Annotated in this window: 52 protein-coding genes and 1 pseudogene (2 of these 53 running past the window's edge); 30 read left to right on the forward strand and 23 right to left on the reverse strand. The window is 64.6% G+C overall.

Features of this window, described 5'->3' with window-relative positions:
* Positions 1-757, reverse strand: partial view of a 2-hydroxyacid dehydrogenase gene (locus tag WDX12_RS06430; RefSeq protein WP_434724301.1) — the 5' portion only. Its footprint begins 191 nt before the window's first position; 757 of the gene's 948 nt are visible here — the first part of the coding sequence; its start codon is at positions 755-757; its stop codon lies off the left edge, out of view.
* A gap of 77 nt (positions 758-834) precedes the next feature.
* Between WDX12_RS06430 and WDX12_RS06435 the strand changes: the two genes are divergently transcribed.
* The 5 genes from WDX12_RS06435 to WDX12_RS06455 all read left to right on the forward strand — a co-directional run bounded on the left by WDX12_RS06435 (position 835) and on the right by WDX12_RS06455 (position 5,790).
* Positions 835-1,590, forward strand: coding sequence for an SDR family oxidoreductase (locus WDX12_RS06435; protein ID WP_320296509.1), 756 nt, complete (start codon positions 835-837; stop codon positions 1,588-1,590).
* A 13-nt stretch (positions 1,591-1,603) separates the two neighbouring features.
* Entirely contained in the window at positions 1,604-2,095 is a 492-nt protein-coding gene (locus WDX12_RS06440; protein ID WP_434724302.1) for a gluconokinase, read from the forward strand.
* The gene (locus tag WDX12_RS06445; protein WP_434724303.1) at positions 2,092-2,979 is read left to right on the forward strand and encodes an NAD(P)-dependent oxidoreductase; all 888 of its coding nucleotides are present in this window, start codon (positions 2,092-2,094) and stop codon (positions 2,977-2,979) included. The genes WDX12_RS06440 and WDX12_RS06445 overlap by 4 nt, the downstream gene beginning before the upstream one ends.
* Complete coding sequence (locus tag WDX12_RS06450; protein WP_320296506.1) at positions 2,976-3,317, forward strand: hypothetical protein; 342 nt, start codon at positions 2,976-2,978, stop codon at positions 3,315-3,317. Before WDX12_RS06445 ends, WDX12_RS06450 begins: the two co-directional genes overlap by 4 nt.
* A 139-nt stretch (positions 3,318-3,456) precedes the next feature.
* Positions 3,457-5,790, forward strand: a complete 2,334-nt coding sequence (locus WDX12_RS06455; RefSeq protein WP_434724304.1) for a response regulator — start codon at positions 3,457-3,459, stop codon at positions 5,788-5,790.
* Between the two features lie 245 nt (positions 5,791-6,035).
* On the opposite strand, the gene WDX12_RS06460 is transcribed toward WDX12_RS06455, so the two are convergent.
* The 4 genes from WDX12_RS06460 to WDX12_RS06475 form a co-directional block, all read right to left on the reverse strand.
* Positions 6,036-7,172, reverse strand: coding sequence for a sterol desaturase family protein (locus WDX12_RS06460; protein WP_320296504.1), 1,137 nt, complete (start codon positions 7,170-7,172; stop codon positions 6,036-6,038).
* A gap of 237 nt (positions 7,173-7,409) precedes the next feature.
* Positions 7,410-8,270 carry a transglycosylase SLT domain-containing protein gene (locus WDX12_RS06465; protein ID WP_434724305.1) on the reverse strand — a complete coding sequence of 287 codons (861 nt, stop codon included), beginning with the start codon at positions 8,268-8,270 and terminating at the stop codon, positions 7,410-7,412.
* A 4-nt stretch (positions 8,271-8,274) separates the two neighbouring features.
* Entirely contained in the window at positions 8,275-9,525 is a 1,251-nt protein-coding gene (gene ispG, locus WDX12_RS06470; RefSeq protein ID WP_434724306.1) for a flavodoxin-dependent (E)-4-hydroxy-3-methylbut-2-enyl-diphosphate synthase, read from the reverse strand.
* Positions 9,526-9,769: 244 nt separating this feature from the next.
* Positions 9,770-9,949 carry a YdcH family protein gene (locus WDX12_RS06475; protein WP_027166662.1) on the reverse strand — a complete coding sequence of 60 codons (180 nt, stop codon included), beginning with the start codon at positions 9,947-9,949 and terminating at the stop codon, positions 9,770-9,772.
* Between the two features lie 241 nt (positions 9,950-10,190).
* On the opposite strand from WDX12_RS06475, the gene WDX12_RS06480 reads away from it, so the two are divergent.
* Positions 10,191-10,394: a YdcH family protein gene (locus WDX12_RS06480; protein WP_320230990.1), complete on the forward strand. Its 204-nt coding sequence runs from the start codon at positions 10,191-10,193 to the stop codon at positions 10,392-10,394.
* Between the two features lie 116 nt (positions 10,395-10,510).
* Here WDX12_RS06480 and WDX12_RS06485 read toward each other — a convergent pair whose 3' ends face one another.
* Entirely contained in the window at positions 10,511-11,311 is an 801-nt protein-coding gene (locus WDX12_RS06485; protein ID WP_434724307.1) for an IclR family transcriptional regulator, read from the reverse strand.
* Between the two features lie 124 nt (positions 11,312-11,435).
* Between WDX12_RS06485 and WDX12_RS06490 the strand changes: the two genes are divergently transcribed.
* The 8 genes from WDX12_RS06490 to WDX12_RS06525 all read left to right on the forward strand — a co-directional run bounded on the left by WDX12_RS06490 (position 11,436) and on the right by WDX12_RS06525 (position 17,983).
* Positions 11,436-12,308: a transporter substrate-binding domain-containing protein gene (locus WDX12_RS06490; RefSeq protein ID WP_430699264.1), complete on the forward strand. Its 873-nt coding sequence runs from the start codon at positions 11,436-11,438 to the stop codon at positions 12,306-12,308.
* Positions 12,309-12,480: 172 nt separating this feature from the next.
* Positions 12,481-13,146 (forward strand): amino acid ABC transporter permease, encoded by a 666-nt coding sequence (locus tag WDX12_RS06495; RefSeq protein WP_434724308.1) that lies wholly within the window; start codon positions 12,481-12,483, stop codon positions 13,144-13,146.
* Position 13,147: 1 nt separating this feature from the next.
* On the forward strand, positions 13,148-13,798 hold the full coding sequence (locus WDX12_RS06500; RefSeq protein ID WP_320296499.1) for an amino acid ABC transporter permease: 651 nt from the start codon (positions 13,148-13,150) through the stop codon (positions 13,796-13,798).
* 4 nt (positions 13,799-13,802) lie between these two features.
* Positions 13,803-14,612 carry an amino acid ABC transporter ATP-binding protein gene (locus WDX12_RS06505; RefSeq protein WP_320296498.1) on the forward strand — a complete coding sequence of 270 codons (810 nt, stop codon included), beginning with the start codon at positions 13,803-13,805 and terminating at the stop codon, positions 14,610-14,612.
* 38 nt (positions 14,613-14,650) lie between these two features.
* Positions 14,651-15,112 (forward strand): RidA family protein, encoded by a 462-nt coding sequence (locus tag WDX12_RS06510; RefSeq protein ID WP_320296497.1) that lies wholly within the window; start codon positions 14,651-14,653, stop codon positions 15,110-15,112.
* Between the two features lie 19 nt (positions 15,113-15,131).
* A complete protein-coding gene (locus WDX12_RS06515; RefSeq protein WP_320296496.1) occupies positions 15,132-16,337 on the forward strand; it encodes an aminotransferase class V-fold PLP-dependent enzyme in 1,206 nt (401 codons plus the stop codon).
* A gap of 75 nt (positions 16,338-16,412) precedes the next feature.
* The gene (gene purE / locus WDX12_RS06520; RefSeq protein ID WP_320216736.1) at positions 16,413-16,910 is read left to right on the forward strand and encodes a 5-(carboxyamino)imidazole ribonucleotide mutase; all 498 of its coding nucleotides are present in this window, start codon (positions 16,413-16,415) and stop codon (positions 16,908-16,910) included.
* Positions 16,907-17,983: a 5-(carboxyamino)imidazole ribonucleotide synthase gene (locus tag WDX12_RS06525; RefSeq protein WP_434724309.1), complete on the forward strand. Its 1,077-nt coding sequence runs from the start codon at positions 16,907-16,909 to the stop codon at positions 17,981-17,983. The genes purE and WDX12_RS06525 overlap by 4 nt, the downstream gene beginning before the upstream one ends.
* Positions 17,984-18,111: 128 nt before the next feature.
* Here the strand turns inward: WDX12_RS06525 and WDX12_RS06530 are convergent, their stop codons facing one another.
* Complete coding sequence (locus WDX12_RS06530; RefSeq protein ID WP_434724310.1) at positions 18,112-18,537, reverse strand: lysozyme inhibitor LprI family protein; 426 nt, start codon at positions 18,535-18,537, stop codon at positions 18,112-18,114.
* A 244-nt stretch (positions 18,538-18,781) separates the two neighbouring features.
* Here WDX12_RS06530 and ykgO point away from each other — a divergent pair, with 244 nt between their 5' ends.
* The 3 genes and pseudogenes from ykgO (at position 18,782) to WDX12_RS06545 (ending at position 20,943) form a co-directional block, all read left to right on the forward strand.
* Positions 18,782-18,907, forward strand: coding sequence for a type B 50S ribosomal protein L36 (ykgO, locus tag WDX12_RS06535; protein WP_006203764.1), 126 nt, complete (start codon positions 18,782-18,784; stop codon positions 18,905-18,907).
* 144 nt (positions 18,908-19,051) lie between these two features.
* Positions 19,052-19,672 carry a tetratricopeptide repeat protein gene (locus WDX12_RS06540; RefSeq protein ID WP_434724311.1) on the forward strand — a complete coding sequence of 207 codons (621 nt, stop codon included), beginning with the start codon at positions 19,052-19,054 and terminating at the stop codon, positions 19,670-19,672.
* Between the two features lie 213 nt (positions 19,673-19,885).
* Positions 19,886-20,943, forward strand: a pseudogene (locus tag WDX12_RS06545) (alpha/beta fold hydrolase).
* Between the two features lie 48 nt (positions 20,944-20,991).
* On the opposite strand, the gene pyk reads toward WDX12_RS06545, so the two are convergent.
* Complete coding sequence (pyk, locus tag WDX12_RS06550) at positions 20,992-22,419, reverse strand: pyruvate kinase (protein ID WP_434724312.1); 1,428 nt, start codon at positions 22,417-22,419, stop codon at positions 20,992-20,994.
* Positions 22,416-22,904, reverse strand: a complete 489-nt coding sequence (locus WDX12_RS06555; protein ID WP_430699263.1) for a DUF1036 domain-containing protein — start codon at positions 22,902-22,904, stop codon at positions 22,416-22,418. Before WDX12_RS06555 ends, pyk begins: the two co-directional genes overlap by 4 nt.
* Positions 22,905-23,140: 236 nt before the next feature.
* Between WDX12_RS06555 and WDX12_RS06560 the strand changes: the two genes are divergently transcribed.
* The 3 genes from WDX12_RS06560 to WDX12_RS06570 all read left to right on the forward strand — a co-directional run bounded on the left by WDX12_RS06560 (position 23,141) and on the right by WDX12_RS06570 (position 25,853).
* Entirely contained in the window at positions 23,141-23,938 is a 798-nt protein-coding gene (locus tag WDX12_RS06560; RefSeq protein ID WP_434724313.1) for an N-formylglutamate amidohydrolase, read from the forward strand.
* A 26-nt stretch (positions 23,939-23,964) separates the two neighbouring features.
* On the forward strand, positions 23,965-24,273 hold the full coding sequence (locus tag WDX12_RS06565; RefSeq protein WP_434724314.1) for a DUF1244 domain-containing protein: 309 nt from the start codon (positions 23,965-23,967) through the stop codon (positions 24,271-24,273).
* Positions 24,274-24,659: 386 nt separating this feature from the next.
* Positions 24,660-25,853 carry an MFS transporter gene (locus tag WDX12_RS06570; protein ID WP_434724315.1) on the forward strand — a complete coding sequence of 398 codons (1,194 nt, stop codon included), beginning with the start codon at positions 24,660-24,662 and terminating at the stop codon, positions 25,851-25,853.
* A 181-nt stretch (positions 25,854-26,034) separates the two neighbouring features.
* Here the strand turns inward: WDX12_RS06570 and WDX12_RS06575 are convergent, their stop codons facing one another.
* Positions 26,035-26,928: a LysR family transcriptional regulator gene (locus WDX12_RS06575; protein WP_434724316.1), complete on the reverse strand. Its 894-nt coding sequence runs from the start codon at positions 26,926-26,928 to the stop codon at positions 26,035-26,037.
* 96 nt (positions 26,929-27,024) lie between these two features.
* On the opposite strand from WDX12_RS06575, the gene WDX12_RS06580 reads away from it, so the two are divergent.
* Positions 27,025-27,981, forward strand: coding sequence for an SDR family oxidoreductase (locus tag WDX12_RS06580; RefSeq protein WP_434724317.1), 957 nt, complete (start codon positions 27,025-27,027; stop codon positions 27,979-27,981).
* Here the strand turns inward: WDX12_RS06580 and WDX12_RS06585 are convergent, their stop codons facing one another.
* The 6 genes from WDX12_RS06585 to WDX12_RS06610 form a co-directional block, all read right to left on the reverse strand.
* Positions 27,982-28,140 (reverse strand): DUF3309 family protein, encoded by a 159-nt coding sequence (locus WDX12_RS06585; RefSeq protein ID WP_320296484.1) that lies wholly within the window; start codon positions 28,138-28,140, stop codon positions 27,982-27,984.
* Between the two features lie 199 nt (positions 28,141-28,339).
* A complete protein-coding gene (locus WDX12_RS06590; protein ID WP_434724318.1) occupies positions 28,340-31,510 on the reverse strand; it encodes an efflux RND transporter permease subunit in 3,171 nt (1,056 codons plus the stop codon).
* Positions 31,511-31,584: 74 nt separating this feature from the next.
* The gene (locus WDX12_RS06595; protein WP_434724319.1) at positions 31,585-32,772 is read right to left on the reverse strand and encodes an efflux RND transporter periplasmic adaptor subunit; all 1,188 of its coding nucleotides are present in this window, start codon (positions 32,770-32,772) and stop codon (positions 31,585-31,587) included.
* A gap of 352 nt (positions 32,773-33,124) precedes the next feature.
* On the reverse strand, positions 33,125-34,546 hold the full coding sequence (locus tag WDX12_RS06600; RefSeq protein WP_434724320.1) for a coniferyl aldehyde dehydrogenase: 1,422 nt from the start codon (positions 34,544-34,546) through the stop codon (positions 33,125-33,127).
* Between the two features lie 100 nt (positions 34,547-34,646).
* Positions 34,647-35,777, reverse strand: a complete 1,131-nt coding sequence (locus WDX12_RS06605; protein ID WP_434724321.1) for a patatin-like phospholipase family protein — start codon at positions 35,775-35,777, stop codon at positions 34,647-34,649.
* 180 nt (positions 35,778-35,957) lie between these two features.
* Positions 35,958-37,043, reverse strand: coding sequence for a citrate synthase/methylcitrate synthase (locus WDX12_RS06610; protein ID WP_434724322.1), 1,086 nt, complete (start codon positions 37,041-37,043; stop codon positions 35,958-35,960).
* 89 nt (positions 37,044-37,132) lie between these two features.
* Here WDX12_RS06610 and WDX12_RS06615 point away from each other — a divergent pair, with 89 nt between their 5' ends.
* Positions 37,133-38,272, forward strand: a complete 1,140-nt coding sequence (locus WDX12_RS06615; protein WP_434724323.1) for a citrate synthase — start codon at positions 37,133-37,135, stop codon at positions 38,270-38,272.
* A 193-nt stretch (positions 38,273-38,465) separates the two neighbouring features.
* On the opposite strand, the gene phaR is transcribed toward WDX12_RS06615, so the two are convergent.
* On the reverse strand, positions 38,466-39,059 hold the full coding sequence (gene phaR / locus WDX12_RS06620; protein WP_320296478.1) for a polyhydroxyalkanoate synthesis repressor PhaR: 594 nt from the start codon (positions 39,057-39,059) through the stop codon (positions 38,466-38,468).
* A 305-nt stretch (positions 39,060-39,364) separates the two neighbouring features.
* On the opposite strand from phaR, the gene WDX12_RS06625 reads away from it, so the two are divergent.
* The 6 genes from WDX12_RS06625 (at position 39,365) to WDX12_RS06650 (ending at position 47,418) form a co-directional block, all read left to right on the forward strand.
* Entirely contained in the window at positions 39,365-40,552 is a 1,188-nt protein-coding gene (locus WDX12_RS06625; RefSeq protein WP_434724324.1) for an acetyl-CoA C-acetyltransferase, read from the forward strand.
* Between the two features lie 88 nt (positions 40,553-40,640).
* Positions 40,641-41,366, forward strand: coding sequence for an acetoacetyl-CoA reductase (gene phbB / locus WDX12_RS06630; protein ID WP_434724325.1), 726 nt, complete (start codon positions 40,641-40,643; stop codon positions 41,364-41,366).
* Positions 41,367-42,064: 698 nt separating this feature from the next.
* A complete protein-coding gene (locus WDX12_RS06635) occupies positions 42,065-45,436 on the forward strand; it encodes a helicase-related protein (protein ID WP_320296768.1) in 3,372 nt (1,123 codons plus the stop codon).
* 151 nt (positions 45,437-45,587) lie between these two features.
* Positions 45,588-45,974 carry an RNA-binding S4 domain-containing protein gene (locus WDX12_RS06640; RefSeq protein WP_434724326.1) on the forward strand — a complete coding sequence of 129 codons (387 nt, stop codon included), beginning with the start codon at positions 45,588-45,590 and terminating at the stop codon, positions 45,972-45,974.
* Between the two features lie 151 nt (positions 45,975-46,125).
* Positions 46,126-46,464, forward strand: a complete 339-nt coding sequence (gene fdxA / locus WDX12_RS06645) for a ferredoxin FdxA (protein WP_140645827.1) — start codon at positions 46,126-46,128, stop codon at positions 46,462-46,464.
* 372 nt (positions 46,465-46,836) lie between these two features.
* The gene (locus WDX12_RS06650) at positions 46,837-47,418 is read left to right on the forward strand and encodes a CarD family transcriptional regulator (protein WP_320296474.1); all 582 of its coding nucleotides are present in this window, start codon (positions 46,837-46,839) and stop codon (positions 47,416-47,418) included.
* A 207-nt stretch (positions 47,419-47,625) separates the two neighbouring features.
* Here WDX12_RS06650 and WDX12_RS06655 read toward each other — a convergent pair whose 3' ends face one another.
* The 3 genes from WDX12_RS06655 to WDX12_RS06665 form a co-directional block, all read right to left on the reverse strand.
* On the reverse strand, positions 47,626-48,396 hold the full coding sequence (locus WDX12_RS06655; RefSeq protein WP_434724327.1) for an amino acid ABC transporter ATP-binding protein: 771 nt from the start codon (positions 48,394-48,396) through the stop codon (positions 47,626-47,628).
* Positions 48,393-49,073 (reverse strand): amino acid ABC transporter permease, encoded by a 681-nt coding sequence (locus WDX12_RS06660; RefSeq protein ID WP_434724328.1) that lies wholly within the window; start codon positions 49,071-49,073, stop codon positions 48,393-48,395. Before WDX12_RS06660 ends, WDX12_RS06655 begins: the two co-directional genes overlap by 4 nt.
* A gap of 249 nt (positions 49,074-49,322) precedes the next feature.
* The gene (locus WDX12_RS06665) at positions 49,323-50,096 is read right to left on the reverse strand and encodes an amino acid ABC transporter substrate-binding protein (protein WP_320296471.1); all 774 of its coding nucleotides are present in this window, start codon (positions 50,094-50,096) and stop codon (positions 49,323-49,325) included.
* Positions 50,097-50,413: 317 nt separating this feature from the next.
* Here WDX12_RS06665 and WDX12_RS06670 point away from each other — a divergent pair, with 317 nt between their 5' ends.
* Complete coding sequence (locus WDX12_RS06670) at positions 50,414-51,277, forward strand: RNA polymerase factor sigma-32 (RefSeq protein ID WP_140645832.1); 864 nt, start codon at positions 50,414-50,416, stop codon at positions 51,275-51,277.
* Between the two features lie 168 nt (positions 51,278-51,445).
* Positions 51,446-53,392: a caspase family protein gene (locus WDX12_RS06675; RefSeq protein ID WP_434724329.1), complete on the forward strand. Its 1,947-nt coding sequence runs from the start codon at positions 51,446-51,448 to the stop codon at positions 53,390-53,392.
* A gap of 78 nt (positions 53,393-53,470) precedes the next feature.
* Here the strand turns inward: WDX12_RS06675 and WDX12_RS06680 are convergent, their stop codons facing one another.
* The 3 genes from WDX12_RS06680 to thiP form a co-directional block, all read right to left on the reverse strand.
* Positions 53,471-54,940 (reverse strand): M48 family metalloprotease, encoded by a 1,470-nt coding sequence (locus WDX12_RS06680; protein ID WP_434724330.1) that lies wholly within the window; start codon positions 54,938-54,940, stop codon positions 53,471-53,473.
* Between the two features lie 153 nt (positions 54,941-55,093).
* A complete protein-coding gene (thiQ, locus tag WDX12_RS06685; RefSeq protein WP_434724331.1) occupies positions 55,094-55,882 on the reverse strand; it encodes a thiamine ABC transporter ATP-binding protein in 789 nt (262 codons plus the stop codon).
* Positions 55,879-56,534, reverse strand: partial view of a thiamine/thiamine pyrophosphate ABC transporter permease gene (thiP, locus tag WDX12_RS06690; protein ID WP_434724332.1) — the 3' portion only. Its footprint extends 967 nt past the window's final position; only the last 656 of its 1,623 coding nucleotides appear in the window; its start codon lies off the right edge, out of view — the gene reads right to left on this strand; the stop codon is at positions 55,879-55,881. Before thiP ends, thiQ begins: the two co-directional genes overlap by 4 nt.

The following is a 56,534-nucleotide window of genomic DNA, read 5'->3' on the forward strand; positions in this document are numbered from 1 at the left end:
CCAGCACCTTCTTTTCGAGCGCGTCGAGCAGCGCGTCCTCGTCGATGTTGGAAGCGCGCGAAATGTTGATCAGCATGCCGTCCTCGCCGAGCGCCGCGATCACATCCTTGTCGACGATGCGGCGCGTGGCGGCCGACGCGGCGAGCGTGACGAACAGGAAATCCGAACGACGGGCCAGCGCGATGGGGTCGGCGACGAACGTCCAATCCGCGGCGAAATCCTTCGGCGCAACGTCGCTGTAGGCGATGTCCATACCGAAGCCGGCGAGACGCTTGGCCACCTCATAGCCGATACGGCCGAGGCCCAGCACACCGGCCCGCCGACCCCAGACGCGGCGCTTGAGCGGGTAGAGGCCCTTGGCCGCCCAACTGCCGTCACGCACCCAGCGCTCGGCGCCGATCATGCCGCGCGACAGGCACAGCATCATGGCGATGCCGAGATCGGCGACGTCGTTGGTCAGCACGTCCGGGGTATTGGTGACACGCACACCGCGCTCCCGGCACGCCGCGAGATCGACCGCGTCGAAGCCGACGCCGTAGACGGAGACGACCTCGAGCGCCGGGCAAGCCTCGATCATGGCGCGGCTGGCGCCGAGCTCGCCGCGCGTGGCGATGGCGCGCACGTGCGGCCCGACCTCGGTGAGAAAGGACGGCTTGTCGTCCGCCGCGAAATAGCGATGCACCACGAAGGCTTCGTTGAGCAACTCCTCGTCCCATGCGGGATAGGGTCCAACCTGAAGGATGTGAGGCCGCTGCATCGGTTTTGCTCCACTTGACTTGACAGCATATGTTATCGATAACATAATGCGGGCAGCGACGAGAGGCAATCGGGAAAATGTCGTCCACCTTGTTCGATCTCACCGGGCGCACCGCGCTCGTCACCGGGTCTTCGCAAGGCATTGGATTTGCCTTGGCCAGAGGGCTGGCCGAAGCAGGCGCCAAAGTGGTGCTCAACGGCCGCGACGAGGCAAAGCTCGGCGCCGCGGCTGCGCAGATTCCCGGCGCCGCGACGCTCGCCTTCGATGCGACTGACCACGGCGCCGTGCGCGCCGCGATCGATGCTTTCGAGCAGGCCCACGGGCCGATCGACATCCTTGTCAACAATGCCGGTATGCAGTTCCGCACGCCGCTCGAGGATTTCCCCGCCGATGCGTTCGAGCGCCTGTTGCAGACCAACGTCGCCAGCGTCTTCCATGTCGGCCAAGCCGTCGCGCGCCACATGATCAGGCGCGGCCACGGCAAGATCATCAACATCGCCAGCGTGCAGACTGCACTCGCCCGCCCCGGCATCGCACCCTACACGGCGACCAAGGGCGCGGTCGGCAACCTGACCAAGGGCATGGCGACCGATTGGGCCCGACACGGCCTGCAATGCAACGCGATCGCGCCCGGCTATTTCGACACGCCGCTCAACGCAGCCCTCGTCGCCGACCCGGCCTTCAGCGCCTGGCTCGAAAAGCGCACGCCTGCCGGCCGGTGGGGCAAGGTCGAAGAACTGGTCGGCGCCTGCATCTTCCTGGCGTCCGACGCCTCCTCTTTTGTTAACGGTCATGTCCTCTATGTCGATGGCGGCATCACAGCTTCGATCTGACCCGCCACCGCGCATGGTCGTCATGGGCGTCACCGGTTCGGGCAAGACGACGGTCGGCGAGGCGCTGGCCCATGCGATCCACGCAACATATGTGGATGGCGACAAGCTGCACCCCGAGGCCAACATCGCCAAGATGAGCGCGGGCATTCCGCTCGACGACGCCGACAGGTGGCCGTGGCTGGCAAAAGTCGGCGAAACGCTGAGGCAGGAGAGCACGCCGATCATAGTCGGCTGCTCGGCGCTGAAGCGCGCGTATCGCGATTTCATCGCCGAACAGGCCGGCGCGCCCGTGCTGTTCATCTATCTCGATGGGTCGCGCGACCTGATTTCCCGGCGCATGCGCGAGCGCACCGGCCACTTCATGCCGACCAGCCTGCTCTACAGCCAATTCGCGACGCTGGAAGTGCCCGGAAAGGACGAGAACGCAGTGGTGGTGGCGATCGACGCGCCGCTGGAGAAGATCGTCTCGGACATAACAGCCACATTTGAGGAGCGACAGTCATGACCCGCATAGTCGCACTGATCGGCGCCGGCGCCATGGGCGGAGCGATCGGCGAACGCCTGCTTGCCACCGGCAACGCCCTCTTTGTGTTCGATCTCGACAAGGCCAAGGTGGCGACGCTGGTCGCCAAAGGCGCCAGCGCCGCGCCCAGCGCGGCCGAGGCAGCCCGCACAGCGGACTACGTCATCCTCAGCCTCAATTCGGCGGCGATCGTGCGTCGCGCCGTGTTCGGCGACGGCGGCGTCGCGGCCGGGGCAAGACCTGGCACGCTGCTCATCGACATGTCGTCGATCGACCCCGAAGCGACCCGCCAGCTGGCGGCCGACGCCCGAGACAAGGGATTGCGCTGGGTCGACAGCCCGCTTTCCGGCGGTGCGCCGAAGGCGCTCGTCGGCGAGCTGACGCTGATGGCGGGCGGTGAGCCGGACGACGTCGCGGATGCTCACGAGCTGCTGCGCGACGTCGCTACCAACTACACCCATATGGGCCCGGCCGGCGCGGGCCAGACGACCAAGCTGATCAACCAGGTGCTGTGCGCTCTGAACTTCATGGCCGTGGCTGAAGCGACGCGGCTGGCGCTCGACGCCGGCGTGGACGCGCTCAAGATCCCTCAGGCGCTGAAGGGTGGCCGCGCCGACAGCGCGATCTTGCAGGAATACCTGCCGCGCTTCGCCACCCGCGACTACCGGCGCACCGGCCGCATCGACAACATGGTGAAGGATCTCAACGCCGCGCAGGATCTGGCGCGGCGCACGCACACCGCAATGCCGCTGACGGCCGTCTGCGCCGAGGTGCACCGGCTGCTGACGGCCGCCGGACTTGGCGGCGAGGATCAGGCCGCACTGATGGAATTTTTCCGACGCAAGGACGAGGAGCCCGGGACATGATCACACGCTATGCGCTGTTTGAAGGCAAGGTGAAGGACGGCCAGACCCAAGCGTTTCGCGAGGACGTGATCAGGACCGTTCTGCCGAAATGGAAGGCGTTCCCCGGCGCGCTCGACGTGCGCGTCAGCTTTGCCGAGAAGCGCGACGACGGCGCACCGGAATACCCGATGATCCTGGCAATCAACTACCGCGACATGGCCGCGGTCGAAGCGGCGCTCGCGAGCCCGGCCCGCGCCGAATCGCGGGCCGCGACCGAGGCGGTATTGGCCAAGTATTTCGAAGGCCGAATCCACCACCACGTCACTATCGCAAACGAGTTTCCCCTGGCCGGAAATTGACTCCCTTCGTCAGCCCGGCCGATGCGGAGGCACCGCACGCGTCTTGCCGAAACCAAGGGGCCCGCGCACCAACGAAATCTTAATGTAAATCAAGCGTAATCCCGACCATTAAAATTGTGCGTATGTGTTGGGGTTGCGCATGCCGGAATATTCTTCCTTCATCCGGTCGATCCGGATCCGCTACATTTCGGGACTGCTTGTCTTCGCGCTGGCCTCGGCCGCCGTCATGTTCGCGCTCAACCGTGTGAATTCGTACCGCCACGAGGTCGATGCCCTCAGCGGCAATTTCGTCATCTTTGCCCGCGACCTGCGCAACGCCACCAATTTCGCCGAGACGACCGGCACCGCCTGGCGCAGCGAGACACGCGACGCGTTGGCGACCGCCGCGCGCGGCCATTCCGAACGCCTGATGGCCGAGATCGGCATCCTGAACGCCCAGCTTGCCGCGATAAGGCCGCGCCTGTCGAAGAACACTCTCAACGCCTTGGACACCGCCTCGGTCAATGACGACCTGTTCTGGTCGGCGCGCGATATGGTGCGCAACTTCAACCTGATGGCGGTCGCCCAGAAGGTCGACGAGTGGAGCTACCGCGAGATCCGCAACCAGAACGACCTCTTCGCTCAGCCGATGCTGGTGAAGGTGCGCACCGCATTCGACGAGGAGCGCCGCCTCGCCGATGCTTCAAACGACCGACTGCTGCTATGGGCGAGCGGCCTTTTGTTCGCCGTGCTCGCCATCGCGGCGGCTCTGATCTTCCGGCCGATGGAGAATGCGATCCGGCGCGCCTTCGCCGAGACCGCCGCATCCTTGTTCAAGGCCGAGGCCGCCGATCGCGCCAAATCCGAATTCCTCGCCAATATGAGCCATGAGATCCGCACGCCGATGAACGGCGTGCTCGGCATGGCCGAGCTGCTTGCCAAGACGGAGCTGACGCCGCGCCAGAAGACTTTCACCGACGTCATCGTCAAATCCGGCAACGCGCTGCTCACCATCATCAACGACATCCTCGATTTCTCGAAGATCAATGCCGGCCAGCTGACGCTCGACCCCGCCCCCTTCCGCCTGGCGGAAGCGGTCGAGGACGTGGCGACGCTGGTGTCGGCGCGTGTCGCCGAAAAGAACCTCGAGCTCATCGTGCGCGTCGACCCGCGCCTGCCGGCCTTCGTCGTCGGCGATGCCGGGCGCTTCCGCCAGATCGTCACCAACCTGCTCGGCAACGCCGTCAAGTTCACCGAGAAGGGCCATGTGCTGGTCGATGTCGGCGGCGACGTCGTCGATGGCGTGGTCCAGCTCAAGGTCCGCGTCGAGGACACCGGCATCGGCATTCCCGCCGAGAAACTGCAAAGCGTGTTCGAGAAATTCGCCCAGGTCGACGGCTCCTCGACCCGCCGCCACGAAGGCACCGGGCTTGGCCTGGCCATCGGCGCGCGGCTTGTCGACCTGATGGGCGGCAAGATCGGCGTCGAAAGCGAGATTGGCCGCGGTTCCGTCTTCTGGTTCGCCGTGCCGCTGCCGGCGCACGACCAGCAGTCGCGCGACGAGCTCGTGCCGGTCGACGTCACCGGCGCCCGGGTGCTGGTCATCGACGACAACCCTGTCAACCGCGACATCCTGCTGGAGCAGCTCAGAAGCTGGAGCTTCGACTGCGCGGCCGCCGAAAGCGGCGCGGTCGGCCTCGCCTTCCTCGACCGCGCCTGCCAGCTCGGCGCCTCTGTCGACTGCATCATCCTCGATTACCAGATGCCCGGCATGAACGGCGCCGATGTCGCCAGGGCCATCGCCGCCGACAGCCGCCTCTCCTCCATCCCGGTGGTGCTGCTGACCTCGGTCGACCAGGTCGATTTCGGCAGGATGGTGATCGATTTCGGCATCGTCGCGCATCTCACCAAGCCGGCGCGCTCGGCGGTGCTGCTGGGCACGGTGATCTCCGCCATCCAGAAGGCGCGCACGCAGGGCGCGAAGGCGCATTTTGTGCGCGAGCCGGTCGCGGCCCAGGCGGCCCCGCCGGCCTTCACCGTTATCCGCGGCCCGGCGGTTCCCACGCCCGCAGCGCTGGAATCGACGGCGGCGCCGAGCGGCCCGATCGACATCCTGATCGCCGAGGACAATGACGTGAACCAGCTGGTCTTCGGCCAGATCCTCAACGGTTTCGGTCTCAGCTACCGCATCGCCGGCAATGGCCGTACCGCGGTCGAGATGTACCGCTCGCTGCGCCCCCGCCTGGTGCTGATGGACGTCTCCATGCCGGAGATGAACGGCTATGAGGCGACCCGCGCCATCCGTGCGATCGAACAGCAGAACGGCAATCGCACGCCGATCATCGGCGTCACCGCGCATGCGCTCAAGGGCGACCGCGAAAAATGCATCGAAGCCGGCATGGACGACTATCTGCCGAAGCCTGTCTCGCCCGACCGCCTCGGCGCCAAGATCGGCACCTGGCTCAGCGAGACCGTGGCGGCGAAGACGGCTTGAGCGTTCTGCCGAACAAGGGCGGCTCTCGATAGGATCGACTGCCGAGTTCCCGCCAACCCCCCTCTGGCCTGCCGGCCATCTCCCCCGCAAGGGGGAGATTGGCAGTTTCGGCGCTTCGCCCGGCCTTGCAACGTTGGCGATCGGCGAAGGCCGGCGCGACATCTGATCTCCCCCCTTGCGGGGGAGATGTCCGGCAGGACAGGGGGGTGCTGTCCCGCCGACTCTGAATATTTGTTTTCGAGCTTCTACGCGCGCCGGAACGGATAGAGGAATTGCCGCCAATATCCTTTCGGCACCGGATGGCCATGAATGCCATAGCCCTTTGGCCAGCGTCCCTCGGGCAGGTGATAGGTGCCGAACAGCCGATCGAGCAACGGGAAATGGATGGCGAAGTTGACGTCGATCGCCTCCTTCTCGAGGCCGTGATGCCAGTGATGGAAGCGCGGCGACACCAGCACCTTTTCGACCGGGCCGAAACTGGTTCCGATGTTGGAATGGATGAAGGACGAATAGACGTAGACGATCAGGATATAGGTCTGGATCGCCGATTCATCGAAGCCGAGCACGAACATCGGCGTGGCCGTCAGGCTGCGCAGCACGATGATTTCCAGGAAATGCATCCGCGCGCCGGCAATCCAGTCCATCGACTTGGCCGAATGATGCACGGCATGGAAATTCCACAGGAACGGGATGCGATGGAAAGCCCTATGCACCCAATATTGGGCAAGATCGGTCAGGAACATCACCGCCAGCAGTTGCACGATCCAGGGCAGGTCGTGGACCCAGGCACGCACCGAACCGAGGCCGCCTTGCGCGTTGACGAAATTGGACGGCGCGAGCGTCAGGTAGGTCAGTATCTGCACCAGCAGCGAGGAGACCAGATAGTAGAACAGGTCTTCGCGCCATTCGTCGCGGAACACTGTCTGAGCCCTGTTGCGGGCGAAAATGCGCTCCAGCGGAACGAACAGGACCCCCATGAACAGGGCGTTCAGGATGAAGAAGTCGAGGCCGAAGAAGACCCCTTCGATCCGCAGCTCGTGACGCGCCGGCAGCATGCCGATGAGCGAGGCCAGGAGCACGGTGACCATCGCCGCCGCGCCGAGCGTCTTTTCCCTTCGCAGCATCATGCTCAGGATGGCCAGGATGTAGCCGGAGATAAGCACGAAATAGAGGACCGGCTTGAAGAACAGCATCTGGTGGATGGGCGCCAGGTCCGGCATCGAGGTCAGCGTCGGGTAGCGCAACACGATGACCATCAGGAGGGCGGTGATACCGGCGAGCAATGCGATCGAGCCGGACAGCCAACCGGAGCCGAACGGTCGCTTGGTGCGCGGCGTTTCGAGCTCGCCGACAACCCTTTTAAGGAAATTCCCCTCCGGCATGCTGCCTCCCTTGTAAGACCGCGAATAAAAATACGCGCGGAAATAACTGACCCCGCCCTTACTACCGCAAGGCGCATTAAGATTTAACCGCCGCCGCCCTGACAAGCAGATTCTCGTCGCAACATTAGCAATTGGCTACCGGCGTTGTTGGCGGCAGGGGAAGCTCGAGCCCCTGCAAGGAATGCATGTCGCTACAAGCTGAATGTCTGCTGGATGTGGCGCGCGCACGCCCCGGCATCAACGGTTGCGCAACACCACGCAGGCGCCGCCGACGCTTTGCAGCTTGTTGCAGATGCCGTCGGCCTCGCCGCGCGAGTTGGCGCCGATCCTGACCGCGTAGATGCCGCGCCGGCCGATCGGCGTGCGCACCCGGCTCACCACCGGGTCATGGCTGGCGAGCAAGGCCGGGAACCGGCCCCTGACCTTCAGCCATTGGCCGATCGCCGCGGAGCGGCGGAAATTGCCCGCCACCTGCACGCCCCACGGCTTGACGTTGATCGAGGCCATGGCGACGGTTCGCGACATGATCACCGGCAACCGGCGGCAGGCAACCGCGAAGCTCATCTTGGGATCGAGCGGCTGGACGGTCCCGGCATAGGACTTGTCCGAGAACTTGTCGACGGGCTCGCCCATGACGTCGAAGACATAGCTTTCCGTCTCCATCGGCAGGAAGCCGCCCGAACTCAGCCAGCGCGACACGCGGTTCTCGCCGGCATTGTAGGCCGCGGCGGCAAGCCCGAGATTGCCGTAGCCGGCCTTCATCTCGGCGAGATATTTCGCCGAAGCCGGAATGGCCTGCTCGATGTCAAAGGGATCGGCAAGACCGCGCATCTTGGCGGTGCCCGGCATGAATTGCGCGATGCCTTCGGCGCCGACCGGGCTGACCGCGTTCGGATCGAAGCGGCTTTCCTTCCAGATCAGCCGGGCGAAGAAATCCCTGGGCAGTCCGCTCTCCAGGGCCTGGGTCTCGATCAGATCGCAGACACGGTTGATCAGCCGTTTGCCGGCGGACCGCGACTGCGGCGGGTCCGCCAGCGCTTGAGCGGCAAGGATCAGCACGCAGATCAGGATCAGCGTCGCGCGCGGCAAAAGCGGCATCGGCCTACTCGGCCGCTGCCTTGCCGTGTCCGTAGCGCTGCTCGATATAGTCGCCGACCATCTTCTCGAAATCCTGCGCGATCGACGGACCGCGCAGCGTCGCCGCCTTCTTGCCGTCGATGAAGACGGGCGCCGTCGGCGTCTCGCCGGTGCCGGGCAAGGATATGCCGATATCGGCATGCTTGGATTCGCCCGGACCGTTGACGATGCAGCCCATCACCGCGACCTTGAGGTTCTCGACGCCCGGATATTTCTCGCGCCACACCGGCATGTTCTTGCGGATATCGGCCTGGATGCTCTGGGCGAGTTCCTGGAATACGGTTGACGTCGTTCGCCCGCAGCCGGGGCAGGCCGCGACGATCGGCACGAACTGCCGGAAGCCCATGGTCTGCAGCAATTCCTGCGACACCTGCACCTCCCGGGTGCGGTCGCCATTCGGCTCCGGCGTCAGCGAGATTCGGATCGTGTCGCCTATGCCCTGCTGCAACAGGATGCCCATCGCCGCGGAAGAGGCGACGATGCCCTTGGTGCCCATGCCGGCTTCGGTGAGACCCAGATGAAGCGCATGGTCGGAGCGGGTGGCGAGTTCGGTGTAGACGGCGATCAGGTCCTGCACGCCGCTGACCTTGGCCGACAGGATGATCTTGTCGCGACCAAGCCCGATCTCTTCCGCCATCTCGGCCGACAGGATCGCAGACTGCACGATCGCCTCGCGCGTCACTTCCTGCGCGGTAAGCGGAAAGCCCTTCGCCTGGTTGTCGTCCATCAGCCGGGTCAAAAGCTCCTGGTCGAGCGAGCCCCAGTTGACGCCGATGCGAACCGGCTTGTCATATCTGATCGCCATCTCGACGATCGCCGCGAACTGCCGGTCCTTCTTGTCCTTGAAGCCGACATTGCCGGGATTGATGCGGTATTTGGCCAGCGCCTCGGCGCAGGCCGGATGATCGGCCAGAAGCTTGTGGCCGATATAGTGGAAGTCGCCGACCAGCGGCACCTCGATACCGAGCCTCAGCAGCCGCTCATGGATGCGCGGAACCGCCGCCGCGCTCTCGTCGCGGTCGACCGTGATGCGCACGATTTCCGAGCCGGCGCGATGCAGCGCCGCGACCTGGGCGACGGTCTGGTCGACGTCGGCGGTGTCGGTGTTGGTCATCGACTGCACGACGACCGGCGCGCCGCCGCCGACGATCACGCCGCCGACCGATACGCCGACCGACGTGCGCCGCGGGAAGGGAGAGGAAAAATATCCGGTCATGCCGGCCGCCTTCATCTGGGAGTTCCGGGCATGAGGTGGCGGAGCAAAGATGGCTTGTCAATGGCAAGCGGCGGGCAAGGCCGGCAAATCGGCGACCGCCGTGCGAAAAACGCCGAGTCTGCCGACCGCAAGATCTGCGACCGAACTTTCCATCGATTTCAGTTAAAAAGCACCGCGCCGGTGGCATTTCTTGCCACCGGCAGTCTCACCGCGGCGGGTTGCGGTGATGGTGCCTGGAAGAGCTTCAGTGTGTCGTTGGGCTACCCTTCAGCTTTTCAATCTCGTCCTTGATTGCCAGCTTGCGTCGCTTGAGATTCACGATTTCGAGGTCGTCGACCGAAGGATGGTTCATCGCATCGGTGAGCTCGCGCTCGATGTCACCGTGTTTCCGCTGCAACTCATCAAGATGGGATGCAAGAGACATGATTGGTTCTCCCTTTCATGGTTTCCTCGATTGCAGCCGTCGCGGTCGCCTCCACCGCAGGTTGCGACTGTGACGGCACGATGACAGTTTGCCACCAAGCGATCTCGATGTCGAATGCCACGTGGTAGCATTCCACGGCAAAGTGAAATGTGATATGAGCCGCGCGCCGGCCACAACAGACAACCCAACCGGTCCCGCCCAAACAGCCCGATTGGGCGATGCATACGCTAAACGGTAGATAATGTCCGAACAGGAACAGGCTGAAATACGCCTCGAATATTCCCGGCTCAAACAAGAACACGCCGATTTCGACGCCGCCATCAACGCGATGATCGCCACGGGCTGCGACCCGCTTCAGATCCAGCGCATGAAAAAGAAGAAGCTGCTGCTGAAAGACCGGCTGTCGGCGCTGGAAGACCGCATCATTCCCGACATCATCGCCTAGAGCAAAGCTCACTCGCTAGAGCAATTCCAGGAAAAGTGTGAGCGGTTTTCCGTTCGGAATTGCATAAAAACAAAGGGATAGAGCGGTTTGCCGTCTCAGTAAAACGGTGAAACGCTCTAAGAGATCGAAAGCCTGGCCGCGCGCTCGCGCAGCACGGCAACGAGTTCGTCGGTCCGCTCCCCGGATGTGTCGATCGGCACCACCAGGCACATCGTCGCCTCGACCGTGCCAGGGGCCGAGAACACCGGCGCCGCAAGGCATTTGGTGTAGGCATCGACCAGGCCTGACGTAACGCAATAGCCGGTGACGCGAGCCCGCGCGATGTCGTCGATGAAATCGTCGAGCAGGAGCTTGCGGCCGTCGGGCAGCACGAGATCGTCTTCAGAGACCATCGCTTCGATCCGGCCTCGGTCGAGGCCGGCAAGCAGCAGTCGGCCGGAGGCTGTCCAGGGCAGCGGGATCTGCAGGCCGGTGGCCGAGCTGATGCGGAACGGCCTTGTGCCCGGGCTCGAATGGATGATCGTGTAACGGCCGCTCTGCAGCATGCAGAGTTCCGACGTCTCGCCGGTCTCGCGCGACAGCGCGTCGACCTCCTGACGGCCGCGCCTGAGCAGATCATTGCCCCGCATATAGGCCATTCCATAGAGATAGAGCTTCTTGCCGAAATAGACGCGGTTGCCGTCGCCGGCCATTTCCAGCAGCCCGGCTTCGACCAGTTCGCGCACCAGCGTGTAGGTCGTCGAGCGCGGGGCATTCAGCCCCTTGGCCAGCTCGCCGATGCCGATCGCGCGCTGGTTGGCATGCAGGAATTCCAGCATGTTCAAGACTCTGTTGAGGCCCTTCTCGCGCGAGCCCGCCGGCCGCTCTTCGTCCGCGCCTTCGCCCGGCGACCCGGTCAACGTTTCACTATCTTGCATTGCTCATTCCTGGTGTTAGTATCTGTCCTGTACAGGATACACACGTCTCTTGTAAGAGACAAATGCTTTGTCGATTGCCGGCGCGTGTATTCACAAGGGGAACACAACACGAAAGGAGGTCGCCGTGAACGACACATCCGGAAGACGTGATTTTCTGAAATTGGGTATGGCGGGGCTGGCCACCGCCGGCGCGCTCACCGCAGTCAGCGCCGAGAAGGCGGCGGCGCAGGCTGCGTCCGACAGCGTGCTGCGCACCGCGCTCGATCGCGGCAAGCTGATCGTCGGCACCGGCAGCACCAATGCGCCGTGGCACTTCGAGAACGATGCCGGAGAGCTGGTCGGCATGGACATCACCATGGGCCGCATCCTCGCCAAGGGCCTCTTCGACGACCCGACCAAGGTCGAGTTCGTCACCCAGGATCCGGCGCAGCGCATCCCGAACGTGACGACCAACAAGGTCGACATCACCATCCAGTTCATGACCATGACGGCGCAGCGCTCGCAGCTGATCCATTTCTCGCGGCCTTACTATGTCGAAGGCGTCGCGCTGCTCACGCTGCCTGGCTCCGAGAACAAGACCTTCGACAAGCTCCTGGCGAACGGCGCCGCCACCCGCATCTCGATCCTGCAGAATGTCGACGCCGAGAGCTCGGTGCACTTCGCCCTGCCGCAGGCGCAGGTGCTGCAGATCGACACCCAGGCCAACGTATTGCAGGCGCTGGAATCGAAACGCGCCGACGCCGCTGCGGTCGATCTGTCGACGGTGCGCTGGCTCGCCTCGCGCAATCCGGACAAATATTTCGACGCCGGCAAGAGCTGGTACTCGATGCTGTACGGCGCTGCCGTCCGACAGGGCGATCTCGACTGGCTGACCTTCGTCAACCAGACCTTCACCATTGCGATGTTCGGCCACGAGACGGCGCTCTACGACGCCGCCTTCAAGGAGTATTTCGGCCAGGAGCCGCCGCCACGCCATCCGGGCTTCCCGGTCATCTGACCAGGCCGGCGGAAGCGCGCGGTAAAGCGCTCTTCCGCCTGTTTCTCCTCGACACCGGCCATGCGGATGACGAATCCTAGAGCAATTTCAGGAAAAGTGTGAAGCGGTTTTCCGTCTGAAATTGCGTCAAACAAAGAGATCGTTCGTCACCGCGAGCCATTGAGATGGACGCATGGGCTATACGCTCAATTTCAACCTGATCTGGCGGCATTTCGACAAGCTGTGGGGCGGCCTGCTGCTCAGCCTCGAGCTTGCCGTCATCTCGATCGCCATCGGCATCGTCATCGGCCTGGTGCTGGCAGTCTGGTATGTCTCGGCCGGGCGCGTCGTGCGCGCCATCATCGCGGCTTACGTCGAGTTCATCCGCAACGTGCCGCTGATCCTGCTGGTCTATCTGGTCTTCTACGGCCTGCCGACCGTCGTCGACCTTGCCTATAGCGCGCAGACCTCGTTTGTCGTCACGCTATCGGTCTATAGCGGCGCCTATCTGGTCGAGGTGTTTCGCTCCGGCCTGGAGGCCGTGCCGCGCGGCCAGCTCGACGCCGGCAAGGCGATCGGTCTTACCCCATGGCAGCGGCTGATCCATGTGCGCCTGCCGACGATGTTGCGCATCACGCTGCCGGCGCTGTCCAACACCTTCATCTCGCTGTTCAAGGACACCTCGATTGCCTCGGTCATCTCGGTGCCCGAGCTCACCTACGGCGCCCAGTGGATCAACTTCAACACATTCCGCATCGTCGAGGTCTACCTGGTGACGACGGCGATGTATCTGGTCACGGGCTACGCTCTTCTCTTTGCGCTCCGCCTCGTCGAGCGTCGGTTCAGGACGGCACGCTGAGATGCTCGGCCAGATCGCCTATGCCCTGCCGTTCCTCGCCGAAGGCTTCGCGCTGACGCTGTGGGTATCCCTCCTCGTCGTGGTGCTGTCGCTGATCGCCGGCGTCATCCTCGGCGTTGGCCTCGTCTATGGCCCCGCGCCGGTGCGCTGGGCGGTGCGCATCTTCAGCGACACCATCCGCGGCATTCCGATCCTGGTGCTGATGTTCTTCGTCTATTACGGCCTGCCGGCGATCGGCGTGCACCTCCAGTCCTTCTGGGCCGCCGTGCTGGCGCTGACGCTGTTCAAGACCGCCCAGGTCGTCGAATATCTGCGCGGCGCCGTCGCTTCCATCCCGAAGGGCCAGTCGGAGGCGGCGATGGCGATCGGCCTTACCTTCCGCCAGCGCCTTGCCTACGTCATCTTCCCGCAGGCCTTCCGACGCTTCCTGCCGCCCTGGATCAACGGCGTCACCGACGCGGTGAAGGGCAGCGCCCTGGTGTCGCTTCTCGGCATCACCGATCTGATGCAGGCGATCAACCAGGTCATCGGCCGCACCTATGAGGCGATGCCGCTCTATATCCTCGGCGCCCTGATCTATTTCGCCGTCAACTACGCGCTTTCATACGCCAGCCGGCGGCTGGAACGGCGCTTCGCTTTCATCCGGGACTAACGCGATGGCCAAAAGTTCGAACGACAGCCCAGCACTTCTGGATATTGCCGAGGTCTCGAAATCCTTCGGCTCGGTCGAGGTGCTGCGCTCGGTCAGCCTGCAAGTTGCGAAGGGCGAGGTGGTCACCGTCATCGGCCCGTCCGGCAGCGGCAAGACCACGCTGCTGCGCTGCGTCAACTTCCTTGAGAGCTATGACAGTGGCTCGATCCGCATCGACGGCAAGGAAGTCGGTTTTCGCCCCGGCCCTGCTCGCGACTCCGGCACGCGCCAGCGGCGCAGCGAGCGCGACCTGGCCGCGATGCGCGCCGAAACCGGCATGGTGTTCCAGAGCTTCAATCTTTTCCCGCATCTGACGGCGGCCGGCAACATCATGCTCGGCCTCACCAAGGTGCGCGGCAAGAGCAGCACGGAGGCGCGCTCGATCGCCGAGCATTGGCTGGGCCGCGTCGGCCTCGCCCACAAGGCCGACAGCCTGCCGGCCGAATTGTCCGGCGGCCAGCAGCAGCGCGTCGGCATTGCCCGCGCGGTCGCCATGGAACCGAAGATCCTGCTGCTGGACGAGATCACCTCGGCGCTCGACCCGGAGCTCGTCGGCGAGGTGCTGGCGGTGGTGCGCAGCCTCGCCGAGGACGGCATGACCATGGTGATGGTGACGCACGAGATGGCCTTCGCCCGCGATGCGTCGAGCCGCATCGTCTTCATGGCCGATGGCGGCGTTTCGGCCGTTGGACCGCCGAAGGAAGTCCTTGCCGCGGAGACCACCAATGAGCGCCTCCGCACATTTCTGGCGCGCTTCCGCGCCTCGCATTTCTGAAAGCGGATGGCCTTAAGCCATCCAAGGAGTACCCTTCCATGTCGCCTTACATACGGCTCGCCGAACTCGGCCTGACACTGCCGGAGCCGCCGATGCCGATCGCCAATTTCGTTACCCATGCCGAAAGCGGCCGGCTGATCTTTCTTTCAGGACAGGGCCCGCTTCGCGCCGACGGCACGCTCTGCACCGGCAAGGTCGGCGACGACGTCACCGTCGAGCAGGCCTATGAGCATGCCCGCCTCACCGGCCTCAATCTGCTCGCCGTCATGCATGCGGCGGCAGGCGATCTCGGCCGCATCGTGCGCGTGGTGAAACTGCTCGGCTTCGTCAACGCGACCCCGACCTTCAGCGAACACCCCAAAGTGGTCAATGGCTGCTCCGACCTCTTCGCCGACGTCTTCGACAACATCGGCGGCCATGCCCGCTCGGCGATCGGCGTCGGCTCACTGCCACGCAACATCACTGTCGAAATCGAAGCGGTCGTCGAGATCGCGGCCTGATTTAACGGAGTCCATTCACATGAAAACCTATTCTGACGCCGGCTCCAACACCACGATCCGCGAGCGCCTCGGCTTGAGACCGATCATCAACGTCTCCGGCACAATGACGACGCTGGGCGCTTCGATCATCGTTCCCGAGGCGATCAGCGCCATGGCCGAGATCGCTTCGCAATGGGTGGAGATGGACGATCTGCAGCGCGCCGCGAGCGCGGTCGTCGCACGCCTCACCGGCGGCGAGGCCGGTTTCATCACCGCTTGCTGCGCCTCGGGCATCACCATGGCGATCGCCGGCGCGATGACCGGCACCAACCTGCTGGCGATCGAGCGGCTGCCGGACGACACCGAAGGGCTGAAGTCGGAAGTTGTCATCCAGCTCGGCCATATCGTCAACTATGGTGCGCCGATCGACCAGTCGATCCGTGTCGCCGGCGCCAAGGTCATTCCGTCGGGAACCGTCAGCGTCACCCAGGACTATCACGTGCGCGAGGCGATCAACGAGCGCACGGCGGCAGCCCTCTATGTCGTCGCGCATCACACGGTGCAATACGGCATGCTTTCGCTGGAGGAATTTTGCGAGATCTGCCACGCCAAGGGCGTGCCGGTGATCGTCGACGCGGCTTCGGAATACGATCTGCGCAGCTTCCTGGCGCGCGGCGCCGACATCGTCGTCTATAGCGGCCACAAATTCCTTTCAGGCCCGACCAGCGGCATCGTCACCGGCCGGAAAGACCTGGTGCGCGCAGCCTATCTGCAGAACCGCGGCGTGGCGCGCGCCATGAAGGTCGGCAAGGAAAGCATTGCCGGCACCATGGCCGCGCTCGACGCCTGGGAGAAACGCGACCACGCCGGCATCCGCCGGCGCGAGGAGGCGGCGCTCAATCTCTGGAAGGATGCCCTGCAAGGCATTCCCGGCGTCGGTGCTGAGATCATTCCCGACCCGACCAGCAATCCGCTCGACCGCCTGCAGGTCTACGTGCGGCCGGAAAGCCGCTTCACCGCCGCCGGCCTCGCATCGGCACTGGCCGCCGGCTCGCCGCCGGTCATTGTGCGCAACCACGAGGTCGAGCGCGGCCATTTCTTCCTCGACCCCTGCAACCTGCATCCGGGCGAGGCCGAAATCGTCGCCGAGCAGCTGCGGGCCGTGCTGACGGCCAAGGAGCGTCCCGCCGATGCGATGAAGATCGCCCGCAAGGATTCGGCGGGCTCGCTGCGCTGGCCGGACTAGGTTCGCGGCGTCGACAATCCTTGCGGCTGCCAGCGAATTCCGCTAAGGCGCGCCTTTGCCGCCGGGAGCGAACCCTTGACCGATCAGCGTGCCGACGTCGCCATCATCATGGGCAGCCAGTCCGACTGGGCGACGATGCGCCAGGCGGCGGAAACGCTTGAAGCGCTGGGCATCCCGCACAAGAGGCTGATCGTCTCCGCGCACCGCACGCCCGACCGCCTCTATGAGTTCGCCAAGGGCGCCAAGGCCGCAGGCTTCAAGGTCATCATCGCCGGCGCCGGCGGCGCGGCGCATCTGCCCGGCATGACGGCGGCGATGACGCCGCTACCCGTGTTCGGCGTTCCGGTCGAGTCCAAGGCGCTGTCGGGCCAGGACTCGCTTCTCTCCATCGTGCAGATGCCGGCCGGCATCCCGGTCGGCACTTTGGCCATCGGCAAGGCGGGTGCAGCCAACGCCGCCCTTCTCGCCGCCGCCGTGCTGGCGCTGAACGACGACAAGCTCGCCGCTCGGCTCGACGCCTGGCGTTCGGCCCAAACCGCCAAGGTCGCCACCGAGCCGACGGACGCGCCGTGAGCCTGGCTCCCGGTTCGACCATCGGCATCATCGGCGGCGGCCAGCTCGGCCGCATGCTGGCGATGGCCGCAGCGCGTCTCGGCTACCGTATCGTCGTGTTGGAACCGCAGGCCGACTGCCCGGCCGCACAGGTCGCCAACCGCCAGATCGTCGCCGCCTATGACGATCCGGCAGCGCTCGCCGACCTGGCCGCCGCCAGCGCCGTCGTCACCTATGAATTCGAGAATGTCCCGGTCGCCGCCGCCGAAACGCTCGCGGCAAAGGTTCCGGTCTATCCGCCGGCACGCGCGCTCGAAGTGGCGCAGGATCGCGTCACCGAGAAGAGCTTCCTCAACAGCATCGGCATTCCCACGGCGGCATTCCGCCCGATCGACAATGATGATCAGCTGACCGAGGCCCTCAAGGTGTTCAATGGCAGCGGCGTGCTGAAAACCCGCCGCATGGGTTATGACGGCAAGGGCCAGCGCGTCTTCCGCAACATGGAAACGGCCGGCTTTGCCGGCGTCTGTGATGCGATGGGCAATGTGCCGCTCATCCTGGAATCGCTCGTCGCTTTCGAGCGCGAGATTTCGGTGATCGCCGCGCGCGGCCTCGACGCGACCGTTGCCGCCTTCGATCCGGCCGAAAACGTCCACAGCGAAGGCATATTGCGCAGCTCGACCTTGCCGGCCGCCATCCGCCCGGAAACGGTGGCCGCCGCCAAGGACGCGGCCGCGAAAATCCTGTCCGCGCTCGACTATGTCGGCGTCATCGGCGTCGAGTTCTTCGTGCTTGCCGACGGTTCGCTTCTGGCCAACGAGCTGGCGCCGCGCGTGCACAATTCCGGCCACTGGACGGAAGCCGCCTGCGTCATCTCGCAGTTCGAGCAGCATATCCGTGCCGTCGCCGGCCTGCCGCTGGGCTCGCCCGCCCGGCATTTTGACTGCGTGATGGAAAACCTGATCGGCGACGACATGCTGAAGGTGCCGGCGCTGCTTAACGAGCCCGATCTGATGCTGCATCTCTACGGCAAGGCCGAGTCGCGCCCCGGCCGCAAGATGGGCCATTTCACGCGCCTCATCAGGCCGAAATAACGCCCTGGAGCAATTCCACGGAAAGTGTAAGCGGCTGGGCTCGGCGCCTTCGCCATAGCCTTCCGTCCGGAATTGCGTGAAAACAAGAAGATAGGCGTCTCGCCGTTTCCGTGAAACGGAGAACCGCCCTATTGCATATCCTGGTCGTCGCCGCCCGCGTCCGAGCCGGCGCAGCCTGGATCGCTCAGCTTGCAGTTGGCGCCGGAGGTGAGCTGTTTTATGCGATCGTTGGTGAGCGTCGTCAGGCACTCCGAAACCTCCATCGGATGGATGGAGCCGCCCTCGCTGCCCGCGGTCGTATAGGCGCATTCGGCGTCGCGGAAAGCGATCCAGGCACGCTGCGCCGTCTGCAAGAGCTTGTTCGAGGCCTGGTCGTTGCTGCCGACGATGTTCTTGTACGCGGCATTGAGCTTGGCATCGGCGGCCTGATAGTCGGCGTCGGCGCAGATGTTCAGCATCGACTGGCTATCGTCATTGCGGTCGCAATCCTCGGCAAAGGCGGCTGGGGCGGTCGCAAGCAAGACCAGACAGACGGGCAGAAGCAGGCGGCGCATGTGGTATCTCCGGTCGTTTCGCCGAGATTGCACCATTCCAGCCGACTCTGAGTCGCGCAATGCCGCGCCGCCGGGATGGCGAATATTTGATATGCCGGCCCACTTGTGGCATTCGGACATCGTCACGTGGTTGACACGGACAACACTCCTCGTTTATGAGCCACCGCAAGTTCAAAGGCGCGCTTTTTCCGGGCGCGCCTTTAAAATTCGGCCCGGGACGGGCCCTGACCGAACAGGCAAGACCATGAAGATCAAGAATTCGCTCAAGGCGCTCAAGGCGCGTCACCGCGACAACCAGCTGGTTCGCCGCAAGGGACGCATCTACATCATCAACAAGACCGCTCCGCGCTACAAGGCGCGCCAGGGCTGAGCCTTGCGCGCGGCTTGATGCACGTCGCCCGAAAGGGAGCGACATGCGAAGAGACCATGCCGCGCTGATGTCGAGTGCCGGTTCGCCGGCCCTCTCACGCTAAAATCATTTGGACGATCCGCCGCCCGGGATTAGATTCCGGCGATGCGGATTCGTTTTGCATTTCTCGCCGCCCTTTTGCTGTCCGGCGCAGCTTTGCCTGCGGGAGCAGAAGAGGTGCAAGGCGCGCTGCCTCCAGATGCCGCGCCGCCCGCCGCGACACCGCCGCCGGTCGCTCCGACCAAACAGGGCCGCCTCGACCAGCTCTTCGCCGAGTTGAAGCGCGAGCGCAACGAAAAGGCCGCCGAGCGCATCGCCGGCCGCATCTGGAACGAGTGGAACCAGTCCGGCAGCGCCTCGGTCGACCTGATGATGCAGTGGGCGCAAAAGGCGACGCAAGACCAGAAGTTCGACGTCGCGCTCGACTTCCTCGACCAGGTGGTGACCTTGCAGCCCGATTATGCCGAAGGCTGGAACCGGCGCGCCACCGTCCATTTCATGATGAAGAATTACGGGAAGTCGATGGCCGACATCGACCGCACCCTGCAGCTCGAGCCGCGCCATTTCGGCGCGCTTTCGGGCCTCGCCCAGATCATGGCCGAGACCGGCCACAAGCAGTCGGCGCTGGAAGCCTGGCAAAAGGTGCTGACGATCTATCCCATGATGCGCAGCGCCCAGGACCAGGTTTCGACGCTTTCGGAGGAGCTGGCCGGCGAGGGGATTTAGGCAGTAGGAATTAGGCAATAGGCAATAGGGCTCTGAACGCCCACTACTGCCTACTGCCTACTGCCTACTGCCTACTGCCTACTGCCTACTGCCTACTGCCTACTGCCTACTGCCTACTGCCTACTGCCTACTGCCTACTGCCTACTGCCTACTGCCTACTGCCTACTGCCTACTGCCCAAAACCAAACTCCCTTCACGCCCGTATCTCCCCGCATGAACCTCTTCTGCGCCGCCTTCCTCTTCCTCGTCGCGCTCTTCTTTGCCCTGGCCGGTGTCACCCGTGCCGGCATCTGGTCGATCGAGCGCCGCAACCCGCCTGCCGGCGCGTTCGCCGAGATCGATGGCGCGCGTATCCACTACGTCCATATCCCGGCGCCGGCCGGCGCCGACCTGCCGCCGGTCGTCTTCATCCATGGCGCCAGCGCCAATCTCAAGGACCAGATGCTGCCGCTGGAGCCGCTGCTCGAGGGCCGCGCCGAAATGCTGTTCCTCGATCGTCCGGGCTTTGGTCGGAGCGCGGCGACAATGAAACGCTTGCAACGCAGGCCGACACCATTGCCGCGCTGATGGACCGGCTGGGAATCGAGAAGGCAGTCATCGTCGCCCATTCCTTCGGCGGCGCGATCACCACGGCCTTCGCCCGCCAGCATCCTGACAAGACGCTGGGACTGGTCTTTCTCTCGCCCGCCACGCATCCATGGCCGGGCGGCGCGACCGCCTGGTATTACAAGCTGACGGCCGTTCCCGTGGTCGGCTGGCTGTTTTCCGAAACGCTCGCCTATCCGGCCGGGTTGGCGCAGATCGGCGGCGCGACGTCTTGCGTCTTTTCGCCGAACGACGTGCCCGATCGCTATGTCGACAAGGCCTCGATCCCGCTGGTGCTGCGGCCCTCCGCCTTCCGCGCCAACGCCCGCGATGTCGCCCAGCTCTACGACTACGTCCGCGCCGCAGCGCCTGCTTATCGCGAGATCAAGGCGCCGACCGTCGTCATCTCGGGCGATCGCGACAAGGTGGTCTATGCCACGATCCATTCCATCGGCCTGGAGCGCGACATTCCCGGCGCCGAACTGGTCTGGGTCCACAATCTCGGCCACAAACCGGACTGGATCGCACCCGACCTCGTGGTCGGTGCGATCGGGAAGGTCGCGGGCAAGGATGTCGATCTGCAAGCGATGGCCAAGACGGTGGAGAACCGCCTCGCCGGTGACACGCAAGGCGCCGACAAATGTCCTGAGCTCCAAGTGCCCGACGCCGAGTTGGCGCCGGGCTAGTGCGTTTTTCCATTTCATGGAAACGGTGAAACGCTCTAACGCCGCAGGTCAGTGCGCGTCCGACCCCACATAGGCAATCCGCAGCATATTGGTCGAGCCCGGCGTCCTGAGCGGCACGCCGGCGGTGATGATCACCCGGTCCCCAGGCTTGCCAAAACCTTCTTCCAGCGCAATCCGGCAGGCCCGGTCGACCATGTCGTCGAGGTCGGTCGCATCCGGCGAGACGACGCAATGCGTGCCCCATAGCAGCGACAGGCGGCGCGCGGTGTTGAGGATCGGCGACAGCGCCACGATCGGCACCTGCGGGCGCTCGCGCGCGGCGCGCAAGCCGGTGGTGCCGGACGCGGTGTAGGAGATGATCGCCGCCAGTTTCAGCGTCTCGGCGATCTCGCGCGCGGCCAGCGAAATGGCGTCGGCGCCGGTGGCCTCGGGTTCGGAACGCTGCGCGTTGATGATGCCGGCATAGGTCGGGTCGGTTTCGACCTTGGTGGCGATGCGGTTCATCATGGCGACCGCCTCGACCGGATAGGCGCCGGCCGCGGATTCGGCCGAAAGCATGATCGCATCGGCGCCTTCGAAGACGGCGATCGACACGTCGGAGACCTCGGCGCGGGTCGGCACGGGCGCGGTGATCATCGATTCCAGCATCTGCGTCGCGATCACCACCGGCTTGCCGGCGCGCCGCGCCGCGCGCGTGATCTGCTTCTGGATGCCGGGCACGGCTTCGATCGGCATCTCGACGCCGAGATCGCCGCGGGCGACCATCAGCGCGTCGGAGAGCTCGATGATTTCGGGGAGCCGGGCGACCGCCTGCGGCTTCTCGATCTTGGCCATGATCAGCGCGCGGCCGCGCGCGATCTTGCGGGCCTCCGCCAGGTCCTCCGGCCGCTGCACGAAGGACAGCGCCACCCAGTCGACGCCGGTAGCAAGCACCGCGTCGAGATCGGCGCGGTCCTTCTCGGTCAGCGCGCCGACCGGTAGGTCGGTGTCGGGCAGGCTGACGCCCTTCTTGTCGGAGATGATCGAGCCGGCGACGACGGTGCAGGTGATCGACTTGCCGTCGGCCTTCACCGCCTTCAATTCCAGCTTGCCATCGTCGATCAAAAGTCTGTGACCGGCCTCGACCGAGCTCAGGATTTCCGGATGCGGCAGGAAGACACGGCTGGAATTGCCGGGCTCCGGATTGTTGTCGAGAGTGAACGTCTGCCCCGGAGTCAGCGCTTCCTTGACGTTGGCGAACTTGCCGACCCTGAGCTTCGGACCCTGCAGGTCGGCGAGGATGCCGATGGGACGGCCGACGGCTTCCTCGACCGCACGGATGCGGCCGACCAGCGTGCGCATCAGCTCGTGGTCGGTATGGCTCATATTGATGCGGAAGACATCGGCGCCCGCTTCGAAAAGCTTTCTCAGCATTTCCTCGGAGGAGGAAGCCGGACCGATGGTGGCGAGGATCTTGACCTTGCGGTTACGTCTCATTGACTGTTTGTTCCCGGAGCGGGGGCGCTTGGTGCGCCTCCCGTTGCGGGCTCGTCGGTCAGCTGGACCATCCAGCTGGCCTGCTCGCCCGTGTCATATTCCTGAAATCCGGCGCGCTGAAAGCCCCGGGCGACGCAATCATTGACGCCGGCGATCTTGAACTCTTTTTCGGCGACGCACATGTTGATCGGGCCGTCCCAGCGCCCGCCGCGTTCGGCGTCTTCTGCATAAAGATAATAAAATCTTGATGACAGCGGACCCTCTATCAGCGTCTTGCAGGTCGATCCTTCGATGTGCCACCAGCCCTCGGTGATCCAGCCGGCCTTGGCGCGATAGCCGATGCCGACGCCCACCAGATTTTGCGTTGCGTTGCAGACGCGGAAGTCGGCCCGGGCCGGCGAGGTCGCGGCTATCGCGAAAAATCCCGCGCCGACGATCAGCAACGGCACGGCCAGGCGCTTGCGCAACCGGCCGGCAAAATCCATCGCAGATCCCCTTGCGAACCACATTTGCATCTCTCGAAGCCCCTTTTCAGCAAACTCCGGTCGCATGTCAACGCGCCGTTTTGTTCAATTCCAATCGATTTAGAAGGGCCGGCCGCGCAAATTCTCCCCACGGCGGGGATTTTTTGCGGAAACCTTGGCCAAACAACGGCATTGCGCCGGCGTCCTCTTCGTGGAATGACGATACCACATCGCAGCCGCCATCCCCTTTTCAGCCGATGACCCGATCCACAGTTTTCACGCCGTTCGACATTGTCGAGGGTGACCGCAAGAAAGGCGTCGTGCTTCTGGCCGATCACGCCCGCCGCGGCCTGCCCGAGGAGTATGGCAGTCTCGGTTTGCCGGCGTCCGAATTCGATCGTCACATCGCCTATGACATCGGCGTCGAGACGGTGACGCGTGAGCTCGCCGTCCTGCTAGACGTGCCGGCGGTGCTTGCCGGCTTCTCGCGGCTGCTGATCGACCCCAACCGGGGCGAGGACGACCCCACCATGATCCGCCAGCTCTATGACGGCACCGTGGTGCCGGGAAATTATCCGATTGCCCCGGAAGAGCGCGAGCGGCGGCTCGACCGTTTCTACCGGCCCTATCACGACGCCGTCGGCGCGATGATCGCCTCCGTGGCGCACGCCTCGGGCAAGGCGCCGTTCATCTTCTCCGTGCATTCCTTCACGCCGGTGATGCAGGGTTTTGTCCGCCCCTGGCATGTCGGCGTGCTGTGGGACCGCGACGACCGCGTGGCGCGGCCGCTGATCGACATGCTCGCCGAGGACAAGACACTCGTCGTCGGCGACAACGAGCCCTATGACGGCGCGCTGCGCGGCGACACCATGTTCCGCCACGCCATCGTCAACGGCTACGCCCATGCGCTGATCGAGATTCGCCAGGACCTGATCGCCGACCGCGCCGGCGCCCTCGCCTGGGCCGATCGCCTGGCGCCGATCGTTGACGCCATCGACCGGCGTCCCGATATACATGACGTGAAAATGTTCGGCTCGCGCACCGGACCCGTGTGACGAGCCGACAGTCCTGGAGTTCCTCGATGACCGAACTCACTGACGACCAGAAACGCGACTTTGAGGCGGCGGCCTTCCGTCGGCTGGTGGCGCATCTGCGCGAACGCGGCGATGTCCAGAACATCGACCTGATGAACCTCGCCGGCTTCTGCCGCAACTGCCTGTCCAACTGGTATCGCGAAGCCGCCGACGCCAAGGGTGTCGCGCTGTCGAAGGACGAGTCGCGTGAGATCATCTACGGCATGCCCTATGCCGAATGGCAGGCGCTCAACCAGACCGAGGCGTCGGAAGCCAAGAAGGCCGAGTTCGAGGCGAGGCGCCCGCAGGACCATTAATGATGCCGATCGCCTTCGCGGCTTCGTCATTCTAGGGCGAAGCAAGGAGCGAAGCGACGCGCGCAGACCCTAGAATCCATTCCGTGAGGTCTGCCGAAAAGCACGGCGGTTCAGAACATGATCGTAACGGCGCGACCCCGGGGAACGTTCTGCATCGTAGCGAAGCTCCCAGGTCACGGCATGGATCCTCGGGTCTGCGCGCGTCGCTTCGCTCCTTGCTCCGCCCGTGGATGACGATCGGAGGGGCGTTTCGGCCAATCTCCACGGCAGCAGCTTGCCACGAACGTACTCCCTTGGTCCAAGCACTTCCCAAACGCGGTTCTTGACTACAAATTGAATCGATCTAATTTGCCGCGCGAATCCCTTGGCATGGCGGATTTCAGACCATGAGCGTGCAAACCACGATGCAGGCCGCGACGCGCGGCCGATGGGCCGTCGCCGGTATTTTCCTGGCCAATGGTTTCTTGACCGGCAGCTGGGCGCCGCAGATCCCGGTATTCCTTACCCGGCTCGACATCACCAGATTCACGCTCGGCCTGCTGATCCTGCTGTTCGGCGTCGGCGCCGTCATTGCCATGACCTGGTGCGGCCATTTGATCTCCCGGCATGGCTCGCGCACCGTGACGCGTTGGTTCGGCATCTGCGGCAGCTTCGGCCTGCTGATCGTGGCGCTCGCGCCCAACGTTCCCCTGGCGGCCATTGCCATGCTCATCTTCGGCGGCTCGATCGGCGGCATGGATGTCGCCATGAACTCGAATGCCGTCGTGGTGGAAAGAAGGCTTTCCCGAGCGATCATGTCGTCCTCACACGGCTTCTGGAGCCTTGGCGGCTTCGCCGGCGGCGCGCTCGGCGGCTATTCGATCCAGACCTACGGCAATCTTCCCCACGCCGTCGCGGTCACGGTCGTCGCCTTTGCCGTGATCGCCTTTGCTATTCGCTATCTTGTCGCCGAGGACCGGCCGCAGGCCGTCGAGCACCAGAAATTCACGCTGCCGCGGCACACCGCCGTCTACCTGGTCGGGCTGATGGCGCTGCTCACCATGATCTCGGAGGGCGCGGTGCTCGACTGGGCGGCGCTCTTCCTGCACCAGGAGCTGGGCGCCGATCTCGCGGTCGCCGGACTCGCCTATGCCGCCTTCTCCGGCGTCATGGCGCTGATGCGTTTCCTGGGCGACGGCGTGCGCAACCGCTTCGGCGCGGTGGCGACCTTGCGCGGCTCGGCGCTGGTCGCCGCGGCCGGCATGCTTGTCGCCGGCCTCTCGCCCTCGCCTTACTTGGCCATCGCCGCTTTCGCCTTCTGCGGCTTCGGTATCGCCAACATGGTGCCGATCCTTTTTTCAGCCGGCGGCAACCAGGAAGGCATGTCGTCCGGCACCGGCATGAGCGTCGTCACCACCATGGGCTATTCCGGCATATTGGTGGCGCCGTCGGCGATCGGCTTCGTCGCCGAGCATTCGAGCTTCGGCCCGATCTTCGTTGCGCTGTCCGGGCTGCTGGTCATCGTGCTTTTGATGGCAGGCCTCGCTCACCGGGCCGAATTCGCTCCCGAGCCGGATGGATTTCAGGTCGGATCGACCTGAAATCATCCGGCTCTAATGCATGTCGCCCAGAAGTGCGCAGCGGTTCTGGGACAACGACATGCATCAAAACAAAGGCTTAAAGCGTGTCGCCTGAATCCGTTTCAGCGTGACGCGCTTTAGGATCAGGGAAATAGAGCATGATGCCGTCCGAAAACCGCTTCACACTTTTCAGCATCATGCTCTAGCCGGTGCCGGCGGAGTAGCGCTTCAGTTCCTCATGCAGGAAATCCGCCACACGGCGGATGCGCATGCTGGTGCGCACGTCGCGATGCATGGCGAGCCACACAGGCAGAACCGGCAGCGGCACATCGGGCAACAGCTTCTCCAGGTCAGGGTCGCGGTCGGCCAGCGGCTCCTGGCCGATGCCGATGCCGTTGCCGGTCCGCACCGCTTCCCACAGCACGATCTGGTTGTCGGTCCTGAAGCGGAAATGGCTGCGGCCGACCGGGATGCCGAACGAGGTGAAGCCGCGAATGATCTCGTCGCTGCGGTCGAAACCGACCAAGGCGTGCTCGGCGAGGTCGGCGGGTGTCTCCGGGCGGCCGCGCCGGTCGAGATAGGCGCTTGCCGCGCATAGGCAGAGCGGGATGTCGGTGACTTTGCGCGCCACCAGCTCGTTCTGCGCCGGCCTGACCATGCGGATGGCGATATCGGCATCGCGGCGCAAAAGGTTCTCGACCTGGTTCGAGGCGACGATCTCGACCTCGATGCCCGGTTCCTCCTCGCCGAGACGCGCCATCATGTCCGGCAGCACAAAGGCGGCGACCACCTCCGAGGCAGCGATGCGCACCGTGCCCTCGATCGCCTCGACGGAGCCCAGCGCCAGCAGCGAGAACGCATTGGCCTGCTCGCTGACCGTTCGGCCGCGCTCGTAAAGCGTGCTGCCCGCCTCGGTCAGCTCATAGCCGCGCCGCCCGCGCCGGAACAGCGTCACGCCAAGCGCCTGCTCCAGCTCGGCGATGTGACGGCCGAGCGTCGGTTGGCTGGCCGCAAGCCTGCGCGCCGCGGCCGAAAGGCTGCCGGCATCGGCGACCGCCACGAAACTCTTGATCAGGTTCCAGTCGAATTCTTTCATTCATTTTTGAATAACAGAACGCCGAAACAGGTCAATTTCAATTCGCTCGTGAACGCCTCACATTAACCGGGCAAACGCAAGCAACGGAGAGAACAAATGACCAAGATCGCAATCCTCGGCGCCAATGGCCGGCTCGGCCGCGTGGTCGGCAAGGCTTTCATCGACGCCGGCTTCGATGTCCGCGCCGTGACCCGCACCGGCAAGGTGCCGGCGGAGCTCAAGGGCGCCACGGCAGTCGCCGGCGACGCGCTCGATCGCGACTCCCTGATCCGCGCCACCGAAGGCGTCGACATCATCTTCAACGGCCTGAACCCTATCTACACCGACTGGGGCAAGTGCATGCCGATGGCCGAGAACGTCATGGTTGCCTGCCGGGCGAACGACACGCTGCATCTCTTCCCGGGCACCGTCTACAATTACGGCTCGCCGATGCCGCAGGTCATCACCGAGGACACGCCGTTCCATCCGACCACCGGGAAAGGCCGCATCCGCTGCGCAATGGAGGCGCTGTTCCGCGGCGAGGCCGAAGCCGGCCGGGTGCGCACCATTATCCTGCGTGCGGGCGATTTCTTCGGTGGCACCGGCAGCGGTTCCTGGTTCGACCTCGTCGTCGCCGCAAAAATGAACAAAGGCGTCTACACCGCGCCTGGCCCGGCCGACCTGACGCATGAATGGGCCTACCTGCCGGACTTCGCCGTCGGCTTCGTCGGCCTGGCGAAGAACCTCGACAAGCTCGGCTTCTACGAAGCCATCAACTTCCCCGGCCACGCCATCACCGATTTCGACATGAAGGCCGCGGCCGAGAAGGCGCTAGGCCGCAAGCTGAAGCTCTCCTTCATGCCCTGGTGGGTGCTGCGCGCCGGCAGCCCGTTCGTGGCCATGTGGCGCGAGATCGTCACCATGTCCTATCTGCGCTTCGAAGCGCACCGGCTCACCTCGACGCGGCTGCAGGAGGTCATCGGCGAAATCCCGCACACCCCGCTCGACCAGGCGGTGAAGGAAGCGCTGCAGGATATCGGTATCGCCGTGGAACCCGTTCGCCGGGCCGCCTGATCAGACCCTGCCCATCAACAAAAGGATCAGCAGCACGATCAGGATGACGCCGACGATGCCAGACGGCCCGTAGCCCCAGGAACGCGAATGCGGCCAGGCCGGCACGGCGCCGATCAGGATCAGAACCAGGATTATTACGAGAAGTGTCGTGATGGTCATGAGAAACCCTCGCTGTCCAAAGCAATTCCAGGAAAAGTGTGAGCGGTTTTCCGTCCGGAATTGCGTAAAAACAAAGAGATAGGGCGGTTCGCCGTTTCCGTGAAACGGTGAAACGCACTAATCGAACTTCGAGGGGACAATGCAAAAAGCCGCCCGGTTGTTCCCGGGCGGCTTTTATCCTTAGGATTGTGGGACCGCGCTATTCCGCAGCTTTCGGGAATGCCTCTACCGGCCCGGCGCTCGTCTCGGCAATCGGTTCGCCGGTCGCAGCCTTGCGCTTGTCGCGCCCGAACAAGCGCCGGAAGAAGGCGTAGAACCGGCTGTTCTTGCTGCGCGTGAAGATCATCAGCATCGACGGCGTCACCACCAGCGTCAGCAGGGTGGCGAAGGATAGGCCGAAGACGATGGCCGAGGACAGCGAAATCCACCATTGCGTCGACGGCGCCTTGATCGTCGTCTCGTGGTGGAAGATTTCGAGACCGAGACCGAAGGCGATCGGCAGCACGCCGAGGATCGCCGAGACGGCGGTCAGCACCACCGGCCGGGCGCGCTCGCGGCAGGTTTGCAGCACGGCGTCCATCTTGTCCCAGCCCTCCTCGCGCAGCCGGTCATAGGTGTCGATCAGCACGATGTTGTTGTTCACCACCACGCCGGCGAGCGCGATGACGCCGATGCCCGACATGACGATGCCGAACGCCTCCCCGGTCAAGAGCAGGCCCAGGAACACGCCGATCGTCGCCATGACCACGCAGGACAGCACCATCAGCACGCTGGTGAACTTGTTGAACTGCATGAGCAGCACCAGGAAGATCAGGAAGATGGCGGCACCGAATGCCTTGCCGAGGAAGGCGCTCGCTTCCGCGCTGTCCTCGTTGGAACCAGCCAGCTTCCAACGGATGCCGCTGCCGAGACCCATGTCGGCGACAGCCTTGGTGACTTCCTGTTGCACCGCGGCGACCTGCGCGCCGGAGCTGACATTGGCTTGCACGACCACGGTGCGCGCGCCATCGATGCGGTTGAGGATGCCAACGCTGGGTTTTGCCTTGCGGACGACGAAGTTCGAGATCGGCACCGAGCCCTGCGGGGTCTGCACGCGAAGCTCGTCGAGTGTCGACAGGGTGCGCCGGTCTTCCGGCAGGCGCAGCCTTATGTCGACCGCCTTGTCCGCTCCGGCGGGCCGGTACTCCGAAAGCTTCAGGCCGTTGGTCACCAACTGCACCACCGTGCCTACCGATGTCGGGCTGATGCCGTATTGCGCGGCCTTGGCGCGGTCGACCTCGATCGCCCAGTCGACACCGGGCGGCGGCAGCCCGTCCGAGATGTCGATGACGTTGGGAATCTTGGCGATGCGTGCCGCCACGGCCCGCGCCTTGTCGTCGAGGCCGGCCGGATCGACGGCCGACAGCCGGATCTGGATCGGCTTGCCGGTCGGCGGCCCTGCTTCCGGCACGCGCACCTCGACATCGACGCCGGGAATGCCGGCCATGGCGCCGCGCAGGTCGCTGAGGATCTGATTGGCGGACTTGCGCTGGCGCCAGTCGACGAATTCGTACTGGATATTGCCGACCACGTCTTCCGGAACGTCCTGGCCGCCGCCTTGCGACTTGCCGACGCGCGTATAGACCGACTTGACGCCCGGCCAGCCGAGCAGCCGGTTTTCGGCCGTCTTGGTGGCGGCGTCCATTTCGGCCAGCGAAAGATTTCCGCGCGCATGCACATAGAGCAGGCCGTAATCCGGCTCGACGCTGGGGAAGAACTCGACGCCGGCGCCATATTTGGAATAGGCAACGCTCACGCCGACAAGAAGGCCGATGGTGAGCAGCATGACGGTGATCGGGAAGCGCACCGCCTGCTTGACGATCGCCATGTACCAACCGTCGCGGTGATCATCCTCGTGATGCTGCGGCGCCTTGGCGAAGATGGCGCCCAGGGTCGGCGCGAACACCAGCGCATAGAGCATCGAGGCCGACAGCGTCACGATCAGCGTGATCGGCATGTATTTCATGAAGTCGCCGATGATGCCGGGCCAGAACAACAGCGGCGAGAAGGCGGCAATGCGCGTCATCGTCGCCGCGATCACCGGCCCAGCCATGCGCCTTGCGGCCAAAGCGAAGGCGTCGGCCTTCGGCATGCCTTCGCTCATGCGCCGTTCCGCGAATTCGGTGACGATGATGGCGTCGTCGACCAGCATGCCAACCGCCAGGATGAGGCTGAACAGCACGATCATGTTGATCGTGTAGCCCATCATGGCGAGCAAAAGGATGCCGATCAGGAACGACGATGGAATGGCAAGGCCGATCAGCAGCGAGGCGCGGCCGGACAGCGCGTAGAGGATGACGATGAACACCAGGATGACGGCGATCATCACATGGTTCTGCAGGTCGCCGAGCAACTGGTTGACGAAGACGGACTTGTCCTGCGTGTAGGTGACATGCATGCCCTCGGGCATCGTCTTGACGTAATTGTCCGACACCTCCCGGACATGGTTCAGCGTGTCGATCAGATTGGCGCCGATGCGCTTCTTCACCTCGATCGCGATGGCCGGCTTGCCGTCGAGACGGGTGATCGTCTCGGCGTCCTTGAAGGTCGAGCGTATCGTGGCGATGTCCTTGGCCTGCACCACGGCGTTGGGCGTGGCGACCACCGGCAGGTTGGCGACGTCCTCCGGCGTCTCGATCAGCGACGGCACCTTGACGGCGTACTTGCCCTCCGAGCCTTCGAGATTGCCGGCGGCAACCAGGCTGTTCGAAGCGCCGACGCCTTGCATCACCTGGTCGAGCTGCAGCCCGTAGGACGACAGCTTCACCGGATCGATGACGACCTCGACGAGGTCGTCGCGCGACCCCTGCAGCGACCCTTCGAGCACGCCCGGCACTTCCTCGATCCGATCGCGCAGCTCGCGCGCCGCCGCCGTCAGTGTGCGTTCCGGCAAGTCGCCCGACAGCGTCACGACCATGACGGGGAATTCGGAGATGTTGACTTCCGTGACGACCGGCTCCTCGGCCGCCTGCGGCAGGTCGGCCTTGGCGTCCTGCACCTTGCTGCGCGTATCCTGCAGCGCGGTGGCCAGATTGGTCTGCGGCTGGAACTCGACCATCACATAGCCGCCGCCCTGGAAGGCGGCCGAGCGCATCTCCTTGAGCCCTTTCAGGCTCTTGAGCTTGCTTTCCATCGGCCTCAGCAGCAGGCGCTCGGAATCCTCCGGCGAGATGCCCTGGTAGATCAGGCTGACATACATCATCGGAATCGGAACGTCGGGTTCCGCTTCCTTGGGCGTCGACTGATAGGCGATCCAGCCCGCGATGAGCAGGAACATCAGCGCCGATATGGTGAGGCGGGCGTTGTTGATGGCGAGTCTGACGATATCCATGACTTCGGCCTGTTATGCTTCGGAGGCTTCGGACTGCCATCGCCGGATTGGTTCGGCGACCGGCGCGTCGTGCTTTACTGCGTGCCGGCGGCGGCTTCGCCGATCAGCTTGCTGATAGTCGCCTGGTCGGCCTCGACGGGCTTCACCAGGTCGCCTTCCTTCACCAGTTCCTGACCGGCGACGATGATGCGCGCACCTTCAGGAATGCCGCCCAGCACCAGACCGTGCGGCGTGTCGTCGACGAGATCGATCGGGAAGAACGCGACCTTGTCGTCCTTGCCGACGGCGCGGATGCCGAGGTCGCCCTTGTCGCCCAGCGTCACCACCGAGCGCGGCAGCATGACCGCATTGGTCGGCTCGGCGCTGAGCGTGATCTCGGCCGTCATGCCGGCGGGGATGGAGCCGTCCCCATTGGGGATCGCCACCTCGACGCGGAAGGTGCGGGTCTGCGCCGAGGCATCGCGGCTGATGTAGCGCACGGTGCCGGTGACCTTCTGGTCGTTGACCAGGCGTACATCGGCCTCGTCGCCGATCTTGATGTAGCGCAGATCGCGCTCGCTGATCTCGCCGCGCGCGATCACCGGATCGAGCTTCAGGATCGTCGCCACCTCGCCGCCCTGCATCACCGAGCTGCCGAGCTCGACGGGGACGCGGTCGATGACGCCGTCGAAGGGCGCCTTGACCTCGTTGCGGTCGAGTTCGGCCTGCGCGGTATCGAGCTGCGATTGCGCGAGCGTCAGGTTGGAGCGGGCCGTGTCTAGCTGCAGCTTCGGCAGATTGCCGGTCTTGGCCAGACGCTCGGCGGCGTCGAGCTCGGCCTTGCGCTGCACAAGCAACTGCTTGGCGTTGTCGACATTGGAGATCTTCTCCTCGGCCGCGAGCATGAGCACGAGATCGCCGGTCTTGACGTGGTCGCCCTGCTTGACCGGCAGCTTGTCGATGACGCCGGCAACGCGCGTCGCCAGCACGGCGCGCTTGTCGGCCTCCGTGAGACCCGAAATCCGTATCGCCCGCGCGAAGGTCTTGCGCGGCGGCGTTACCACCGCGACGGTACGCAACGGGGCCTTCGGCTCGGCCTGCGCCGCGTCCGGCTTGGCGGCCTGCGGCTGCGCCGGCTTGCCGGCGTCGGCGGGATGTTTGCCGGTGGTAACCGACTTGTCGGCGGCACTGCCGACCGACGAAAACTCGCCGGTCCCCATCCAGGCCGCGAACCCGATGAGCACGACAATGGCTGCAAGCTTGTGAAACCTGATTTTCGGCATCGTCATTTTTCCGTTGCAGGACCTGGCGAGGTCGGCGCTTCCGACTCGGGCGCGCGGCCGATATGGGTGTGCGCGGGGCCTAGTTCAATTTGCCGTGATCGGCGAAGCGCCGCTTCTACCTGAAAGTTGCGGCGCAATATAGCCGGAAAAGTTGCGGAAGCATTGCGGCGCGGAATGTGATTTCTCGACAAACAACGACTTTTCTGCCTGCGGCTGGCGCTTTTGCGGGCGCGCCGACAGTTTCCCCAAGGTTACTGGCAGCAGCCGTCAGTATGATGCAAAAAATCTTCCGCAAGCAGCGACAATCGCTTGTTTGAAGCAGTCACGCCCCGCCATTTCCCGGCTGAAGTTGTCAAGTAATGAGGTTGAGCAACCGGAAGACACGCTCGAAGGTCCTGCCGTAAGGCGGACGCAGCAGGCCACCGGCGCTGAACTTGGACTGGATGAAGATCGGCTTTTCCTTGCTGAAGGTGCGAAAGCCCCATTCGCCGTGATAGGCGCCGGTGCCGCTCTCGCCGACACCGCCGAAGGGCTGCCGTTCCTGCACCAGATGCAGCATGCAGTCGTTGACCGTGACGCCGCCGGCCACGGTTTCCCGCATGACCCTCTGGCGATTGGCGCTGTCGCTGCCGAACCAGTAGAGCGCCAGCGGACGCTCGCCCCGGTTCACATGCTCGATGGCCTCATCCACCGTGCCATATTCGACGATCGGCAGGACTGGCCCGAAGATCTCCTCGCGCATCAGCCGCAGATTCTCGCCCGCATTGCGCACCAGCACGGGCGCCATCTTGCGGTCGGCGACGCCGAGCTTCTCATTCGCGGGATTGACCTCGGTGATGTCGGCGCCGCTGTCGCGCGCTTCCGCCACCATGTCGACCAGCCGCCGGTGATGCCGCTCGCTGACGATCGCCGTATAGTCGCGATTGTCGCCGAGGCGCGGATAGAGCTTCGCGATTGCCGAGGCGAACTTGGCCGCGATCGCCGCGCCCTGGCCTTGCGGCACCATCAGATAGTCCGGCGCGATGCAGGTCTGGCCGGCATTGAGCAGCTTGCCATAGGCGACGCTGGCGACGGCCGCGTCGAGATCGCAGGACGGATCGAAGATCGCCGGCGACTTGCCGCCGAGCTCGAGCGTCACCGGCGTCAGATTGGCGGCGGCGGCCAGCGCCACCTGGCGGCCGACGGCTGTCGAGCCGGTGAACAGGAGGTGGTCGAACGGCAGCGACACGAACGCCTTGCCGACCTCCGCGTCGCCGACCATCACGCAGACCTCATCGGCGGCGAAGTACTTTTCGACCAGGCTGGCGAGCAGGTCCGAAAACTTCGGCGTCAGCTCCGACGGCTTGATCATGACGCGGTTGCCGGCCGCCAGTGCCGCGGTCGCCGGCGCGATGGCGAGCTGGAAAGGATAGTTCCAGGGCGAGACGATGCCGACGACACCGAGAGGCTGCGGCAAGAGGCGGTTGCGACCCGGCAGGAACGGCAGGCTGGTGGCGACGCGGCGCTCGCGCATCCAGGCGCCGAGATGCGACAGCGCATGCCTGATGCCGGCGCGCACGACGAACAGTTCGGCAAGCCGCGTTTCCTCGGCCGAGCGAGCGGAGAAATCGCTGTCGATCGCCGCGCAGATCTCGGCCTCATGCTTTTCGGTGAGCGCGAGAAGGCGGCTCAGCCGGTCCTTTCGCGTCTCCAGCGTCGGGAACGGCTCTTTCTCGAAGGCCCTGCACTGCGCCTCAAACCTGACCCCGAGAGCGTTCTGTCTGGTTTGCAGCATCGCAACCTCCCCTTTACGTTCAGGTAAGACTACATCGCACCGAACGCGTGATCCAGCGCCTCACCGGTTCCGCTGGGGAAGATGCTGACAATCGAGCGCTCTATGCCCGCCGCCGCGCAGATTCCGGCTTGAGGCGCGCGGCCAGGAATTCCTTGACGCGACGCCCCGGCGCCGGACCCCGCAACGGCTTGAAGCCGTCGTCGAGCTCGCCCGAGAGATCGAGAGTCGGCCGCTCGCCGACGGCGTCGTAATTCTCCTCCAGCCAGTCGCTGGCGGCGCTGCGGCCGAGGTCGCGCAGATAGGCGATGAAAGCCCATTCGGCATTGACCTTGGACGACGCCGAGAGATCCTTGAACGCCTCGTCGGCATCGATGCGGTGCATGCGGATGTCGCGATATTCGCCATGCGGCAGGCGTCCGGCCGCGATCAGTTCCTTGACGAAGGCGATCGAGCGGAATTCACGCAGCAGCCCGGCGTTGAAAGTGATCTCGTCGATGCGGTTCTGGATCTCGTTGGCGCTTTTCGGCGTGCCTTCGCGCACGACCGGGTTGATCTGCACAAGAAGCACGTCCTCGGTTGCCGCCGTCTTGAAGAACGGATAGAGCGCCGGATTGCCACCATAGCCGCCATCCCAATAGGGCACGCCCTTGATCTCGACCGCCTGGAACAGTTGCGGCAGGCAGGCCGAGGCCATCACCGTGTCGAGGTCGATCTCGCCGTCGGAGAAGACGCGCAATTGCCCGGTCTCGACATTGGTCGCCGAGATGAACAGCTCCATCGACTTGCAGGCGCGCACATTGGAAAAGTCGATCTCGTTCTCCACCACGTCGCGCAGCGGGTTGAGGCCGAGCGGATTGGCGACATAGGGCGAGAACACCCGCGACATCGTGTCGAAGAAGACGTAGCCGGGCGTGTTCTCGATCGACCAGTTGCCCCAGGCCACGTCCCAGGGCATGCGCTGCACCGGGCTGAAACGGCCTTTCGAGGCCACCGCCCGCCAGAAATCGTCTAGCTTTTTGCGCGCGCCTTCCACGCCGCCCCGGACAAGCCCGTCGGCCAGCGCCACCGCGTTCATGGCGCCTGCGCTGGTGCCGGACACCGCCACGATCTCCAGCCGCCCGTCCTCCAGCAGCCGGTCGAGCACGCCCCAGGAAAAAGCGCCATGCGAGCCGCCGCCCTGGAGCGCGACGTTGATCTTCTTCTTTTCCTCCGCCTTGCCGTTCTTCGCCATGGCGTTCCTTGTCTCGATGCGCCGGCCTGCCGCCGCGTCATTTGGACGAAGTCGGCGCAGTCAGCTTATGTTGCAGTGCAGCATATAAGGGCAGACCAAGGCAAGAACACGAACACACAAGCGTGATCACATGAAATTTCGGTCATGCGGAGCTCTCGCCCCGGGGCGAGGAACCAAAGCTCAGGCCACCAGATCGGGCACTGGCCCGACATACCGCGACTGCGGCCGGATCAGCCGCCCAGTCGCCTGCTGCTCGCGCGCATGGGCGAGCCAGCCGGCAACGCGGCCGGCGGCAAAGACGTTGGAGAATGCCTCTTTCGGGAAGCCGACCGCTTCCAGGAGAAGCGCGGTGTAGAACTCGACATTGGTCTGGATCGAGCGCTGCGGCTTGGCGATCCTGAGCACTTCGAGCGCCGCCTTTTCCACTGTCTCGGCGAAGGCCAGCCGGCTACCGGTCTCGTTCCGCGAGCCGAGCTGCCGCACGACCGCCTTCAGCGCGTCGGCGCGCGGGTCGCGCACGCGGTAAATGCGATGGCCGAAACCCATGATGCGCCGGCCGTGCGCGATCTCGTTACGCAGCCATGCGGTGGCATCGTTGCTCGCCTCGATGGCGTCCAGCATCTCGATCACCGGCCCCGGCGCGCCGCCATGCAGCGGGCCTTTCAGCGCGCCGAGCCCGGCCAGGATTGCCGAAGTCAGCCCGGCCTGCGTCGAGGCCACCACGCGGGTCGCGAAGGTCGAGGCGTTGAGGCCGTGGTCGCAGACCGTCACCAGATAGCTGTCCAGCGCCTTGGCAAGCGCCGGCGAGGCAGTGCCGGTGAGCATCCGCAGCATATCGCCGGCATGATCGGCATTTTCGTCGGGGGCGACCGGCGTCTCGCCCCGGCCAAGGCGCAGCAGTGCCGGCGTCAGCACAGCCGGCGCCGCGATGAGCCGCAGCGCGTCGGCAAGCCCGTCGCCGTCCGGCAGGACGGCCATGCCGGCCCGCATGCCGCTGTAGACGTCGAGCGGCGCCAGCTGGGCAAGCATCGGTTTCACACGATCAAATACTTCCACCCGCGCCTCCCCTATCGCCTTCTCCAATTGGGCATCGCCTGCAAGGTCGTCGAAGAAGCCGTCGAACAGCAGCCGCACCACCTGCGCGTAGCGCCAGTGGCCGGCGAGCTCCATCAGCGAATGGCCCCGGATGGTGAGGTGCCCGCCCACACCGTCGACATCGGAAAGCACCGTGTCGGCCGCCACAACATCATCGAGCCCATTCGCCATGATCGTCTCCTTGACCTTTTGTGCATTGCAATTAATGCTGCACAATCAATGCATCAATCTTGATCAAGATAATCAATGTAAGGCGGCAAATGACCGAGTGGCTGACGCGGGATGAAGCGCTGGAGCGGCTGAGCGTCCGGCCGCAGACGCTTTATGCCTATGTCAGCCGTGGCCGCATCGGCATGAAGCCGGACGACGCCGACCCGCGCCGCAGCCAGTACCGCGCCGACGACATCGCCGCCCTTGCCACGCGCCGCGACCGCGGCAGGAGCCCGCAGGCGATCGCCGAAAGCGCCATCGCCTGGGGCGAGCCGGCGATCGCCACTTCCATCTCGACGGTGCTGCATGGCCGCCTCGTCTATCGCGGCAGGGATGCCGTGGAGCTTTCGGCGACGGCGACGCTCGAGCAGACCGCCGAACTGCTGTGGGCCTCCGACCGTCCGGTGTCGTTCGCTTCGCTGACGCCGTCAGCCGCCCGGCAAAGCGGCACGCCAACGGCCTTTGCCAGGCTGTCGGCGCTGGCGGCCGAAGGCCGGCCCTCGCTTGGCCGCAGGCCGGCCATGCTGCAGCAGGACGGCGCCGCGGCGACCAGCGCGCTGGCCACGGCGCTCGGCGCGGCGCCGGGCTCCGAACCCGTGCATTTAAGGCTGGCGCAGGGCTGGTCGGTTGACGCCGCGGGCGCAGAACTCATCCGCAAGGCGCTGGTGCTGCTGGCCGATCACGAGCTCAACGCCTCGACCTTCACCGCCCGCGTCGCGGCCTCCACCGGCGCGCCGATCGCCGCCTGCCTGCTCGCCGGCCTTGCGACGCTGAGCGGCCCGCGCCATGGCGGCGCCGGCGCTGCGGCGATCGCGCTGGTCGAGGATGCGGAGCGGCTGGGTCCGGACGAGGCGATCGCCCGCTGGCTGGCGCACGACCGGCCGCTGCCGGGCTTCGGACACCCGCTCTATCCGGAAGGCGACCCGCGCGCCGAGGGCCTGTTTTCCGATTTCAGGATCGACGACGGGTTGTTGCAGCTGCGCAAGGCGGTTCTTGCCGCGACCGGGCTGCATCCGAACATCGATTTCGCTTTCGCCGCGATCACGCGCAGCCTGCGCCTGCCTACCGACGCCCCGTTCCGTCTGTTCGCCCTCGGCCGCAGCGTCGGCTGGACCGCGCATGCCGTCGAGCAGGTGACCAGCAACAGGCTGATCAGGCCCCGCGCCCGCTATGACGGGCCGGCTGGATGAAGGGAAACTGACGGCAACAATAAGCGCCTCGCCGTTAGGATGAAGCGCTCCAGGTTGTGTTGAGATTCAGGTCAGGCCGAGTCGAAAATAGTGGCTTTCGAGAACCGGAGCGGAGCGTACTTAAAGTACGTGAGCACCGGAAGCGCAGAAAGCCACTATTTGCAGGCCGGCCTCACCTGAATATCGACACAACCTAGGACATCGTGTCCAGCTTGCGCTGCATCGCCGCGATCTGCGCCTTCAACTCCTGCAGGTCGTCGCCCTTTTCTTCCTTCTTCGGCGGCTCGGCAGGTGCTGCCGAATTGCCGCCGGCGGATGGGAACGGCGTGAACATGCGCATGGCGTTCTGGAACATCTCGACATTGCGCCGAGTCTGTTCCTCGAGCGCCTTAATCGGCGTCTTCATCATGTCGATCGGCGCCTTGCCGAAGGCGCCCTTCAGTTGCTCGCGGAACCGCTCCTGCTCCTTGGAGAAGGCAATCATCGACTGTTCGAGGAAGCTCGGCACGATCATCTGCATCTGGTCGCCGTAGAAGGAGATGAGCTGGCGCAGGAACGGGATCGGCAGCATGTTCTGCCCATCCTTGTTCTCGAGCTCGAAGATGATCTGCGTCAGCACCGGATGCGTGATGTCGTCGCCGGTCTTTGCGTCCTGGACCGTGAATTCCTCGCCCTTCTTGACCATCTCGGCCAAGTCCTCAAGCGTCACATAGGTGCTTGTGCCGGTATTGTACAGCCGGCGATTGGCATACTTCTTGATGACGATCGGGTCGTCTTTTGCGGCCATCCGTATCCTCCCCAGGACACCGGCACCTCTAGGAGTAAGCGGCCGGTAACGATTGCACCCTTTATCGAGGATACGCGCAAAAGCGTCACAATTCCAAGTGGTTTGTGCACTGCGGCATCAATTAATGCTGCACAGCCATTGCAAAATCCGCCGCATTGCCGACCTCACGTTACCGCGACTGGCGCGCGCTCTGCTTGCCGCGCATGGCGGTCATGCCCATTTCCGGTTTGACTCAGGGTTTCGAACGGGCAAGAAAGTCCTAAAGCGATCTCGAAAATACGCCACCTCGAAGTCTGGAGAAGAAAATGTCCGCTTCCAATTCAATCGTCGTCGCCAGCGCCGCCCGCACCGCGGTCGGCTCCTTCAACGGCAGTTTCGCCGCCACGCCGGCGCATGAGCTCGGCGCCGTCGTCATCAGGGAATTGCTCGCGCGTTCCGGCGTCGAGGCGGCGGAAGTCGACGAGGTCATCCTCGGTCAGGTGCTGACCGCCGCTCAAGGCCAGAACCCGGCGCGCCAGGCCTCGATCAACGCCGGCCTGCCGAGGGAGACCACCGCCTGGGGCCTCAACCAGGTCTGCGGCTCGGGCCTGCGCGCCATCGCGCTCGGCATGCAGCAGATCGCCACCGGCGATGCCAAGGTGATCGTCGCCGGCGGCCAGGAATCGATGTCGCTGTCGCCGCATGCCGAGCATCTGCGCGCCGGCGTCAAGATGGGCGACTACAAGATGATCGACACCATGATCAAGGACGGCCTGTGGGATGCCTTCAACGGCTACCATATGGGCAACACCGCCGAGAACGTCGCACGCCAGTTCCAGATCACCCGCGAAACCCAGGACGAGTTCGCGCTCGCCTCGCAGAACAAGGCCGAAGCCGCGCAGAAGGCCGGCAGGTTCAAGGACGAGATCGTCGCCTTCACCATCAAGGGCAAGAAGGGTGACACCATCGTCGACCAGGACGAGTATATCCGTCTCGGCGCGACGCTCGACGCCATGACCAAGCTGAAGCCCGCTTTCGACAAGGATGGCACGGTCACGGCCGCCAACGCGTCCGGCATCAATGACGGCGCCGCCGGCGCGCTGCTGATGACCGAGGCCGAGGCTGCCCGGCGCGGCATCACCCCGCTGGTCCGCATCGCCTCCTGGGCAACCGCGGGCGTCGATCCGGCGATCATGGGCACGGGGCCTATTCCCGCTTCGAAGCGGGCACTGGAAAAGGCCGGCTGGTCGGTTAAGGATCTCGACCTCGTCGAGGCCAACGAGGCCTTTGCCGCGCAGGCATGCGCCGTCAACAAGGGCATGGGCTGGGACCCCTCGATCGTCAACGTCAACGGCGGCGCCATCGCCATCGGCCATCCGATCGGCGCGTCGGGCGCCCGCGTCTTCAACACGCTGGTCTACGAGATGCGCCGACGCGGCGCCAAGAAGGGCCTTGCCACGCTTTGCATCGGCGGCGGCATGGGCGTCGCCATGTGCGTGGAAGCAATGGGGTGAATGGAAAAATGGTGAATGGTGGGCCGCAGGGCTTTCGCGATGACCATTCACTATTCACTATTCACCATTCACTCTGGGAGGAGCACATATGAGCAAGGTAGCAATCGTCACGGGCGGGTCGCGCGGCATCGGCGCGGCGATATCGGTCGCCTTGAAGAACGCCGGCTATTCGGTCGCGGCGAACTATGCCGGCAATGACGAGGCGGCACAGAAATTCAAGGCCGAGACCGGCATCCCGGTCTACAAATGGTCCGTCGCCGACTACGAGGCCTGCGCCGCCGGCATCAAGCAGGTCGAGGCCGATCTCGGTCCGGTCTCCGTGCTGGTCAACAATGCCGGCATCACCCGCGACGCCATGTTCCACAAGATGACGCCCGTGCAGTGGAAGGAAGTCATCGACACCAACCTCTCCGGTGTCTTCAACATGACGCATCCTTTGTGGAGCGGCATGCGCGACCGCAAGTTCGGCCGCGTCGTCACCATTTCCTCGATCAACGGCCAGAAGGGCCAGGCCGGCCAGGCCAACTACTCGGCCGCCAAGGCCGGCGACATCGGCTTCAGCAAGGCTCTTGCCCAGGAAGGCGCCCGCGCGGGCATCACCGTCAACGTCATCTGCCCCGGCTATATCGCGACCGAGATGGTCAAGGCGATCGACGAGAAGGTGCTCAACGAGCGCATCATCCCGCAGATCCCGGTCGGCCGCCTCGGCGAACCGGAAGAGATCGCGCGCTGCGTCGTCTTTCTGGCTTCCGACGAGGCCGGCTTCATCACCGGCTCGACCATCACCGCCAATGGCGGCCAGTACTTCGTCTGATACGCACGACACCAAGGCGGCTCCGGCAACGGAGCCGCCTTTTTCGCCCGCCGGCAAGCCCGGCGCGACACCGTGCCTCAATCCGGCACGCAAAAGTTAACGGCCCCGGCCACGCTCTGTGCGCAACCCCTCTCACAAGCTGTGAATCCTCGGTGGGCAAGCTGTGGATAACACCATATCTAGGGGTGAACAAACCGGGAAACTTCGCGCATCTCTGATTCGTCGCCGATTCGTTCTGGCTTTGGCCGAAAAGTTAATGGCGGAGCGCCAAAACATTACCGAAATCGTTAAATGCCGTTAAGAAAAGTCAACAATTTCATAACCTTGCGAGCGTCCCTAGAGTCGACCGCGGCGGCTCGCCGGCAAAAGTTAACGACCGCTCGGGTCCAGCGGCGGTCAAGCATGAATCGGGCCAATTGCCCGATTCAGCATGTGGTGAGACTCAGCGTCAAAAAATCCACATATAGCCGTGAACAAAACCTGAATCAGAACGAGTCAGCGATTCGTCGCTGATTCGTTCCAGACTCGTTCCAGCCGTTAACAAGCAGCCGATTTTGAACGCCCCGGCCTGCCTCGCCTGCCCCCAAAGGAACATTCCGCTTTCGCTTCACGCCCGAAGTCCCTATGTGTCGCCTGTCACACGCGGCGGCATCGCCGTGCTTCAGACTACACGCGGCAGAAACCTTATTTCCGAGCCGATGAACATCCAGCCGAAACATTCCCAGCCGCTGATCCTTTCAGGCCGCGACGTGACGGCCGTGCTAGGGCCCACCAACACCGGCAAGACCCATCTCGCCATCGAGCGCATGGTCGCGCACGAGACCGGCATCATCGGCTTGCCGCTGAGACTGCTTGCCCGCGAGGTCTATGCCCGTGTCTGCGAGAAGGTCGGCGCCCACAAGGTGGCGCTGATCACCGGCGAGGAGAAGATCGTGCCCGCCGGCGCGAAATATTCCGTCTGCACCGTCGAGGCGATGCCGCGCGAGACCGACGCCGCCTTCGTCGCCATCGACGAGGTGCAGCTCGCCGGCGATCTCGAGCGCGGCCATATCTTCACCGATCGCATCCTGCATCTGCGCGGCCGCCAGGAGACGCTGCTTCTGGGCGCCGCCACCATGCACGGCATCCTGCAGAAGCTGCTGAAGGGTGTGTCGGTGGTGACGCGGCCGCGGCTGTCGCACCTTGCCTATGCCGGCTCGAAGAAGCTCACCCGGCTGCCGCGGCGCACGGCGATCGTCGCTTTCTCCGCCGACGAGGTCTATGCCATCGCCGAGTTGATCCGCCGCCAGCAGGGGGGTGCAGCCGTCGTGCTTGGCGCGCTTTCGCCGCGCACCCGCAACGCGCAGGTCGAGATCTTCCAGTCCGGCGACGTCGACTATCTCATCGCCACCGACGCCATCGGCATGGGGCTGAACCTCGACCTCGACCATGTCGCCTTTGCCCAGAACCGCAAATTCGACGGCTACCAGTACCGCAACCTGACCGCGGCCGAGCTTGGCCAGATCGCCGGCCGCGCCGGCCGGCACCTGCGCGACGGCACGTTCGGCGTCACCGGCCAGGTCGACCCGTTCGACGAGGATCTGGTCGCCAAGGTCGAAGGGCACGACTTCGACCCGGTGAAGGTGCTGCAATGGCGCACCGCCGATTTCGACTTTTCGAGCCTCGATGCGCTGAAACGCTCGATCGAGACCAATGCGCCGGTCGAAGGCCTGACCCGCGCGCTGCCGGCCGTGGATGCGCAGGCGCTGGAGCATCTGTCGCGCGACGGCGACATCCGCGCCTTGGCCACCGGCAAGGAGCGCGTGGCGCTGCTGTGGGAAGCCTGCGCGCTCCCCGACTACCGCAAGATCGCGCCGGCACAGCATGCCGACCTCATCGCCTCCATCTATATGGACCTTGCTCGTCATGGCCATGTCGATGAGAATTACATGGCCGAGCAGGTGCGGCGCGCCGACACGACGGAAGGCGATATCGACACGCTCTCGCACCGGATCGCGCAGATCCGCACCTGGACTTTCGTCTCCAACCGCCCCGGCTGGCTGGCCGATCAGCTACACTGGCAGGAAAAGACGCGCGAAATCGAAGACAGATTGTCGGATGCGCTGCATGAGCGGTTGACGAAACGCTTCGTAGACCGCAGGACTTCCGTCCTCATGCGGCGCCTTAGAGAAAATACCATGCCTGAAGCCGAAATCAGCCCTACCGGAACCGTCCTCGTCGAAGGCCATCATGTCGGCGAGTTGCAAGGGTTCCGCTTCACCGCCGACCAGAGCGCCGGCGGCGAGGACGCCAAGGCGGTGCGTACCGCCGCCCAGAAGGCGCTCGCGGCCGAGTTCGACGCGCGCGCCGAGCGCTTTGCCGCCTGCGCCAATGGCGACCTGGCCTTGGGCTCGGACGGCATCTTGCGCTGGATCGGCGCGCCGATCGGCACGCTGGTCGCCGGCGACGAGGCGCTGAAGCCGCGCCTGGTGTTGCTTGCAGACGAGCAGCTGACTGGCCCTGCCCGCGACAAGGTGGCGGCGCGCGCCGAGCGTTTCGTCAATTTCCAGATCGAGTCGCTCTTGAAGCCGCTGGTCGATCTGAAGAATGCCGACCAGCTCACCGGCATCGCGCGCGGCATCGCCTTCCAGCTGGTCGAGCATTTCGGCCTGATCAACCGCCGCGACATCGCGGAGGAGATGAAATCTCTCGACCAGGAAGGCCGCGCGGCGCTGCGCCGCCTCGGCGTCCGCTTCGGCGCCTACCATGTCTTCGTGCCTGCGCTGATCAAGCCGGCGCCGGCCGGCCTGGTGACCTTGCTCTGGGCGCTGAAGAACGACGGCAAGGACAAGCCTGGCTTCGGCGACGTGGTGCATGCGCTGGCCTCGGGCCGCACCTCGGTGGTCATCGACCCGGCCTTCGACAAGACCTTCTACAAGCTCGCCGGCTACCGCAATCTCGGCCGCCGCGCCGTGCGCATCGATATCCTGGAAAGGCTTGCCGACCTCATCCGCCCGGCGACCAACTGGAAGCCCGGCCTCGGCCAGCGTCCGGACGGCGCCTATGACGGCCACGCCTTCATGGTGACGCCGCCGATGATGTCGATCCTCGGCGCCACCGCCGACGACATGGAAGAGATCCTCAAGGGTCTCGGCTATCGCTCCGAGGCAAAGCCGGCCGCCGAGGTGAAGGCGAAGCTCGACGCGCAGGACGACGCCGCCCGTGAAGCGGCCGCGGCCAAGCTTGCCGCGGAAGAAGCGGCACGTGCTGCGCAAGCGACGGAAGCCCCCGAAGCCGCGGCCGAGGCAACGTCGGTCGAGAGCCCGGAGACGGCCGGCGCCGAAATCCATGCGACGGAGACCTCGACCGAAAGCGCGGCGGAACCTGTCGGCGAAACAACCGGACAGGAGACCGTGGAAGCGGAGGCTCCCGTGGAAGCTGCAGCGGCAAGCGAGCCGGCAGCGCAAAGCGATGAGCCGGCAGGCGAGGCCGTGACGGAGGAAGGCGGGCCCTCGGCTCTGGCCGGGTCCTTGCAGACCGAAACCCCGACTGCAAGCGAGGCCACCGCACCTACTGAAACGACGACGGAAGCCGCCACCGGCGAAACCCCGGCCGAGGCTGAGGAGCCGAAGCCTGTCCTTCTGTGGCGTCAGGCGCGTTTCGACCATCAGCGTCCGCGCCATCGCCACGACAATCGTCGCGACAATCGCCCGCGCGGCGGCCAGCCCGCGCGCGACGGACAGGCGGGCGCCGCTAGCGGCCAGCCTGGCGACAAGCCCGCCCATGAGGGCCGCCGCGAGCAGCGCGACGGCGCTGGCAAGCCGCGCTTCGACCGCTCGAAGTTCAAGCCGAGACCGGAGACGGGCGACCGGCGCGAAGGCAGGCCGCAAGGCGAGCGCCCGGATCGCCACGAAGGGGGCCGCCGCGAGGGCCGGCCCGACTGGAAGGGCAACAGGCAGGACGGCAAGGGCAATGCCCCGGGCGGCAAGCCGGCCTTCCAGGGCAAGCCGCGCGAGGAACGTCCGCAGCGCTTCGATCCGGATTCGCCCTTCGCCAAGCTCGCCGCCTTGCGCGACCAGCTGAAGAAATAGCCTAGAGCATGATCCCGAAAAGTGGGAACCGGTTTTCGGGCGAGATCATGCTCCAACGAAGAGACAGCATGATCCCGAACCGAAGGACCGCGTCAGCGAAAAGTGGGAACCGGTTTTCGGATAAGATCATGCTCCAACAAAGCTAGTCGCGATGGTTGGAGAGGGCCGCCAGCGCATCGACAAATGGCTGTTCTTCTCGCGCGCGGTGAAATCACGGTCCCTGGCGGCGAAAGTCGTCGTCGCCGGGCGCGTCCGTATCAATCGCGACAAAGCAGCGCAGGCCTCGGATCTGGTCAAGCCCGGCGACGTGCTGACCATCACGCTCGAGGGCCGCATCCTGGTCTGGAAAGTGCTGAACTGTGGCGTCAGGCGCGGCCCGGCCGACGAAGCGCGGCTGCTTTACGAGGATATGTCGCCGGCGCCGACACCCAAGGGCGAGGCGGTTCCGGACGCCATTCCGGCCCTGCGCGAGGCCGGCAGCGGGCGCCCGACCAAACGCGAGCGGCGGCAGACTGACCGTCTGCTCGGCGATGATTGAATTGGGCCAGCCGGACCGCAACCGGCGAGACCGCTGGAATTCCATTTCCCGATGCCGGCCGCACACAAATGCCCTGCCCTTGCAAGCAGCCGGCAAAGGCGTTACCTCAACCTGAAAAAGCCGAGCAAATCGGGACGTTCCGGAGCCTGCAATGACCTATGTCGTGACCGACAATTGCATCAAATGCAAATACATGGACTGCATCGAGGTCTGTCCGGTTGACTGTTTCTACGAAGGCGAGAACATGCTCGTCATTCACCCTGACGAGTGCATCGACTGCGGCGTGTGCGAGCCCGAATGCCCGGCCGACGCGATCAAGCCGGACACCGAGGGCGGCCTCGACAAATGGTTGCAGGTCAATTCCGAATACGCCGAGAAATGGCCAAACATCACCGCCAAGAAAGAACCGCCGGCAGACGCCAAGACCTTCGATGGCGAGGCCGGGAAGTTCGAGAAATATTTTTCGCCGGAGCCTGGCGAAGGCGATTGATGCTGGCGCCGGCAACGCCGGCATGACGCGGCGTAACGAGACCGATACAATTGCTGTCTTGACAGGCAGCGACCCCGTTTGGCGTTAGCGAACGCAGCAAAACCTTGATTCTTCCGACTTTTTGTGTTACATCAGCGAAACATGCCGGTGACACAACGTCGATTTATGGCGCTAACGCCCCAAATCACTGAAAGGTGAGCTTTTAGATCCGGACCAGAGCGATCTGGGGCAGGCGGTCGCATTTGTGCGATATGCCGGTCCCTGCTTTTCCGGTGGGCTCATCCTGTTGCGCGGCTAATGGTCGGCTATCGCCGACCCCATCGGTTCGAGCCGGCATGATGCCGGCTGCACAACTAAGGAGTTCAGGGCGTAATGGCAACGGTCACCCCACAGAAGAAGTCCAGCGCGGCCCGCCACGGGTTCAAGACCGGCGAGTTCATCGTCTATCCGGCGCACGGCGTCGGCCAGATCGTGGCGATCGACGAGCAGGAAGTTGCGGGTCACAAGCTGGAACTGTTCGTCATCGATTTCCAGAAGGACAAGATGCGGCTGAAGGTTCCGGTCGCCAAGGCGACCTCGATCGGCATGCGCAAGCTGTCGGAAGAGGACTATGTCGACCGCGCGCTGAAGGTCGTGCAGGGCCGCGCCCGCATCAAGCGCACCATGTGGTCGCGCCGCGCCCAGGAATATGATGCCAAGATCAATTCCGGCGACCTGATCTCGATCTCGGAAGTGGTGCGCGACCTCTATCGCGCCGACAACCAGCCGGAGCAGTCCTACTCCGAGCGTCAGCTGTATGAAGCCGCGCTCGACCGTATGGCCCGCGAGATCGCCGCGGTGAACCGCATGTCGGAGACGGAGGCGGTTCGCCTCATCGAGGTCAACCTCAACAAGGGTCCGAAGCGCGGCGCCAAGGCCGACAACGAGGAATCCGAACAGGAAGAAGCTGCCTGAGCTTTTCTGCTTTTCTGCACGAAGAACCCGGCCTTGCGCCGGGTTTTTTGTTTCTGGGACCCTCGCATACGGCGATTGGCTTCCCACAAGGGGGAGGTAGGAGCTTAAAGCATGTCTCCCGAAAGTGGTCCCGGTTTCGGGACAAAGACATGCTTAAGATCAAAGACTTAAAGCAGGTTGCGTGAATCCTTTTTCACGCGACCTGCTTTAGCCGCCAGCTTCCTTCTGCGCTTCCTCCTGCCGCAGCGAGGCGATGAAGCGTTTCGTCCGCTCGCGCTCCGGATTGTCGAACACGACCGAGGCCGGGCCTTTCTCGACGATCGAACCGGCATCGAGGAAGACGACCTCCTGCGCGATCTTGGAGGCGAGCCGCAGGTCATGCGTGGCCATCACCATGGTCGTGCCTTCGCGGGCCAGTTGCCCAAGCACGTCGACCACTTCCTGCGCGAGTTCCGGGTCGAGCGCCGAGGTCGGCTCGTCGCACAGCAGCACGCGCGGCGACGGCGCCAGCGCCCGGGCGATCGCCACGCGCTGCTGCTGGCCACCCGACAGCGTCGCCGGCCAGGCGTCGGCCTTGTGCGCCATGCCAACCTTTTCGAGCAGCGCCATCGCCCGCTCGCGCGCCTTTGGCTCTGGCCACTTCAGCACCGTCACCAGCCCCTCCATGACATTCTCGATCGCCGTGCGGTGCGGGAAGAGCTGGAAATTCTGGAACACCATGCCGGTTTGCAAGCGGATGCGCTGGATGTCCTTGGCCGGCACCTTGCCGCCCGGTTGGAACGCAATCGTCTCGTCGCCGATGCGCAAGGAACCGGAGGTCGGGATCTCCAGCAGGTTGATGCAGCGCAGCAGCGTGCTTTTGCCGCCGCCGGAAGGACCGACCAGCGCCGTCACGCTGCCCTCGTCCAGGCTGACGGTTACGCCTTTCAGCACCAGATTGTCGCCGAAGCGCTTTTCGATGTTGGTGAGGCCGATCATGCGTTGGCCTCCAGGAACCCGCCATAGCGGTTGAGCCGCACCTCCAGCCGCGCCTGCAGCGCCGACAGCACCGAGCTCAACGCGAGATAGAGCGCCGCAGCCTCGACATAGAGGATCAGCGGTTCATAGCTGGTGGCGACGATGCGCTGCGCGGCCTGGAACATCTCGGGCACCGTGATCGCCGCGGCGAGCGAGGTATCCTTGACCAGCGAGATGAAGGTGTTGGACAGCGGCGGCACCGCGACGCGGCCGGCCTGCGGCAGGATCGTGCGCCGCATCGCCTGGCTCCAGGTCATGCCGATCGAATAGGACGCCTCCCACTGGCCCTTCGGCACCGAGCCGATGACGGCGCGGATGATCTCCGACGTATAGGCGCCGATGTTGAGCGTGAAGCCGATCAGCGCGGCGGGAAAGGCATCGAGCAGGATGCCGACCGACGGCAGGCCGTAGAAGATCAGGAACAACTGGACGAGCAGCGGCGTGCCGCGAAAGATCCAGACATAGAAGCGCACCAGCGCGACCAGCGGCTTCGGACCGAACAGCCGGATCAGCGCCGTCGCCAGTCCGGCGATGAGCCCCAGCGCGAAGGACAGGAGCGTCAGCGGCACGGTAAAGATCAGCGCCGCCCACACCAGCGTCGGCAGAGAGTCCAGCATCAATTGCAGCCAGTGCGGCACGGCGCGCTTCTCCCATCCAGATACGGCGGCGCGTTCCCCCGTATGGACTGACTATCATGCAAAAACCGGCGGGCCGTCAAAGACGGCGGCGCATGAATATCGTGTGAAATGACGGGCCGTCTTTGACGGCCCCCATGGATACCATGCAAGAAATGGCGGGCCGTCTTTGACGGCCCCCATGGATACCATGCAAGAAATGGCGGGCCGTCTTTGACGGCCCGCCGGTATCCGAAGAAACTGACGATTGCCTTACTTCGAAACGTCCTGGCCGAAATATTTGTCGGCGATCTTCTGGTAGGTGCCGTCGGCCTTGATGTCGGCCAGCGCCTTGTTGATGGCCGCGACCAGCTCCGGATCGCCCTTGCGCACGATGACGCCGGAGTAATCGGCATTCTCTTCCTGCGCGGCGATCTTCACATTGGCGTCCGGCTTGTGCTTCTTGAAATCGAGGAAGGACAGGCTGTCGTTGATCGTGGCATCGGCGCGGCCGGTGAGCAGCAGCTGGATCGACTGGTCGAAGCCGTCGGTGCCGACGAGTTCGGCGCCGTTGGACTCGGCGAGCTTGCCGAAGTTGGAGGTCAGCGACTGCGCCGACTTCTTGCCCTTGAGGTCGGCGAAGGTCTTGATGTCGGTGTTGTCGCCGCGCACGATCAGTACCGCTTTCGAGGCGATGTAGGGATCGGAGAAATCATACTTGGCCTTGCGCGCGTCGGTGATGCCGACCTCGTTGATGACGGCGTCGTAGCGGTTGGCGTCGAGGCCGGCGATCAGCCCGTCCCACTTGCCTTCGAGGAACTCGACCTTGACGCCGAGCTTGTCGCCGATGGCCTTGGCGATCTCGACGTCGAAGCCGACCAGCGCGTTGGACTCGTCATGATAGGTGAAGGGCGCGTAGGTGCCTTCGGTGCCGACCTTGATGACGCCGGCCTGCTTGATCTGGTCGAGATTGGCGCCGGCATGACCGGCGGTGATCGCCAGAACCTGCAGCGTTCCGACGACGAGGAGTGATTTGAGCCATTTCATTTTTATGTGATCCCGTTTTGACCGGTGCCCCGGCACGATTGTGAGAGCCGGAAACTGACAGATAGAAGGCTCCTAAATAAGGAACCAGATTTCAAATATCGGCTCTGCCAGAAATCTGATTCTCAAAACGGCTCAATAATCCACCAGCGGCACTTCCGGGCCGATAACAAGCTGATAACAAAATGTTCCCGCTGGCAACATTTGCCCCCCTCGGGCGGCGGAACCATCGATGCGCCTGACACGTTGCATGGCTGTTGTAGGGCGCGGCGGCGTCTTTTCAACCGCCATAAGCGCAATCACCGCCAAAAGGAGCCGGCATGATCGAGGACGCGGCAGGACGGACACTGGTCCGGGCGGCAATGAAGGCTCCCTATCTCGAGCGCGACGAGGAGCATGTGCTTGCGCTCCGCTGGAAGGAAGAGAACGACCAGCACGCGTTGCACAGGATCACCGTCGCCCATATGCGCCTGGTCATCTCCATGGCCTCGAAATTCCGCCATTACGGCCTGCCGCTCGGCGACCTTATCCAGGAGGGCCATGTCGGCCTGCTCGAGGCGGCCGCCCGTTTCGAGCCCGCACGCGAAGTGCGTTTCTCGACTTATGCCACGTGGTGGATCCGTGCCTCCATGCAGGACTACATCCTGCGCAACTGGTCGATCGTGCGCGGCGGCACCAGTTCGGCGCAGAAGGCGCTGTTCTTCAACCTTCGGCGTTTGCGCGCCCGCCTTGCCAACGGCGCCGAGCCGCTCTCCAATGCAACGCTCTATCGCGAGGTCTCGGCCGCGCTCGGCGTTCCGGAAGCCGACGTGGCGATGATGGATTCACGCCTCTCCTCGCCCGACAGTTCGCTCAACGCGCCTTTGGCCGACGAGAACGGTGCCGCCGAGCGGATGGATTTCCTGGTCTCCGAAGACCCGCTCCCCGACGAGATCGTCGGCGACCGGATCGACATCCAGCGCCGGGCCGTCTGGCTGAAGAGCGCGCTCGGCGCTCTCAACGCCCGGGAGCTTCGCATCATCGAGGAGCGCAGGCTGAGCGACGACGGCGCCACGCTGGAAGCGCTTGGCGAACAGCTCGGCATCTCCAAGGAGCGCGTCCGCCAGATCGAAGCCCGCGCCATGGAAAAGCTGAAGCTGGCGCTGGTTAAACAGAATCCGGAATTCCTGGCGGAAGCCGCCTGAGCTAATGAGCGCTCGAATTCGACAATAAGTTATTTAGTAAATAAGAAAATATCGCCATCAAGGCAATTTTCCTTCATCCATACTTCCGGATTGTGAGGTCTTTAACAGACCATTGCGTCGCAATTGGCCTCTTTGAAGCCTCCAGATGCCAACAGATGGGGGATTGCCATGCTGCGATGCTGTATGTTCCTTGTGGCCCTGGTCCTCGTGGCCTTTACGACGCTGGACGCCCGTGCCGATCGAAGGGTCGCCCTTGTGATCGGCAATTCCGAATACCGCGAAATCCCGGCGCTCAAGAACCCGGACAAGGACGCCGAGGATGTATCGAAGACATTCCGGCTGGCCGGCTTCGAGGTGTTCGCGGCCAAGGACCTGACCCGGCTTCAGTTCGAAGAGCGGTTCCGCAACTATCTGGCGGCGGCGGACGGCGCCGATCTCGCGGTCGTCTACTATTCGGGCCACGGCTTCCAGATCGGCGGCGAGAATTTCCTGATCCCGGTCGATGCGTCGTTGAAAGATGCGGCCGACATGGAAGTCCAGGCCATCAAGGTCGACGACATATTGCGGCAACTGCGGTCGAGATCGAAAGTCCAGATGATCATCCTCGACGCCTGTCGCAACAATCCCTTCCCGCGCAAGGACTATTGGCTGCGCGACCAATTGATCGTCGCCGGCGGCAGCGGGCTTGCGCAGGTGACAGGGTCGCAGAACACGCTGATTGCCTTTGCCACCGAGCCGGGTGCAGTCGCCTATGACGGGTCCGGCGACCTCAGCCCGTTCTCGTCATCCTTCTCGCGCCGCGCGCTGGCGCCGAACCAGGAGATACGCTCTGTCATGGCGGCCGTGCGCCGCGACGTGGTCAAGGCCACCAACGGCAAGCAGGTTCCGTGGGAAAACTCCTCGCTCATCGACGATGTCGTGCTGATGCGCGGGGCGGAGCAACCAGCGCCGCCGCCGCTCGACGCGCAGCAGAACCAGCAGGTGACGGAGCGCGGAATCCAGGTCGCCGATGCCGCCGAAGCGATTGGAAGTCGCGACATCCGCGTCCCGGTCGGCGTCGGTCCGGTTCCGCTGAAACTCGATCTTCCAGCCAAGGATGCCTCGATCAGCCTCAAGCTTGCGAGCTACCCGGCGACCGGAACGCTGTCCCTGCCGGATCGCGTCCTGTCGCCGCAATCGAGCCTGATGGCCGCCGAGGTCGACAATCTGCGCTACGAGCCGCAGATCGGTTCGGCCGCTCCCGTCGAAGTCGGCTTCGAGATTCGCGTGGGCAACGCAGCCAAGCAGGCGACGGTGAAACTGTCGCCGGACGTAGACCCTTGCGACCAGGCTGCCGGCGAGCCGCTCGACCTGCAGGGCGTCGTCTCGGGCCGGTTGCCGAACGAGATCGGCGGCGGGGCTGTCGAGACCTGCGAGGCGGCGGTGAAGTCCTACCCCGACATTGCGCGCTTCCGTTACGAGCTGGGGCGGGTGCTGCTGGCGTCGGGCAGGATCGACGAAGCCAGGCAAGCGATCCAGGAGGCCGCGGACAGGGGACATATCCGCGCCCTGTTCGCGCTCGGCTCCATCGCCTCGTCCGGAACGGCTGTCGACACATCGAAGGCGAACGGCCTCTATTCGACCGCGGCCGATAAGGGAGACCCCTACGCCATGGCCGCCTGGGGACGAGCCTTGTTCAATGGCCTCGGTGTCGAGCGCGACACCGGCAAGGGACTGGACCTGCTGCTCCAGGCAGCGGCGATGGGGCATGTCGACGCCATGAAGGAGCTTGCTCTGATCTTCCAGGAGGGCCGCAACGGCGTGCCCGCCGACCCGGCCCGCGCCTTGGCTTTCCTCAGGGCAGGCATGGAGCGGCAAGACGTATATTCGATGGGTATTCTTGGGCTTCCGCCGAAGTGGAGCACCCAGACAGTCGCCGTGTGCAAGCCCAAGGTTGTCACGAAAGTGGTCACGAAGGTAAAAGTGGTCCGCACCCCTGCGCCGCCGCCGCCGAACACGCCAAAGGCCCCTTTGGCACCAATCGAACCAGCGCCCTGGCGCGGCAATGGCGGCGATCATTCCGATCAACCCAGCAGGAACACCGGCGACAGCACCAGTGGCAGTGCTGACTTGTGATGGTGGCGGCGACAAAAACCTGGGATCGGCCGAAGCGTCGACCCAGGTCGCGGCCGCAAGCCGGCCCGACGGGCTGTCCTACCTATCGGTGACGATCTTGACCTTGTCGCCGGACGACACCGTCGCGCCGGGCGACATGGCGTTGAGCACGCGGAAGAGATCGAGCTTGCGGTCGACGCCGACCATCTGGGCTGCGAGCGAGCCCATGGTCTGGCCGGCCTGAACAGTGACGACCCTGATATGCAGCGGCTTCAGCGCCGCCTTCTCGGCCGGGCTGAGCACACGGAACGAACCGCTGACCGAGCGCGCGACCGGGTCCAGCGCGGTGCTGGCCGAGGGCGCGGCCGTCAGCAACCTGTAGACCTGTCCGCCGGCGCGGATCACCGCGATATCGAACTGCCAGCCTTGCGCGGTGGCATGCGCCATCGCCGCCTCGTTGCCGTTGATCGTCTCCTGGCGCACGCTGGCGTCCTCGAGACCGGCCACCCAGCCGCTGCGGATGTAATCGGTGAGCGACACCGACTTATCGATCGCCACGCCGTCGAAACGGATGGCGATGTCGCCCGGCCCGGTCGCGGTGACGGCGGCCGCCGAATTGTCGATGACGAAACCGTCCGGCACAGTGAAGGAGACACCGAGATTGGGATGCATGAAGGTCTGGCCGCGCACATAGCCTTCCTCGGGCGTGTCGCCGTAAAGCAGGCCGTCTATACCTGCGAGGAACGCGTCGCGGTCGCGCGTGCCGAAGCCGGGCGGGCCGAAATTGCGCGCAAGACGCTGCGCCAGCTCGATGCGCTGCGGCGTGTTGGGGTGCGTCGCCAGGAAGTCGAGGCTGGCGTCGGTTGCGCCGCTCACCGAGCGGAAATCGGTATAGGCCGACATCGACTGCAGGAAGCGGCCGGCGGCATAGGGATCGTAGCCCGCCTCGCCGATCGACTTGATGCCGATGGCGTCGGCCTGCAGCTCCTGGTTGCGCGAGAATTGCGCGAGCCGAAGCTTGCCGCGGATGAGCGCCGCCTTGGCGGTCGGGCTGTCGCCGAGCACATCGGAAACCACCTTGGTCGCCAGGCCCTCCTCGGCCTCGAGCTGCTGCCGCTGCAAGCCATGATTCGCGGTGACGTGGCCCATCTCATGCGCGATGACGGCGGCAAGCTCGGAGGAATCGTTGGCCAGCGCCAGCAGGCCGCGCGTCACATAGAGATAACCGCCCGGCAGCGCGAAGGCGTTGACGTTGGGCGAGTTGAGGATGGTGATGCGATAGGTCTGGGTCGGGTTGGCCGACACCACGGTGAGATTGCCGACGACCTTGGCAACCATGCGCTCGAGCCTGGGATCGGAATATTCGCCGCCATAAGTGGCGAGAATGCGCGGATGCTGCGCTTTCGCCATTTCGGCGAGCTTGGCGTTGGCGACCACATTGTCGACGGTGATCGGCTTGTCGGAAGGCTGGAAGCCGCTTTCCTGCACGTCCGGCGGCGTGAACATCTGGCAGCTGGCCAGCGCCACGGCAACGCCCGCCAACGCGAAAAAGCGTGCCAGCGGCCTCATCCAAACCTTCTCAGCGCCGGTCGACAGATCGGCTTCCTTTCGAAATCTTTCGGCAAATCACGGCCCCGCCGGACCAGCATGGCCGGACCTAGCCACACTCCCCCGGACAAGGCAAGCAAACGCCGGATCGCCCGTTGCCGGTTTGGCCGTAAATTATGTCCGCTTCCGGGCAATGTGTTGTGATCCGGCAACGGTGCTGCCTCGATTGCCGATATAGCGCCGGAAGGCGTCCGGTCCAGACCGATCGAAGAAATCGTCCGCCGGCCCGGTCGCCGCGATCATGCCTTCGTCGAGAAATGCCACGTCCTGGCCGATGCGGCGCGCGTCCTCCGGCTGATGGGTGACGAACAGCACCGTCATTTCGCGCTCGGCATGGATGCCGGCCATAAGGTCGAGCATGTCGTCGCGCAGCGCCGGGCCGAGCGACGCGAAAGGTTCGTCGAGCAGCAAGACGGGCCGGTCGCGCAGCAGCACCCTCGCCAGTGCCACGCGCTGCCGCTCGCCGCCGGAAAGCTCGCGTGGCAGCCGCTTTTCCTTGCCGGCAAGGCCGACCCGCGCCAGCGCCGTGGTGACGGCGGCGCGATCGACGTCGCCGAGTTTGAGCGACGGCGAGCGGCCGAGCCCGACATTGGCTTCGACGGTAAGATGGGCAAACAAGTTGTTTTCCTGAAACACCATCGACACCGGCCGCGCCGAAGGCGGTGCGTCGCCGATATCGATGCCGCCGATCAGCACCTTGCCCGCATCGGGCGTTTCGAAGCCGGCTATCAGATTGAGCAGCGTCGACTTGCCGGAGCCGCTCGGCCCCATGACGGCGGTGATCCTGCCGGCAGCGAATTCGGCGTCGAAGCGGAAGGAGGCCTCGCCATAGCTGAACGAGACGCCATCCAGCGCGACGGTGAGGCCCTTTTGCGCGGCGGTGCCGTCAATGGTCGTCGTCATGACTTTCCTTCCCGCCCCAGCCAATCGGCGGCAAACACCAGCATCAGGCAGACCAGGCCGAGCAGCAAGGCAAGTCCCGCGGCGTCGGCTGTCCGGTAGCTGCCCATGCGCGCCAAAAGCAGATAGGGCAAGGTCTGCACGGAATCGCTGCCGAACAGCGCGATCACGCCGAGATCGCCGAGCGACAGCGCCATGGCGAAGGCGAAGCCGGTGGCCAGGGGCCGTCTGAGCGACGGCCAGTCGATCAGGCTGAGCCTGGTCCAGCCGGATATGCCGAGCGCCACGCAAAGGCGCTCGTGGCGCTCGCTCGCCGCGTCATAGGCGGGACGAATGGCGCGGATGGCAAAGGGCATCGCCATCACCGCGTTGACGGCGACGACCATGACCGGCGCGACGGCAAAGACATCGGTGACGTGGCGCAGCGCCAGGAACCAGCCTGCGCCAAGCACGATCGGAGGCACGACGAGCACGAAGCCGGCACCGGTGTCGGCGGCGTGTTCGAGCAGGCCCATGGCGCCGCCCGCCCGGCGCCGCAGGGCCAGCGCGCGCCGCGCCGCGATCAGCGCCAGCGACAACGTCACGCTGAGCAGCGCCGCAAGCAAAGCGAGGCCCGCGCTGGTCAGCGTCGCGCGGCGCACCGCCGCTTCACCCG

The sequence above is a fragment of the Mesorhizobium sp. RIZ17 genome, from assembly GCF_051127865.1.
GTDB lineage: Bacteria > Pseudomonadota > Alphaproteobacteria > Rhizobiales > Rhizobiaceae > Mesorhizobium > Mesorhizobium humile.

What these genes read in the sequence shown, in the direction of transcription:
- WDX12_RS06675 (WP_434724329.1), top strand. Translation starts at nt 51,446, where the DNA reads ATGCTGCGATGCTGTATGTTCCTTGTGGCCCTGGTCCTCGTGGCCTTT.
- WDX12_RS06460 (WP_320296504.1), bottom strand. Translation starts at nt 7,172, where the DNA reads ATGCCGGAGGGGAATTTCCTTAAAAGGGTTGTCGGCGAGCTCGAAACG.
- WDX12_RS06605 (WP_434724321.1), bottom strand. Translation starts at nt 35,777, where the DNA reads ATGGCGAAGAACGGCAAGGCGGAGGAAAAGAAGAAGATCAACGTCGCG.
- ispG (WP_434724306.1), bottom strand. Translation starts at nt 9,525, where the DNA reads ATGACCGGATATTTTTCCTCTCCCTTCCCGCGGCGCACGTCGGTCGGC.
- WDX12_RS06435 (WP_320296509.1), top strand. Translation starts at nt 835, where the DNA reads ATGTCGTCCACCTTGTTCGATCTCACCGGGCGCACCGCGCTCGTCACC.
- WDX12_RS06515 (WP_320296496.1), top strand. Translation starts at nt 15,132, where the DNA reads ATGAAAACCTATTCTGACGCCGGCTCCAACACCACGATCCGCGAGCGC.
- WDX12_RS06625 (WP_434724324.1), top strand. Translation starts at nt 39,365, where the DNA reads ATGTCCGCTTCCAATTCAATCGTCGTCGCCAGCGCCGCCCGCACCGCG.
- WDX12_RS06560 (WP_434724313.1), top strand. Translation starts at nt 23,141, where the DNA reads ATGACCCGATCCACAGTTTTCACGCCGTTCGACATTGTCGAGGGTGAC.
- WDX12_RS06565 (WP_434724314.1), top strand. Translation starts at nt 23,965, where the DNA reads ATGACCGAACTCACTGACGACCAGAAACGCGACTTTGAGGCGGCGGCC.
- WDX12_RS06555 (WP_430699263.1), bottom strand. Translation starts at nt 22,904, where the DNA reads ATGGATTTTGCCGGCCGGTTGCGCAAGCGCCTGGCCGTGCCGTTGCTG.
- WDX12_RS06455 (WP_434724304.1), top strand. Translation starts at nt 3,457, where the DNA reads ATGCCGGAATATTCTTCCTTCATCCGGTCGATCCGGATCCGCTACATT.
- WDX12_RS06680 (WP_434724330.1), bottom strand. Translation starts at nt 54,940, where the DNA reads ATGAGGCCGCTGGCACGCTTTTTCGCGTTGGCGGGCGTTGCCGTGGCG.
- WDX12_RS06655 (WP_434724327.1), bottom strand. Translation starts at nt 48,396, where the DNA reads ATGATCGGCCTCACCAACATCGAAAAGCGCTTCGGCGACAATCTGGTG.
- WDX12_RS06610 (WP_434724322.1), bottom strand. Translation starts at nt 37,043, where the DNA reads ATGGCGAATGGGCTCGATGATGTTGTGGCGGCCGACACGGTGCTTTCC.
- WDX12_RS06475 (WP_027166662.1), bottom strand. Translation starts at nt 9,949, where the DNA reads ATGTCTCTTGCATCCCATCTTGATGAGTTGCAGCGGAAACACGGTGAC.
- thiQ (WP_434724331.1), bottom strand. Translation starts at nt 55,882, where the DNA reads ATGACGACGACCATTGACGGCACCGCCGCGCAAAAGGGCCTCACCGTC.
- WDX12_RS06510 (WP_320296497.1), top strand. Translation starts at nt 14,651, where the DNA reads ATGTCGCCTTACATACGGCTCGCCGAACTCGGCCTGACACTGCCGGAG.
- WDX12_RS06615 (WP_434724323.1), top strand. Translation starts at nt 37,133, where the DNA reads ATGACCGAGTGGCTGACGCGGGATGAAGCGCTGGAGCGGCTGAGCGTC.
- WDX12_RS06665 (WP_320296471.1), bottom strand. Translation starts at nt 50,096, where the DNA reads ATGAAATGGCTCAAATCACTCCTCGTCGTCGGAACGCTGCAGGTTCTG.
- WDX12_RS06600 (WP_434724320.1), bottom strand. Translation starts at nt 34,546, where the DNA reads ATGCTGCAAACCAGACAGAACGCTCTCGGGGTCAGGTTTGAGGCGCAG.
- WDX12_RS06450 (WP_320296506.1), top strand. Translation starts at nt 2,976, where the DNA reads ATGATCACACGCTATGCGCTGTTTGAAGGCAAGGTGAAGGACGGCCAG.
- WDX12_RS06465 (WP_434724305.1), bottom strand. Translation starts at nt 8,270, where the DNA reads ATGCCGCTTTTGCCGCGCGCGACGCTGATCCTGATCTGCGTGCTGATC.
- WDX12_RS06670 (WP_140645832.1), top strand. Translation starts at nt 50,414, where the DNA reads ATGATCGAGGACGCGGCAGGACGGACACTGGTCCGGGCGGCAATGAAG.
- WDX12_RS06530 (WP_434724310.1), bottom strand. Translation starts at nt 18,537, where the DNA reads ATGCGCCGCCTGCTTCTGCCCGTCTGTCTGGTCTTGCTTGCGACCGCC.
- WDX12_RS06485 (WP_434724307.1), bottom strand. Translation starts at nt 11,311, where the DNA reads ATGCAAGATAGTGAAACGTTGACCGGGTCGCCGGGCGAAGGCGCGGAC.
- WDX12_RS06640 (WP_434724326.1), top strand. Translation starts at nt 45,588, where the DNA reads ATGGTTGGAGAGGGCCGCCAGCGCATCGACAAATGGCTGTTCTTCTCG.
- pyk (WP_434724312.1), bottom strand. Translation starts at nt 22,419, where the DNA reads ATGAGACGTAACCGCAAGGTCAAGATCCTCGCCACCATCGGTCCGGCT.
- WDX12_RS06595 (WP_434724319.1), bottom strand. Translation starts at nt 32,772, where the DNA reads ATGCCGAAAATCAGGTTTCACAAGCTTGCAGCCATTGTCGTGCTCATC.
- WDX12_RS06580 (WP_434724317.1), top strand. Translation starts at nt 27,025, where the DNA reads ATGACCAAGATCGCAATCCTCGGCGCCAATGGCCGGCTCGGCCGCGTG.
- WDX12_RS06575 (WP_434724316.1), bottom strand. Translation starts at nt 26,928, where the DNA reads ATGAAAGAATTCGACTGGAACCTGATCAAGAGTTTCGTGGCGGTCGCC.
- WDX12_RS06635 (WP_320296768.1), top strand. Translation starts at nt 42,065, where the DNA reads ATGAACATCCAGCCGAAACATTCCCAGCCGCTGATCCTTTCAGGCCGC.
- WDX12_RS06440 (WP_434724302.1), top strand. Translation starts at nt 1,604, where the DNA reads ATGGTCGTCATGGGCGTCACCGGTTCGGGCAAGACGACGGTCGGCGAG.
- WDX12_RS06650 (WP_320296474.1), top strand. Translation starts at nt 46,837, where the DNA reads ATGGCAACGGTCACCCCACAGAAGAAGTCCAGCGCGGCCCGCCACGGG.
- ykgO (WP_006203764.1), top strand. Translation starts at nt 18,782, where the DNA reads ATGAAGATCAAGAATTCGCTCAAGGCGCTCAAGGCGCGTCACCGCGAC.
- phaR (WP_320296478.1), bottom strand. Translation starts at nt 39,059, where the DNA reads ATGGCCGCAAAAGACGACCCGATCGTCATCAAGAAGTATGCCAATCGC.
- WDX12_RS06570 (WP_434724315.1), top strand. Translation starts at nt 24,660, where the DNA reads ATGAGCGTGCAAACCACGATGCAGGCCGCGACGCGCGGCCGATGGGCC.
- WDX12_RS06480 (WP_320230990.1), top strand. Translation starts at nt 10,191, where the DNA reads ATGTCCGAACAGGAACAGGCTGAAATACGCCTCGAATATTCCCGGCTC.
- WDX12_RS06590 (WP_434724318.1), bottom strand. Translation starts at nt 31,510, where the DNA reads ATGGATATCGTCAGACTCGCCATCAACAACGCCCGCCTCACCATATCG.
- WDX12_RS06445 (WP_434724303.1), top strand. Translation starts at nt 2,092, where the DNA reads ATGACCCGCATAGTCGCACTGATCGGCGCCGGCGCCATGGGCGGAGCG.
- WDX12_RS06585 (WP_320296484.1), bottom strand. Translation starts at nt 28,140, where the DNA reads ATGACCATCACGACACTTCTCGTAATAATCCTGGTTCTGATCCTGATC.
- WDX12_RS06500 (WP_320296499.1), top strand. Translation starts at nt 13,148, where the DNA reads ATGCTCGGCCAGATCGCCTATGCCCTGCCGTTCCTCGCCGAAGGCTTC.
- WDX12_RS06495 (WP_434724308.1), top strand. Translation starts at nt 12,481, where the DNA reads ATGGGCTATACGCTCAATTTCAACCTGATCTGGCGGCATTTCGACAAG.
- WDX12_RS06505 (WP_320296498.1), top strand. Translation starts at nt 13,803, where the DNA reads ATGGCCAAAAGTTCGAACGACAGCCCAGCACTTCTGGATATTGCCGAG.
- WDX12_RS06540 (WP_434724311.1), top strand. Translation starts at nt 19,052, where the DNA reads ATGCGGATTCGTTTTGCATTTCTCGCCGCCCTTTTGCTGTCCGGCGCA.
- fdxA (WP_140645827.1), top strand. Translation starts at nt 46,126, where the DNA reads ATGACCTATGTCGTGACCGACAATTGCATCAAATGCAAATACATGGAC.
- phbB (WP_434724325.1), top strand. Translation starts at nt 40,641, where the DNA reads ATGAGCAAGGTAGCAATCGTCACGGGCGGGTCGCGCGGCATCGGCGCG.